Consider the following 53,254-nt stretch of genomic DNA (forward strand, 5'->3'; position numbering starts at 1 on the left):
CGCCCCCTCTCCCCCCCCCCCCCTTCTCCCCCCCCCTCCCCCCCCCCCCCCCCCTCCCCCCCCCCCCCCCCCCCCCCCCCCCCCCCCCCCCCCCGCGGCGGGCCCGCCGGGGGTGCGGGCCTGCGGAGGGTGCGGGCCTGGGTGCGCGCCGGGCGGAGGCCGCTCGGCGCAGCGAACCTAAACCGGTTCAGGAGCGCTGTCAACGACTCGCGCAGCAACCACCCCGTCGGGTGGCTCGGCCCCCGGCGGCGAGGTGGACTCGCGCACGGTCAGCCGCGGTGTGGGCATCTGCAGGTCGCGCCCCGGGCCAGCCTCGTCGAGGGCCGCCAGCAGGCTGCGGGCGACCTGCTCGCCGAGCGCGAAGGTGTCCCGGCTCAGCGCGGTCAGCGGCGGGTGGACGATCCGGGCCAGCACCGAGTCGTCGAAGGAGACGATGGACAGTTCGGCGGGCACCGCGACGCCCATCTCCCCGGCCACGCCGAGCCCGGCGACGGCCATCACGTCGCTGTCGTAGACGATCGCGGTGGGCCGCCGGGGCCGGGAGAGCAGGGTGCGGGTGGCGGCGGCGCCCTCGGCGTCGCTGAAGTCGGTGGGCACCGACACGGCCTCCTCCAGTCCGAGCCGGCGGGAGGCGTCGCGCAGCGCGCGGATCCGCCGCTGGGTGTGCTGGAAGTGCGGCAGCCCGGCCAGGTGGGCGATCCGGTGGTGCCCGATGGCGGCCAGGTAGTCGACGATGGAGAGCATCGCCTCCCGGTCGTCGGCCCAGATCCGCAGCGGGCCGCCGCCCTTGCCGGGCCCGCCCAGGATGACGGCGGGCAGGCCGAGTTCGTCCAGCACCGGCAGCCGCGGGTCGCGGACCTGGAGGTCGACGACGATGAAGCCGTCGACCCGGTGCTCGGAGGCCCAGCGCCGGTAGACCTCGATCTCGGCGGCGGTGTCCTCGACCACCATCAGGTGCAGTGCGACGGAGCTGGCCGAGAGCACCGCCTGGAGGCCGGACAGCAGTTGGCTGAAGAACGGCTCGACGCCGATGGTGCGGGCCGGGCGGGCGATCACCAGCCCGACGGCGTCGGCCCTGGCTCCGCCGAGGGCCCGCGCGGCGCTGTGCGGGCGCCAGTTCATCTCCTCGGCGACCCGCAGGATCCGGGCCCTGGTCGCCTCGCTCACGCCGGGGCGGCCGTTGAGCGCGAAGGACACCGCGCCCTTGGAGACACCGGCCTGGCGCGCGATGTCGGCGATCGTCGGTCTGGCCACAGAACCCGACTCCTCTCTTGACATCCAAGTTTAGGCGGGAGCATAGTCCCTGGCATAGCTAGACCGGTTTAGTAAGACAGGTTCTGGAACTCGGCACCACCCCCGTGACCCAAAACCACCCCCCGAGCTCGGCACGATCCCCCACCCACCCCCAGGACCGGGAGACCCTCATGCGAAGAATCTGGGCGGCACTGACCACGACGGCGTTCACCGCGGCCGCACTCACCGGCTGCGGACTCGGCTCCAGCGAAAGCAAGAACAGCGACAGCGTGGCGAGTGCGGCCGCCACCGGCGAGGTCAAGGGCAAGGTCTCGATCCAGACCTGGGCGCTCAAGCCGAAGTTCACCGACTACATGCAGGGCGTCCTCGACGGCTTCAAGAAGAAGTACCCCGGCGTCGAGGTCGAGTGGCTCGACCAGCCCGGCGAGGGCTACTCCGACAAGGTGCTCAGCCAGGCCGCGTCCGGCGGCCTGCCCGACGTGGTCAACCTCCCGCCGGACTTCGCCTTCCCGCTGGCCAAGAAGGACCTCCTGCTGGACGTCCTCAAGGCCGACCCCAAGCTCGCCGACGAGTACGTCGCGGGCGGCGTCGAGGCCTACCGCTACACCGGCCTGAACGGCACCTTCGGCTACCCGTGGTACCTCAACACCGATGTGAACTACTGGAATTCGGAACTCCTGACGAAGAACGGGCTGGACCCGAAGAAGCTCCCCGCCAGCCTGGACGACCTGATCGCCCAGTCCCGGGCGATGAAGGAGAAGTCCGGCGGCCAGACCTACCTGATGAGCCGCAAGCCGGGCCTCGGCGACCTCTACAACGCCGGCGTGAAGCTCATGTCCGACGACGGCAAGTCCTTCACCTTCAACACCCCCGAGGCCGCCGCGCTGCTCGACAAGTACCGCGACGCCTTCAAGGAGGGCCTGCTGCCCAAGGACGTGCTGACCAACACCTACGTCGGCAACTCCAAGCTCTTCAACGCGGGCACGGCCGCCTGGACCACCGGCGGCGGCAACTTCATCACCAGCCTCGCCACCGACAACCCGACGATCGCCCCGAAGATGGTCTCCTCCCCCACCATGGGCGTCCCGCCGCTGTACGTGCAGGGCCTGACCATCCCGAAGAACACCAAGAACCCGGCCGCCGCCGTCGCCCTCGCCCGCTGGGTCACCAGCGCCGAGAACCAGGCCGCGTTCTCCCACCTGACCAGCGTCTTCCCGTCCACCAAGGCCTCCGCGAACGACCCGTTCTTCAGCAAGAGCGACGGCACCAACGCCGGCGACGCCAAGGTGGTCGCCTTCGACTCGCTCGCCAAGGCCAAGCTGATCCAGCCCGTCCAGGTCGACGACGCCATGAGCACCATCGTCAACCAGCAGATCGCGCTGGCCATCAGCGGCGACGCGAGCTCCAAGCAGGCGCTGGACTCCGCCGTCGAACAGTGCAACAAGCTGCTCAAGGGCTGACGGCCAGGCGCCACCCCGACCGTACCGGTCAAGCGGCGGGCCACCCCCGCCCGCCGCACCCGGGAATGACCCGCACCACCCCCAGGAAGGCAACGGCATGACCCACCGGCGTTGGTTCACCCCCTGGCTGCTCGCCGGGCCCGCGATACTCTGGCTGGCCGTCTTCAACCTCTGGCCGGCCGTCAACACGGTGATCCTGTCCTTCACCAACGCCAAGCCCCTGGGCGGCGGGCAGTTCACCGGCCTGGAGAACTACGGGCGCCTGCTCGACGACGAACAACTCGCAGACGCCCTGCTCAACAGCATCGTCTTCATGCTGGTCTGCCTGCCCCTGCTGACCATCCTGCCGCTGCTGCTCGCCCTGCTCGTCCAGCGCAAGATCCCCGGCATCACCTTCTTCCGCACCGCCTTCTACACCCCGGTCATCGCCTCCGCCGTCGTGGTCGCGCTGATCTGGGGCTGGGTGCTGGACGACCGCGGCCTGGTCAACGGCCTGCTCCAGCAGTCCGGTCTGACCGACTCCCCGGTCGCCTTCCTCACCGACCGCTGGCTGCTCCTGTTCAGCGCGATCGCCCTGACCGTCTGGAAGGGCTTCGGCTACTACATGGTCATCTACCTGTCCGCCCTCGCCAACGTCCCGCGCGAACTGCACGAGGCGGCGGCCGTCGACGGCGCCAGCCCGATCCGCCGGTTCTGGCACGTCACCCTGCCCGGGGTGCGGCCGACCATGATGCTCGTCTCCGTCCTCATCTCGGTCAGCGCGCTGCGCGTCTTCTCCGAGCTGTACGTGCTCTCCCACGGCCAGGGCGGCCCGGGCGGGCGGGACATGTCGGTGGTGATGCTGATCCAGATGTACAGCCGCGGCTTCAACGGCCACCTCGGCTACGCCTCCGCGCTCAGCCTGATGCTGTTCGTCATCACCCTCGGCCCGATGCTGCTGCTGATGCGCCTGAACCGGAAGGCGGCCTGAACCCCGTGACCTCCCCCCGTTCGAAGGCCGTCCGCCGCGCTCAAGGCTCGCAGGGCTCCCGGGGCTTCAACACCCCCTCCACCGCCCAGACCGCCGGCCGCTACCTGCTCCTGGTGCTCGTCCTGCTGCTGGTGGTAGGGCCGTTCCTGTGGCAGCTCTCCACCTCCCTCAAGGGTCCCAACGAGGACGTCTACACCAGCACCCCGAGCTTCATCCCCGAACAGCTGACCTTCGGCAACTACGGCAAGGTCGCCGAGACCATCCCGGTCTGGACCTACGCCCTCAACTCGCTGATCGTCGCCGCCATCTGCATCACCGGCAACGTGGTCGGCTGCACCCTGGCCGGCTTCGCGCTCGCCCGGCTGCGCTTCCGCGGCGCCAAGCTCGTCCTCGGCCTCTTCCTCGCCACCCTGGTGCTCCCCGGCGAGGTCACCATCGTCTCCCAGTACGTGCTGGTGCGCGGCCTCGGTCTGGCCGACACCCTGACCGGCGTCGCCCTGCCCGGCGCGATCGCCATGCTCAACGTACTGCTGATGCGCACCGCCTTCGCCGCCGTCCCGCTCGAACTCGACCAGGCCGCCCTGGTCGACGGCGCCACCGTGTGGCAGCGGCTCTGGCACATCGGCCTGCCCAACGTGCGCGGCATGCTCAGCGTGATCGTCATCTTCACCTTCATCGGCGCCTGGGACGACTTCCTCTGGCCCCTGATCGTGCTCAACGACCCGCAGAAGTACACCCTCACCGTCGGACTCCAGTACCTCAACGGCACCTTCTCCGCGAACCCGCGGCTGATCGCGGCCGGCACCATGATCGCCTTCCTGCCGATCGTCGTGGTGTTCGGCGTCTGCCAGCGCTTCTTCTTCAAGGGCGTCGAGGAGGGAGCCGTCAAGGGTTAGGCCCCGGCCGGACGTGTCCGACGATTCCTGACCCCACCGCCCGTTCGCCCCACACCCGTTGAGGACTCACCCGCCCATGAGCAACCCCGCACCGCAGCGCCCCCGCTTCGGCGTCAACTACACGCCCAGCGCCGGCTGGTTCCACCACTGGCTCGACTTCGACCTCGACGCCGTCCGCGCCGACTTCGACTCCATCGCCGCACTCGGCCTGGACCACGTCCGGGTCTTCCCGCTCTGGCCGCTGTTCCAGCCCAACCGCACCCTGATCCGCCCGCGCGCCGTCGAGCAGCTGGCGGCCCTGGTGGACGCGGCCGGCGAACGCGGCCTGGACGTCGCGGTGGACGGCCTCCAGGGCCACCTGTCGAGCTTCGACTTCCTGCCCTCCTGGACGCAGACCTGGCACCGGCGGAACATCTTCACCGACCCCGAGGTCCTCGACGGCCAGGCCGCCTACCTGCGCACCCTCGCCGAGGCGCTGCACGAGCGGCCCAACTTCCTCGGCATGACGCTCGGCAACGAGATCAACCAGTTCTCCGGCGAACCGCACCCCGACCCCGACCGGATCACCCCCGGGCAGGCCGACGCCTGGCTGCGCCGGATGCTCGACGCCTGCGAGCAGGGCGCGCCCGGCCGGATGCACCTGCACGCCTCCTACGACGCCGCCTGGTACCTGGACGAACACCCGTTCACCCCCTGGCACTCGGCCCGGATCGGCGCCGCCACCGCCGTACACTCCTGGGTGTTCAACGGCACCGCCCAGCGCTACGGCGCCCACTCCACCGCCACCGCGCAGCACGCCGCCTACCTGGTCGAGCTCTCCAAGGCCTGGGCGGACGACCCGGCCCGCCCGGTCTGGCTGCAGGAGGTCGGCGCCCCCGCCCCGCACATCACCGCCGAGGACGCCGCCCGGTTCACCGGCGCCACCGTCGAGGCCGTACTCGACTGCCCGGACGTGTGGGGCGTCACCTGGTGGTGCTCGCACGACGTGGACCGCTCGCTGGCCGACTTCCCCGAGCTGGAGTACAGCCTCGGCCTGCTCACCACCGACCGCGCGGTCAAACCGGCCGGCGCCCGGCTGGCCGAGGCCGCCGCCGAGGCGCGCCGCTCCTGGCAGCCGCCCCAGCCGCGCACCACCGCCGTGGTGGTGGCCACCGGGGACGAGGTGACCGCGCCCAAGCGCTCGGTCTGCGGGCCCGGCGGCGCCGTCTACGAGGCGTTCATGCGCCTCGCCGAGGCGGGCGCCCGCCCGACCACCGTCCTCGCCGAGCACGCCGAGGACCAGGCACACCTGGCCGCGCGCGGGATCACCGAGGTGGTCCACCCGGACGACGTACGTTCTCTCTGACCCCTGTTGTTCCGCCCTCAGTCACGCAACGGAGCCCGCTGACATGCACGATGACCGCACGCTGGTCGAGTCCCGCCTCAAGCGCGTCCTGGACGAGCGCATCCGCCCGGCCGTCTACCCCGAGTCCGTCCCGCTGGAGGTCGGCATCTGGACGGCACCCGGCGAGCCCGTCCCGGTCGCCGAGGGCCTGGCCGCGCCGCGCACCCCGATCGCGGTCGGCGACGCCTGGGGCGCGCCGTGGGGCACCAACTGGATCACCGTGACCGGCACCGTGCCGCAGGCCTGGGCCGGGCGGACGGTCGAGGCGCTGATCGACCTCGGCTTCGACGCCAACATGCCCGGCTTCCAGTGCGAGGGCCTGGTCTACCGCCCGGACGGCACCCCGGTGAAGGGCCTCAACCCGCAGAACCAGTGGGTGCGCATCGCCGCCCCCGCGGCCGGCGGCGAGCAGGTGCTGCTGCACGTCGAGGCGGCCTCCAACCCGGTCATCCTGGACTACCACCCCTTCCTGCCCACCGAGTTGGGCGACAAGGACACCGCCGGCGACCAGCCGCAGTACAAGCTGACCAGGATGGACCTCGCCGTCTTCGACGAGACGGTCTGGCAACTGGTGATCGACCTGGAGGTGCTCGGCGAGCTGATGGCCGAGCTGCCGGTGGACGGCGCCCGCCGCTGGGACGTCCTGCGCGCGGTCGAGCGGGCGCTCGACGCGATCGACCTCCAGGACGTCAACGGCACGGCGGCGGCCGCCCGTTCGGAGCTCACCGACGTGCTGGCCGCGCCCGCCGTGCCGTCCGCGCACCGGATCAGTGCGATCGGCCACGCGCACATCGACTCGGCCTGGCTCTGGCCGCTGCGCGAGACCGTCCGCAAGGTGGCGCGCACCACCGCCAACATGACCGCGCTGCTGGAAGACGAGCCGGACTTCCTCTACACCATGTCCCAGGCACAGCAGTTCGCCTGGATCAAGGAGCACCGGCCCGAGGTGTACGCCCGGGTGCAGAAGGCCGTGGCGGAGGGCCGGTTCGTCCCGGCCGGCGGCATGTGGGTCGAGTCCGACACCAACATGCCCAGCTCGGAGGCGATGGCCCGGCAGTTCGTGCACGGCAAGCGGTTCTTCCTGGACGAGTTCGGGGTGGAGAACCACGAGGCGTGGCTGCCCGACACCTTCGGCTTCACCGGCGGCCTGCCGCAGATCATCCGCAACGCGGGCTCCAAGTGGCTGCTGACGCAGAAGATCTCGTGGAGCCAGATCAACAAGTTCCCGCACCACACCTTCCTCTGGGAGGGCATCGACGGGACCAGGATCTTCACCCACTTCCCGCCCGTGGACACCTACAACTGCTCCATGAAGGGCAGCGAGATCGCCCACGCGGCACGGAACTTCAAGGACAAGGGGGTGGCCCGGCACTCGCTCGCCCCGACCGGCTGGGGCGACGGCGGCGGCGGCACCACCCGCGAGATGGTCGCCAAGGCGGGCCGGATGAAGGACCTGGAGGGCTCGGCCACCGTCCGCTGGGAGAAGCCCGCCGAGTTCTTCGCCAAGGCCGAGGCCGAGTACCCGAACCCGCCGGTCTGGGTCGGCGAGCTCTACCTGGAGCTGCACCGGGCCACCCTGACCAGCCAGGCGAAGACCAAGCAGGGCAACCGACGCAGCGAGAACCTGCTGCGCGAGGCCGAACTCTGGTGCGCCACCGCCTCGTTGCGCACCGGCGCGGCCTACCCGTACGAGCAGCTGGACCGGATCTGGAAGACCGTCCTGCTGCACCAGTTCCACGACATCCTGCCCGGCTCCTCCATCGCCTGGGTGCACCGCGAGGCCGAGGCGACGTACGCGGCGCTGGCCGCGGAGCTGGACTCGCTGATCGACGGCGCCCAGCAGGCCCTCGCCGGGGACACCGCCGGCGGGCGCGAGCTGGTGTTCAACTCGGCGCCGCACCCGCGCTCGGCCGTCCCGGCCGGCGGGGCTGCCCCGGCCGTGCTCGGCTCGGGCGCCTGCGAGGTCATCGAGCGGCCCGAGGGCGGCTTCCTGCTGCGCAACGGGCTGCTGGACGTGGTCGTGGACGCCGACGGCCTGGTGGCGTCGGTGGTCGAGGTGGCGAGCGGCCGGGAGACCGTCGCCCCCGGCACCCGGGCCAACCTGCTCCAGCTGCACCCGGACTTCCCCAACATGTGGGACGCCTGGGACGTCGACCAGTTCTACCGCAACACCGTCACCGACCTGACCGCCGTGGACGCGCTGACGGCGCTCTCCGCCCCCGACCAGGCCGCCGTCCGGGTGGCGCGCTCCTTCGGCTCGTCCACCGTCGTCCAGACGCTCACCCTGCGGGCGGGCGAGCAGCGGCTCGACATCGACACCGAGGTCGACTGGCACGAGACCGAGAAGTTCCTCAAGGCCGCGTTCCCGCTGGACGTGCACACCGAGCGGTACGCCGCCGAGACCCAGTTCGGCCACCTCTACCGGCCCACCCACACCAACACCAGCTGGGACGCCGCCAAGTTCGAGGCCTGCAACCACCGCTTCGTCCACCTCGACGAGCCCGGCTGGGGCGTCGCCCTCGTCACCGCCTCCACCTACGGCCACGACGTCACCCGCGCCGTGCGCGACACCGACGGCGGCACCACCACCACGGTCCGCTTCTCGCTGCTGCGCGCGCCCCGCTTCCCCGACCCGAAGACCGACCAGGGCCTGCACCGTTTCCGGCACGCCCTCGTCCCGGGTGCGGCGATCGGCGACGCCGTCCGCGAGGGCTACCGGATCGGCCTGCCCGAGCGGCGCGTCACCGGCACCGCCGAGCAGGTCGCGCCGCTGGTGCAGCTGGACAACGACGCGCTGGTGGTCAGCGCGGTCAAGCTCGCCGACGACCGCAGCGGCGACCTGATCGTCCGGGTCTACGAGGCGGGTGGCGGCCGCGCCCGGGGCCTGCTCACCACCTCCTACCCGCTGGCCGGTGCCGTCCCCTGCGACCTGCTGGAGCGGCCCTGGGACGGCACCCGCGGCGAGGTGGCCGTGGAGGACGGCGCGGTGCGGCTGGCGCTGCGGCCGTTCGAGCTGGTCACGCTGCGTCTGAGCGCGGCGGGCTGAGCACCGCCGGCTGACGGGCGGGCGGGGACCCGCCGTTTCGGGGACCCGCTGTTCGGGGTCTCGCTGTTCGGGGCCGCCGTTCGGGGTCTCGCACCCCGCCCGCCGCGCCCCGCATGCCGCACTACGCTGATCGGCGCCCCGGCCCGCCCGCCGGGGCGCCGCCCCCGCCCGAACCCGCCTGGAGCCCGCCGCGATGACCCTCACCCCGCCGCCCGCCGCCACCCCGCTGTTCGCCGCCGTGGACATCGGCGGCACCAAGATCGCCGGGGCGCTGGTCGACGGCCACGGGCGGCTGCGGCACCGGCACCAACTGCCCACCCCGGCCCGGGAGCCGGGCGCGGCCGTGCTCGCCGTCGTGCACGAGGTGCTGGACCGGCTCGCCCGCACCGCCGACTGGTCCGCCGTGACGGCCGTCGGGATCGGCAGCGCCGGCCCGGTCGACCTCGTCGCCGGCTCCGTCAGCCCCGTCAACATCCCCGGCTGGCACGACTTCCCGCTGGTCGCCGAGGTCGCCGCGCACCCGGCGGTGGCCGCCCGGCGGCTGCCCGTCCAACTGGCCGGGGACGGCGTCGCGATGGCCGCCGCCGAGCACTGGCAGGGCGCCGCCCGGGGCGCGGCCAACGCGCTGTGCCTGGTGGTGTCGACCGGGGTCGGCGCCGGGCTGGTGCTCGACGGCGCCGTCCGCCCCGGGCCCAGCGGCAACGCCGGCCACCTCGGCCACATCAGCGTCGACCTGGACGGCGAGCCCTGCCCGTGCGGCTCGCGCGGCTGCCTGGAGGGCCTCGCCAGCGGCACCGCCATCGCCCGCCGGGCCCTCGCCGAGGGCTGGCGCCCGGCCGGGGAGGACCGCTCGGCCCGGGCCGTCGCCGCCGACGCCGAGGCGGGCGACCCGGTCGCGCTCGCCTCCTTCGACCGCGCCGCCCAGGCCCTCGCCGCCGGGATCGCCGCCACCGCGGCCCTGGTCGACCTCGACCGGGTGGTGGTCGGCGGCGGCGTCGCCACCGCCGGCGACGTCCTGTTCGCACCGCTCGCCCGCCACCTCGACCGCTACGCCACGCTGTCCTACATCCGCGGCCTCGACGTCCGCCGCGCCGAACTCGGCACCGATGCCGGGCTGATCGGCGCGGCCGCGCTCTGCCGCTGACCCGAACCCCTCGGAGGCCGCGCCATGTCGCTCCCGCCCTTCGCCCTGCTCCACAACCCGGTCCGCCCGTACGCGTGGGGCTCGCCCACCGCCATCCCCGCGCTGACCGGCACCGCGCCGACCGGCGCCCCGCAGGCCGAACTGTGGATGGGCGCACACCCGTCGGCACCCTCCGAGCTGCTGGCTCCGGACGGCACCGGCGGGCCGCAGCCGCTGGACGAACTCATCCAGCGGTACCCGAACGCCATGCTCGGGCCGGACACCGTGGGGCGGTTCGGCCCGACGCTGCCGTTCCTGTTCAAGGTGCTCGCCGCCGACCGGGCGCTCTCCCTCCAGGTCCACCCGACCCGGACCCAGGCGGCGGCCGGGTACGCGGCCGAGGAGGCTCGCGGCGTCCCGCTCGACGCACCCGAACGGGTCTTCAAGGACCCCGGGCACAAGCCCGAACTCATCTGCGCCCTCGGGGACTTCGAAGCACTGTGCGGCTTCCGCCCGGCCGCCGACACGGCCCGGCTGCTGGACGCGCTCGCCGTCCCGCTGCTCGCCCCCTGGGCGGACGACCTGCGCGCGCACCCCGCCGCCGAGGCCCTGCCCGCGCTGCTGCGCCGGGTCCTGGCCGAGGTCCGGCCGACCCGCACCCAACTCGGCGACGTCACCAGGGCGTTGCACCGGCTAGCGGCCGAGGGCGGCCCGTTCGCCGAGGCCTGCGCCGGCTACGCCCGCGCCGCCGCGCAGTACCCCGGCGACCCGGGCCTGATCGCCGCACTGCTGCTCAACCACGTCCGGCTCACGGCGGGCCAGGCCCTCTACCTGGACGCCGGGGTTCCGCACGCCTATCTCCGGGGCGTGGGCGTGGAGTTGATGGCCAACTCGGACAACGTGCTGCGCTGCGGGCTCACCCCCAAGCACGTCGACGTCGACGGCCTGCTGGCGGTCACGTCCTTCCGCACCGATGAACCGCAGGTCCTCACGGCACTCCCAGGCGACCGATTCGAGGACGAATTCCCCTCCCCCGCCGAGGAGTTCAGGCTCTCCCGGCTGCGCCCCGGCCCGGCCGCCGTCCGCGCCGAGCTGCCCACCCCGCAGATCCTGCTGTGCGTCGAGGGCCGCGCCCGACTGCACGCCCCCGGCTTCGCGGACCTCGACCTCCCCCGGGGCGCGTCCGTCTACCTGCGGCCGGGCGCCGGACCGGTCGAGCTGACCGGCCGGGGTGCGGAGCTGTTCCGGGCCACCACCGGCGCGCCGGCCCAGGCCGGCACCGGGTGGCCGAACAGCAGGTCGTAGCCGTCCGGGAGCTGCTCGACCACGCGGTCGACCAGTTCCCCCGGGGCCAGGTCGGCGAGGGTGCCGAGCACGGCCCCGATGTCCCACGGCCCGGTCGCCTCGGTCGCGCCGTCGATCCAGCCGACCACGCCGCGCACGAAGCGCTCGGCGGTCAGCGGTTCGGCGGCGGGCCCGGCATCGCGCAGCAGCGGGGCGTACGCCTCGGGCAGCGCGTCGGCGAGCTCGGCCCGTTCGGCCCCGACCAGGTGCTCACCGAGCAGCGCGAGCACGACCCGGATGGCGTGCTCCGCCTCCGCCTCGCTCGGGTACTCCCCACAGTCGACGACGCGGGCGCGGAAGTCCTCCGGGGAGATGGTCATCGCGTCCTCCTTCCGGTCGGCGGGAACCGGCTGCGCTCCGCCCGGAAGCCGGAGGCCGAGAGCCGCCGGCCCTCTCGCGGACGATCCCTGGCCCGGTGGCCCGGAGGCCCGGAGGCCCGGAGGCGGCGGACGGCTGGTGTGGCGGACGGCCCGTGGCGGACGGCTGGTGGCGGCGAGGTCCGGTCGGCTGCGCCGTCACGGCCCGTGACCGCCTGGGGTTCGCCGGTACCCGTGCTGCTCAGCGTACTGCGGCACGGCGGCACGGCGGCAGGGAGACCGGCCGGACGGATCGACGCCGTTGTCGATCACGCCGCCGGCCCGCGCCCTGCCCGGCGCGGGGCCACCAGGGGACCGGGTGTCAGGCCACCGACGCCCGACACCGTCTGCGGGTGCGGTGCGGCAGAGCGGCGCCCGAGCGGGCCGCCACGCGCTGCGGCGGAGGCGCCGTGACCGGCACGGCCGGTGCGGCGGGCACAGCGGGCACGGTGGACACAGCTGGCGCGGTGGACACCGCCGGCGCGGCCGGCGGGACCGCGACGGCCTGCACGGCATCCGGCATAAACGCCTCGAGAAAACGCCGCTCGTTCGAACTGAGTTTGCGCGAGCGGCCGGATTCACGGTCCCGCGCGACCACCACGGTCCTGGCCCGCATAAAGGTGAGCGGGTCACGGCAGACATTCACCACGACATGCGTGGAACTCCGCCCGATCCGTTCAACCGTCAACTGCACCGACAAGGGCTCGGGCCGGTGGTACAACTGCTCCAGGAAATCGATCTCGTGCCGCGCGATAATGAATCCGGACGGGAACAGGGCGTCCCGGACGGCGGTCTCGTGGTGGCAGAACATGTCGTAAATCCCCTCCTGGACGTAGCCGACCAGCCGGGCGTTGTTGATGTGCCCGTTCTCGTCGACGTCGCTCCACCGGGTGGGGCAGGACAGCACGTGCACGCCCGGGTGCAGCGCGCTCACTGCTGCGTCAGCCCGACGCCGGTCGCGGCGGGGAGCAGTGCCCGGCGCAACCTCGCGTAGTAACCGGACTGTTCCGCCGCCATCCGGGCCGCCGTCCAACCCTCCTCGGCCGCTTCCGCGGCGACCTGGACGACCAGGCTGTCGAGCACCGCGTCGACCGACCGGCAGAGTTCGGCGACCGCCGCGAGGCGCTCGGTGACATCGGCGCCGACGGCCGCGCCCCGGGCCGGGAAAGCGGCCAGCGATTCCGCCGCGAGTTGCAGGTCGTCGACGGTGTCCGGCATTTTCTCCGGCATGTTTTCCGGCATCAAATTCGACACGTTTTTCTCCATGACTCATTCCGGCCATTACGGCCCGGTAACTAGTGTTCGAATACACCGAATCGGTGTCGGCCCCCCGACGCCTTCGACGCTATCCCAGCCGACACGGTCGACGGATGGTTTACGGACGGCGACGGGAAACTCACTCCTATTGGAGTAGTTTGGCGGGGTACACAATATGCCCCATCATCCGAATGCCGTCGGCAGAACGGGTGGCATCGCCGACCCGAACCCCGAAACCGACACCTGCACGTCGCGGATCTGCTACCAGCCTCCCCACCACCTCGCCTTGTAGAGATGCGTCCCGCGCAGCATCCGCGTCCCGTCCGGCCGGTGCAGGGTGATCACCGAGGTGCACCAGGAACACGGCCCGCTGTGGTCGGGGGCCACGGTCAGCAGCCGTCCGGTGCCGGGCTCGTCCCCGACGCTCTTCACATCCCGGACGGCTGCGGGGTCGCCCAGCCGCACGGCGGTGAAGCGGTCGGCCGCCGGGTCGTACCGCCACAGGCCGGTCAGCGTGCTCACCCAGAACCGTCCGGGCTCGGCCAGCACCGGCGCGAGGTCGTGCCCGCCGTGGTCGGGCAGCGGCGTCGAGCGGACGGCGGTCAGGGTGGGCGCCGCCGGGGTCCCGCCCACCCGCAGCGCGGTCAGCACGTCGTCGCCGAGCACCCAGAGCAGGCCCGTCCGGCCGTCCCAGTGCACGCCGTGCGCGCCCGGGAGCGGGTAGCCTGCGTGGGCGGTGGCGCGCGGCCCCTGCGAGGCCGCGTACAGCCGCACCCACCCGCCGCCGCTCGCCGCGACCGCGACGTTGCCGTCCGGCAGCAGCTCGATGCTGTGCGGATTGGCCGCCCCGCCCAGGTCCGCCGCCCAGCGGGTCGCGCCGGTGGTGGTGTCCACGACGGCGGCCAGGCCGCCGGAGGCGGTGGTCAGCAGGTAGCGCCGGCCCTGCCGCACCCGGCTCTTCGCCTCGTCCGGATTCGTCCAGCTCCGCGCGGGCGTCAGGTCCGCGAGCCCGGCCGCCCGGTCGGCGCTCCAGCCCCACACGACCGGCAGCCGCCCCGGGCCCCGGTAGGCCATCAGCTCCTCGGCGCTCTGCAGCACCAGGACGCTACGGGACTCCTGGTCCACCACCACGACCGCCCACCCGGGCGACCTGGCCTGCGCGCCGGTCGCCGGCACGCAGAACAGCAGGACGCACAGAGCGCACAGGGCCACCAGCGTTCTCCTCAGCACGCCCCCACCGTGCTTGCTCCCGGGCCGCTTTGCACGGCGGAGCGTCCGAACGGCCGTGGCGAGCGCGGTGGCGGATCCGGGGTGGCGAATCCGCCACCGTGTTCGCCACCGTCCGGATCCGCCACCGTGCTCGCCACCGTCCGGATCCGCGCGGGCGCCCTCCCTCACGCCCGGACCCGCGCAGCCGCGTTCGCTACCTCCCGGAGACGACGTCCGCGACGCGGGCGATCGGCGAGGTGGTGGCCCGTCCGCCCGCCTCCTGGCGGTCTGCCGCGTGGTAGGCCGCGTACATCGCGTGCACCCCGATCCAGCGCAGCGGCTCGGGCTCCCAGCGGCGCACGGTGTGGCCCACCCAGGGCAGCCCGGTCAGCCCGGTGTCCCGCCCGAGGACCAGGTCGCGCAGGGTCCGGCCCGCCAGGTTCGTCGTGGTCACCCCGCTGCCGACGTACCCGCCCGCCCAGCCGAGGCCACTCGCACGGTCCAGCTCCACGGTGGCGCACCAGTCCCGGGGGACGCCGAGCACGCCCGCCCAGGCGTGGTCGATCCGGGCGCTCGCGGCCGCCGGGAAGAAGCGGTTCAGGATCTGCCGGAGCTGGCGCACGGTCTCCACCTGGGTGCCGCCGTCCGCATCCGTCCGCGAGCCGAACCGGTACGGCACGCCCCGGCCGCCCAGCGCGATCCGGTCGTCCACGGTGCGCTGCGCGTACATGTAGGCGTGCGCGAAGTCGCCCAGCACCTCGCGGCCCTGCCAGCCCGCGTCCGCCCAGAAGGCGGGCGGCAGCGGCTCGGTGGCGATCATCGCCGAGTTCATCGGCAGCCAGGTCCGCCGCTCGCCGCGCAGGCCGGCCGTGAACCCCTCGGTGGCGCGCAGCACGTACTCGGCGGTCACCGTGCCCTGCGGCGTCACCGCGCGCGGCCGGGCGAACGCGGTGCCCGGCAGGATCGCCGTCACCGCCGTCCCCTCGTGCACCGCCACCCCGAGGTCCCGCACCACCCGCGCCAACCCGCGTACCAGCTCGGCCGGTTGGATCCGCGCACCGTACGGCGTCCAGGTGCCGCCGAGGGCGCCCGCGACGGCGATCCGGTCGGCGGCCTCCTTGGCGCCCAGCAGCTCGACGCGGCCCTCGCCGTACGCCCGCTCGGCGGCGGCGAAAGCCTTGAGCCTCTCCAACTGGGCTCTGTTCCTGGCGACTTCGAGCACCCCGCCACGCACGATGTGCGCGTCGATCCGCTCGGCGGCGGCGACGTCCACGACCTCCCCGACCGCCTCGTCCATCGCCCGCTGCATCGCCGCCGCCGCACCCGGGCTGTACCGCTTCGCGAACGCGCCCCGGCCCGCGAAACCGTTGTACAGCCACCCGCCGTTGCGGCCCGAGGCGCCGTAGCCGCAGAACCGGCGTTCCAGCACCGCGATCCGCAGCGACGGCTCCGCCTTCTTCAGGTAGTACGCCGTCCACAGCCCGGTGTACCCGCCGCCGACGACGCACACGTCCACATCCGCGCTCCCGGGCAACGCCGGCCCCGGCTCCGGCAGCCCGCTCGCCGCGTACCAGAACGACACCTCGCCGTTGACCGCCACCAGAACCTCCCACACCCGTCGCCGACCTGCCCGGACGCTACGCCGCACCGGTCACGCCGGAACACCCCCACACTGCCAAGATCCCCCCGCCCGGCCAGCCACCCTGTCAGACCGCCAGCAGCTCCAGCACCCGCGTCCAGCTGTACGCCCCCGGTGTGAACTCCGCGATCCGCACACCCATGCTCCGCAGCCTGGCCAGGCTCTCCCCGTACGCCGGATGCGCCGCCTGCGCCGCGCTCAGACAGGGCTGCACCGCCACCGGGACGCCCCACCCGTACGACTCGCAGAGGATGCCGAGCGCCAGGGTGTCCGAGATCCCCGCCGCCCACTTGTTGATCGTGTTGAACGTCGCCGGGGCGACCACGACCGCATCCGGATCCGGCAACGGCCGCGGATCCCCCGGCTTCCGCCAGGCCGAACGGATCGGATACCCCGTCCGCGCCACCAGCTCCTCCTCGTCGATGAACCCCATCGCCCGCGGAGTCGCCACCACGCCCACCTCCCACCCCCGCCCCTGCGCGGCGGATACCAACTCCCCCACCCCACCCGCGACTCCGGCCGCACACACCACGACGTAGAGCATCAATTTCGTCTCCCCGCTGTTCCTGTCACTGGCACATCACCGTCCCCCAGAGCGCGATCAGCATCATCACCCCGGCCACGGAGACCCCACACGCTAGCCACACCCGCACCGGGTCGGCGATCCCACTCTCATCCCTCACGGCCGCCCCACTACCAGGTCCGCATGCACGACCTTCCCGAACGGCTCAACCACGGCTCCCCGACGCCCCTTCGTCAGCTTGTGCACCAACGCCAGCCCCCGGTGGCACTCCTCGTCCTCCCCCGCAGCCATCAGTACCGGCAACGACAACCGGATCGCGGAGTTGCACGACCACATTACGGCGCTCCAGCGCGCCGCATGAGGAAAGGAACAGCTCATGACCGAGGACGGCAGGATCTTCCGGGAGGCGTGGATCGCCGGAGTGAAGCGGCACTTCCCCGGAGAGCCGAAGCCCGGCTGCATCGCCTCCTGGGAGGAGACCCCCGACTGGGAACGACCCTGCGCCGCAGCCGTGTTCGGGCAGGTTCGGGACTTCGTGGCCGTGAGCGGCGGGACGACCGTCAAGCTCTCCCGCGAGCAGAAGGGGCGCTTCGTCTCGCTCTGCTGGATCGCCCAGATCCACAAGCACATCGAGAGCCCCAAGCCCGGCTACGTCGCGGATTGGAACGACCTGCCCAAGTGGCAGCAGGAGACCGACGCCGACATCTTCGAGGCGATCGAGCGACTGGTTGAGGTAAGCCCCGGGTGTCCGCCCCTGCGGCGCGCAGGGGCGGACACCATCACACAGCGCCGGCCGGATCGCCGTTCATACCCCGCAGGTCGTAGACCGTCAGGACCACGGCTTCGGCCCCCGCTCCTCCTGCGCGCGGACGACCGTCGCCGGTGCCGCGTGGTGCCCTGGTGGTCCCGGGCGCGCCGGCCCGACGAGAGGAGACGCTCCGTGAACCCGTCCACCCCGTACAGGATTCGACCACTCCGGCTCAGCGCGGCGGCCGTCGCCGCGGGCGCCCTACTGTTCGGCGTGGCCGCCGCGCCGGCAGCCCAGGCGGCGGGCCCCCGAGCCGACCTCGTCCAACAGCGGCTCGACGCGCTGGTCCGGCAGGACGGTGTGCCCGGCGCGCTGGCCACCGTGCGGGACCGGAACGGGCGCACCCGCACCTACACGGCCGGGGTGGGCGATCTCGCCACTGGCGCGGCGGTGCCCGTGGACGGGCAGGTCCGGGCGGGCAGCAACACCAAGTCCTTCACGGCCGTCGTCGTCCTGCAACTCGTCGCCGAGGGCAAGGTCGATCTGGAGGCCTCCCTCGACACCTACCTGCCGGGCCTCGTCCGCGGCACCGGCGCCGACGGCAGCCGCATCGACGGGCGGAAGATCACCGTCCGCCAGATCCTCCAGCACACCAGCGGCCTGCCCGACTACACCCACTTCCTGCCCGACCAGAGCCTCTCCCAGTACCACGAGCCGCGCGACCTGCTCGACCTCGCGCTCGCCCAGAAGCCCGACTTCGAGCCCGGCAAGGGCTGGAAGTACTGCAACACGGGCTACCTGATCGCCGGTCTGATCATCCAGAAGGTCACCGGGCGGCCCGCCGGCGAGGAGATCACCCGGCGGGTCATCGACCGCATCGGCCTGCGCCACACGTACTTCCCCGCCCAGGGCGACATGACGGTGCACGAGCGCCACCCGCACGGCTACTTCACCGAGGAGCCCGGCGGCCAGCCGCTGGACGTCACCGAACAGGACATGTCCTGGGCCTGGACGGCCGGCGCCCTGGTGTCCACGAACAGCGACCTGAACCGCTTCTTCCGCGCCCTGCTCGGCGGCGAGCTGCTGGCCCCGGCCCAGCTCGCCCAGATGCAGGTCACCGTCCCCGCCGAGTACATGGGCCCCGGCGGCCGCTACGGGCTGGGCCTCGCCAGCCGCCCGCTGTCCTGCGGCGGTGTGTACTGGGGCCACGGCGGCACGCTCCCGGGCTACGTGACGCGCGGTGGTGTCACCGAGGACGGTCGCGCCGCCGACATCGCCGTCACCACCCTGCCCTCCGCCGACGTCAAGCAGCGCGTCGCCGACGCCGTGGACGCCGCGCTCTGCCGCTGAGGCGCTGAAACGCTGAAACATCCAGGCCCGGAAGCGGACCCCGGGCGACGGCCGTGCCCGCCCCCGCGTCACGGGGCGGGCACGGTCGCTCATCCGCAGTCTCAGCCGATGGTGGAGCCGGTGACGGGCTCGGAGAGTTCGACGGTCCTGCCGTTCAGGCCGGCCTTGACGAACTGCCAGGTGAGGCCGTTGATGACGCCCTGGCCGAGCGGGGCCAGCTGGGCGAACGCGGGCTGGCTGAGGTCGAGGTGGCCGGCGTCACAGGAGGGGCACTTGTCCCGGACGGGGACGGTGACGGTCTTGCCCTGGTAGCTGACCTTGACCGAAATGCCCTGACACAGGGGGTCGTTGTTGGGGTTGGCGCTGGTCCACCAGGTGTGGGAGACCGCGACGAGCATCTGGTTGGAGGCGTTGATCTGGGTGCCGCAGGCGCCGTAGCCGGCGTCGTTGTAGTAGGTGGCCTTGCCGGACATGGGCGTGTTGATCGGTATCGCCGCGCTGGCGGTGCCGGCGGTGAGGGCGATGAGGGCGGCGGCCGCGAGCGGGGCGCCCGCGAGGATCCTGAGGTTCCTGCTGATGGCGCGCATGGTTCCCTCCGGTTCTCTAGCCATGGGCATGACAGGCAGAAGTCGCCGAAGCCGCAAGGGGGTTCAGCGAGATCGCCCGATGCCCGTCCGAGTGAAGAGAACGTATGCGCCCGACGGCGGCATGGTCCAGACCGCCGCCATGTTGACATGAACACAAGGCAGGAATCTTTACCAATACGGCCGAAGGGGCGAAGATACGTGACCGCACCGCGCCGCAGGGTGTTGACAGGTCACCACGCCCACCCCCGGAGGCCCCGCCCCATGCGCACCGCACTCGCCGCCCTGCTCCTCGGCGCCGCCCTGATCCCGGCCAACGCCGTGTCCGCCAACGGCGCGCCCGCGCCCCGCGCGGTGAACCAGGGCTACAGCATCCCCGTCGGCGCCGTCACCGACCTCGGCGCGCTGCCGGTGCTCGGCAGCCTCGGGCTGGACTTCGCCCGCCTGCTCGGGCAGTAGGGTCGCGCCCCCTCGAACCCGGCGCCGCCAGACCCGGACCCCTCACACCCGGACGCTGAACAGGCAGCCGGACAGCGCGTGTTGGTCGGACCGGGCGGACGTGATGTAGAGCGTCCGCCCGTCCGGCCCGCCGAAGGCGCAACTGGTGACGCGCGGCACCGGCAGCTCGACCGACGCCAGCACCTCGCCCTCGGGCGAGAGGCAGTGCACCGCCCAGCCGTCCCAGAACGCCACCCACAGGTTGCCGTCGGCGTCGAGCGTCATGCCGTCCGGGTGACCCGGCAGGTGGGAGACGTCGAGCGTGCGGATCCGCTCACCGAGGGGGCCGTGCTCGGGGTAGGGGTAGAGGGCGATGCGGCGCGTGGTGGTGTCGATGTGCCAGAGCCGGTCGGGCTCCGGCCAGGCGAGGCCGTTGGGGATGTCGAGCCCGCCGAGGATCGCCCGGACACCGCCGTCGCGCTCCAGCCGGTACAGCGATCCGGGCTCGCGCGGCTCCCCCCGCCCCATCGAGCCGGCGACCGGTCGGCCGTACGGGTCGGTCTTGCCGTCGTTCATCCGGCGGTCCGGGCGGTCGGTCTCGACGGCGGCGACCAGCGTGGTGCGGCCAGTGGCCGGATCGAACCGTTCGAAGCCGCGCTCGGTGGCGAGCATCAGCCCGCCGTCGCCGTACGGCATCAAGGTGCCGGGGGTGGCGTCGAGTTCGACCGAGCCGATCGCGCCCGAGGCCGGGTCCAGGGTGAGCACCCGCCGGTCGGGGATGCCGATCCAGCGCAGCAGCTGCGCGGACTGGTCCCACAGCGGGCCCTCGCCCAGCTCCAGGTACGGTGTGTCGGCGACCGGTTCGGCACGCACAGCGGGGCCCTCCTCGAACAAGGTGTCAGCGCAGCGGGGCTTCGGGCAGCATCGCGGTCGTTCCTCCGTCCACGGCGAGGCGGACACCACTGACGATCGAGGATTCCTCGCCCGCCAGGAAGCCGACCACCCGCGCGACCTCGGCCGCACTGCCGAACCGCCCCAGTGGGGACGACCGTAGCATCGCGGCGCTCGGCTGCGGATCCGTCCACACGCGCCGGTTGCGCTCCACCGGGACGAAGCCGGGAGCGACCGCCGCCCTGGCCCGCCCTGGCCCGCTCGCGCCCGGGCCGGCCTCGGAGCACTCGCCCAGTCCGTACGCTCCGTCACCACCGGACAGTCGCGCCACCCGTCACGTGGTCCGCGCCGACGCGCGGGCGTGCAGCAGTTCCAGCACGGGCGCCGACCTCCCCTTCGCCAGGGCCCGAGGGCGCGCCCTCGGCCCGCTCCGAACTTACTTCCGCTCCGCAAGTTAGTAACCGCCGCGAGCCCGTCACAAGGTCGAACTCCCGCCCGCAGCACACCCGCCACCCCCGCGACATCCGCCGCAACACACCGCAACGCGGCGGCAACACCCGTTCCCAGAAGCCAAGTTGACGATTGACAGCGAGCCCCGCCCTTCAGCACGATGAGCGCCGAGCCCACTCGCGGCGAGCCGGAAGGAGGGCCGATGCACACCGCTGTCCGCCGCGCCCCGCGCCCGGCCACCGCCTGCTGCCCGCGCCGCTGTTGTCGCGGTGCGCTCGCCCTCTGACCGTCCGTCCCGCCGGACCGGCCTCCCTCCCGCACGCCCTGCCCCGCCACTCGGCCTTGCCCCGCCTCGCCGCTCAGCCCTGCCCTGCCCTGCCCGGCGACCGGTACGCGGAGCGGCTCGGTGCCGCCATGCGTCACTCACCGTCACCATCTTCCCGTGAAGGGGAACCGTCATGACCACCGCCCTGACCGAACTCCGCCTCACCCCCGCCGCCGGCCGGATCGGCGCGATCGTGCACGACGTCCGCCTCGGCGGCGACCTGACGGCCGAGACCGTGGCCGCCGTCGAGGCCGCCCTCCACCAGCACAAGGTGCTGTTCTTCCGCGGCCAGCAGCACCTGGACGACGCCGGACACGAGGCGTTCGCCCGCCTGTTGGGACAGCCGGTCGGCCACCCGACCGTCCCCAGCGCGGACGGCCGCTACATCTTCGAGCTGGACGCGACCAAGGGCGTGCGGGCCAACAACTGGCACACCGACGTCACCTTCGTGCCGTCCTACCCCAAGGCCTCGATCCTGCGCTCGCTGGAGCTGCCCCCGGCCGGTGGCAGCACGGTCTGGGCCAACACCGCGGCCGCCTACCAGGACCTGCCCGCACCGCTGAAAGCCCTGGCCGAGAGCCTGCGGGCCGTCCACACCAACGACTACGACTACGCCGCCCGGCTGGCCCTGCGCCCGGAGCTGGCGGACAACGCCGAGATCGCCCGGCTGTTCCGCGACGTCTTCGTCTCTACCGCCTTCAAGACCGAACACCCCGTCGTCCGGGTGCACCCGGTCACCGGGGAGAAGTCGCTGCTCCTGGGCGCGTTCGCGCAGCGCATCCAGGGCGTGTCGGGCGCCGACAGCCGGGCGCTGATCGACCTGTTCCAGCGCTACGTCGAACGGCTGGAGAACACCGTCCGCTGGGACTGGCAGATCGGCGACGTCGCGATCTGGGACAACCGGGCCACCCAGCACTACGCGGTCAACGACTACGGCGACGAGCCGCGCCTGGTCCGCCGGATCACCCTGGACGGCGACCTGCCGCTCGGCGTGGACGGCGCTCCGAGCCGTCTGCTGGAGCCGGCCGACCCGCCGCGGGTGGCCGGCCTGGTGCCCGCCGAGGAGCTCGAAACGGCCAACTGACTCGGCCGGGGCACGCGTTACCGCCGATCGTCCCGACCGGAGGAACGCGATACGACCGACCCGGCCGGGGAGGACCCGGCCGTCAACCGACCCAGAGGACCCGGGTACCGCCACCATGACCACCACCCTCGCCCGGCCGCCCGTCCGCACCGGGGACGACCGCCGGGACGCCAACGCCTCCGCCGTGCTGCGCACGGTGCTCGACCACGGGCCGATCGCCCGCAGCAGGGTCGCCGCTCTGACCGGGCTGAGCGCGTCAGCGGTCTCCCGGCAGGTGGTGGACCTGGTGCGGCTCGGACTGCTGCGCGAGCGCCGGGAGTTGGCGGACGGGCGCGGCACCGGGGCGCTGGGCCGCCCGCAGCTGCCGGTGGACGTGGACACCGACCGGCTTGCCGTGGCCGGACTGCACATCGGCGTCCCGTACACCACCTTCGCACTGCTCGACCTGCGCGGGCAGGTGCTGTACCGGCAGGAGATCTCCAACCGGGGCCGGACCGGATTCGCCGTACTGAAGCCGCTGTTGGAGCGACTGCCCCGGCTGATCGCCGCCCTGCGCGGCGGCCGGACGGTAGTCGGCCTGGGCGCCGTCACCGGCGGCGCCGTCGACCCGGAACGCGGGCTGATGCTCCGTCACGGACCGTTGGGCTGGCGGGACATGCCGCTGCGGGAGCTGCTGGAGGACGCCACCGGCCTGCCCGTCCAGGTGGACAACCACGCCCGGGCGCTCACCCAGGCGGAGATCCTGTTCGGCCACCCGGCCGCCCGGCGGAGCATGGTGCAGCTGTTCGTCGGCCATGTGGTGGACGCGGCGCTGGCGGTCGCGGGCACGGTCCATCAGGGCCCACCCTCGGCCACCGGCGACCTCGGCCACCTGCCGATCGCGGACCGGCTCGCGGACGGACAAGCGGACCAGCAAGTGGACCAACAAGCGGACGAGAGAGCGGACGAAGACGCGGACGACGCCGCACTCTGTCACTGCGGCCGCCGGGGCTGCCTCTCGGTCGCAGCCTCCGACACCACCCTGTTCGAAGCGGCTGCCGCCGAGGGGATCACCGCCAAGCCGGACCGCGCCCAGCTGATCGCCGCCGTCCAGCAGGGCGACCCCCGGGCGGACCGGCTGGTCCGCGAGCGGGCCCGGACCATCGGCCGCGCCCTCGCCCTGCTCGCGGACGTGGTCAACCCCGATCTGCTGGTGCTCACCGAGACCTTCGCCGTCCTCGACCCCGCCTATCTCGACGTCGTACGGGCCGAGTTCACCCTCCGCTCACACCTGCACCGGGACGCCGACCTGCTGATCGCCCAGCAGCGGGGCCCCGACGCGCTAGCCGTCGCCGCCGGCGCCCCGGTGCTCGGCGAGCTGTACGCCCGGCCCGTCCGGGCCCTCGCCGCGACGCCTGCCCGGTACCGCTAGCCCCCGCCCAAAAAGCCCTCGAAAGCCCCCCCCCCGCAGACCGCCCCGCACACCGACCGGCCCGTCGCCCCGCCCACCGACCCGCAGGCCGACCCCCACCACCGCGAGCCCTACGCCGCCGACGACCGCACCAACTGACCGCTGCAGCAGGCCTTCGACCAGTACTACGGCGCCCTGGAAGGCCTGACCGGCCTCTTCCACCCCGCCCGCCACCGGGGCCGCCACCGGGGCCGCCACGACGGCGGCTGGGACGAACTGCGCCGCAGCCGCTTCGCCCGCCAACTCGCCGCCGGCCACTTCCCCGAGGGCACCCGCAGCTACTTCAGCCGCTTCGTCCACCACCCGAACCTGCCCGACGACTGGAACCCGGACGTCGAGCGCGAGGCCGCGCTCATCGGCGGCCCGCAGAGCCTGGTGCGCTACCCGCGCAGCTGGGGCCTGGCCTCGGCCGACCGCTGCGGTCGCTGGACGGCGCCGAGCAGTACCGCGAGTTGGCCTCAGTGGTCCCGGTGCTCCCGATGCTCCGGGTGGTCCCGGTGGATCTTCCCCGGAAGGCCCGCCGGGACCACCCCCACCCGGGTTAGGCTCGATCCGCGCGGCGGCCGTCCGCGCACCGACCGAGGGGGAGCGTGTGATCGGGGACCTGCTGCCGGACGCCGTCGTGACCGAGGTGTCCTACGACGACCCGCCGGAGGCCCGGCTGGAACCGGCCGAGGAGGCCGCCGTCGTCCAGGCGGTGGCCAAGCGCCGCCGAGAGTTCACCACCGTCCGCCACTGCGCCCGCACCGCCCTCACCCGCCTCGGCATCCCCTACCGCCCGCTGGTCCCCGGCCTGCGCGGCGCCCCGAGCTGGCCCGACGGCGTCGTCGGCAGCCTCACCCACTGCGAGGGCTTCCGAGCGGCGGCCGTCGCCCACTCCGGCGACCTCGCCTCGGTCGGCATCGACGCCGAGCCCGCCCTGCCGCTCCCGGACGACGTCCTGGACGTCATCGCGCTGCCCGAGGAGGGGAAGCGGATCGTCGAACTGCTCGCCGAGCACCCCGGCACGCCGTGGGACCGCATCCTGTTCAGCGCCAAGGAATCCGTGTACAAGGCGTGGTTCCCGCTCACCGAGCAGTTCCTGGACTTCAGCGAGGCCGACCTGGTCCTCTCCCCCGACGGCTCCTTCACCGCCCGGCTGCTGGTCCCCGGCCCGAACGTCAACGGCCGCCGCATCGAGGGCTTCGAGGGCCGCTGGGCCGTCGGTGACGGCCTGCTCGCCACCGCCATCGCGGTCGCCCGGTAGTCCGGCGCACCGACGACCGCACTCGGCATATCCTCGACCCCGTGACCGTGACCTATGTGATAGCTGGCACCCGGATCCACACGCTGGACGACTTCTGGGACGTGGTCGGTGAGACCATCGGCAGCGACGGCTACTTCGGCCGGAACCTCGACGCCTTCGCCGACTGCCTGCGCGGCGGCTACGGCACCCCCGAGGACGGCGACTACCTGATCGAGTGGCGCGACCACGCGGTCTCCCGGCGCAACCTCGGCTACCCCGAGACGGTCCGCCAGCTGGAACTGCGGCTGGCCCACTGCCACCCCGCCAACCGCGAGCACGTCCGCGCCGACCTCGCCGCCGCCAGGGCCGGCAAGGGGCCGACGGTGTTCGACTGGCTGGTCCGGATCATCGAGGAGGAGCACCCGGGAGGCCTCCGACTGGCCTAACGCCGCAACGCGGTCCGCGCACGTCGCCGCAGCGCGGCACGCCCGCGCCTCACCGCATCACGTCCGACAGCCGGACGAAGCGCCGCCCCGCCGCCAGCAGCCCCGGCACCGCCGCCACCACCCCGGGGGCGGTACCGCCGCCCGGGTGGTTCATGTGGCAGATCACGATCGCCCCGGGCGGGGCCGCCGCGATCTCCTGCCGCACCTCGACGGCGCTGAGCGTCGCCCCGCCGTCGCCGTTCACGGTGAAGCCCGCGGCGCGTTCCCCCAGGTCGGCGACCACCCGGGCGGCGACGTCGTCGTAGTGCGCGGTGCCGGAGCGGAAGAAGCGCACCGGGCGGCCGAGCAGCCCGGCGAGCTTGTGCGCGTTGCCCGCGACCTCGTCGTACACCTCGCCGACGCCACCGGTGCCGGCGATGCCGTAGGCGGAGCGGCCGGTGACCGAGAGCGGGCGGTGGACGGTGCCGTGGTTGCCGATCTCGAAGAGCGGGTCGGCGGCGAGCTGCTCGAACACGTCCGGGTTGGCGTCGATCCAGCGGGCGTTCAGGAAGAGCGTGGCGGGGACGGAACGTTTCCGCAGGAAGTCGATCAGGTCGGCGTCGTACCCGTTCCCGCCGGGGCCGCCACAGGCGTCGAAGGTGAGCGCCATCGCGATCTCGCCGGCGGGCAGCTCGGTGATCACCCCGGTGACCTCCATCCCCCACTGCTTCGGCTCGGCGCCGCCGTACCGGGCGACCAGCTCGGCCCGGGTCGGCTCCGGGCGCCCGGGCGCAGCGGTCGGGGTGGTCGGGGTGGTCGGGGCGGGCGTCGGGGGCTCCGACGGCGTCGCCGCCGATATCGCCGAGGCCTCGGAGGCCTCGGCGGCCTCGGAAACCGAAGCGGAAGCCACCGAGGCCGCCGGGGCCGCCGCCCCGCCGCCCGCCGAGGGCCCGCACCCCGCCAGCGTGCTCCCGGCCACCGCCGCCAGCAGCGCCCGCCGACTCAGTGCCACACCCGTCTCCTCCGCGATGATCCGATCCGCTCGCTATGAATATGAACGGACTATTCGTCACCGCCCGCAACTCGCCGACCCGGCCGACGGCGACCCCCTTCACCGAGCCGCCCCCCGCCCGTGGGCCCCGGCTCACCCCTGATTCACCGCCACGGGTAAGGAGCCGAACGGACCCCGCCCGCCCTGCCCCGGAGGACCCGATGCCCGCCGACCACGACACCCCACGCCCCGCCCGTCGCGACCTCCTCCGCACCGGCCTCACCACCGGAGCCGCCGCCGCCCTCGGCCTGGCCGCGACCACCCCCGCCGCCGCCTCCGCACCCGACACACCCGGCACCCCCGGCACCCCCGGCACCGAGCGGACCCTCACCCTCGCCGGCCACCTCCCCACCGGCTCCCCCGACTTCGTCCACCTCCCCGTCGAAGTCCCCGCCGGTGTCCGCGAGATCGCCGTCAGCTACGGCTACGACAAGCCCCCGGTCCCGGCCGGCACCCCCGGCAACTCCTGCGACATCGGCATCTTCGACGAACGCGGCACCGACCTCGGCGGCCCCGGGTTCCGCGGCTGGTCCGGCGGTTTCCGTACCGAGTTCAGCCTCGCCCGCGACACCGCGACCCCCGGCTACCTCCCCGGCCCGATCAACCCGGGCACCTGGCACCTCGCCCTCGGCCCCTACCAGATCGCGCCGCAGGGGCTGGACTACCACGTCCAGGTCACCCTCCGGTTCGGCGCCCCCGGGCCGGCGTTCACCCCGCACTACCCGTCCGAGCGGGCCCGCGGCCGCGGCCGCGCCTGGTACCGGGGCGACTGCCACCTGCACACCGTGCACTCCGACGGACGGCGCCTCCCGGAGGAGGTGGCCGCCGGAGCCCGCGCGGCCGGCCTCGACTTCATCGTCTCCACCGACCACAACACCAGTTCCTCGCACGCGGTCTGGGGCCCGCTGGCCGGCCCCGACCTGCTGATCATCCCGGGCGAGGAGATCACCACCCGCAACGGCCACTGGCTGGCCCTCGGCCTCGAAGCGGGCCAGTTCGTCGACTGGCGCTACCGCTCCCGCGACGAGGAGTACCCGCGCTTCGTCCGTCAGGTCCACCGCTCCGGCGGCCTGGTGGTGCCCGCGCACCCGTACTGCCCGTACGTCGCCTGCCAGTGGAAGTTCGGCTACGAGCAGGCCGACGGCGTCGAGGTGTGGAACGGGCCCTGGACGTACGACGACGAGTCCGCGGTCGACACCTGGGACGGCCGGCTCGCCGTCGCCCTGCGCGAGGGCCGTTCCTGGCTGCCCGCCCTGGGCAACAGCGACGCGCACAGCGCCCCGCAGGTCATCGGCTCCCCGCACAACGTCGTCCTGGCCGAGGACCTCACCCGGGACGCGATCCTCGACGGGCTGCGCGACGGGCGCAGCTGGCTCGCCGAATCCGCCTCCGTCCAGCTGGAGTTCACCGTCACCGGGCACGGCCGCCGGGCCGGCATCGGCGAGGAGCTGGCCGTCCCGGCGGACGCCCCGCTGGACGTCCGGCTCGCCGTCTCCGGCGTGCCCGGCGGGACGGTCCGCCTCCTCACCGACGAGGGCCAGCTGCACCAGGAGTCACTGCCCGCCGACGGCTCCGGCACGGTGGTCTGGCGCACGACGGCCTCGCTCGCCGCCTACGTCCGGGCCGAGGTTCGCCACCCGAAGCCGGACGGGTCGCCCGGCAAGGGCAACGCGATGGGCCCGGACCTCCCCTGGGGCCCGATGGCGGCCCTCACCAACCCGATCGTGCTGCGCGTCGAGGACCGCTGAGCGCCCCGGTGCAGGAGTGGGGACGACTCGGGGCACCGGCGTGGACTAGGTTGATCCCCGAAAGCACCAGTCGTAGGGACGAGGCGGTCGGCTGTCCGTATCCGGGCCGGCCGGCCCGTCCGCACTCCGACCGCCTCGCCCCGGCTACCCGTCCGTCCCCGGCCCGCGAAGGGATCAGCAGCTGTGAACCGTACGACCGTAGGTGGGCCGGAGCTCGGGGGCGGCCGGGGCGCCGGCGGCGTCCTCGTCCTCGTCGACCCGGCCGGGGCCGGCCAGAGCCCGGTCGCGAGCCGGCTCGCGGAGGAGCTGCACCCGAGCGTCCACCTGCGTGCGCACGACTTCCTGCGGGTCATCCGGCGCGGCCAGCTCCCGCCGCACCTCCCCGAGGCCGAGCGGCAGAACACCACCGCCCTCGCCGCCGCCGCGCAGGCCGCCTTCGCCTACGCGACCGGCGGCTACCAGGTCATCGTCGAGTGCCCGGCCGCCCCGCCCACCCTCGACACCTTCCGCCGCGAGAGCCGCACCACCGGCGCCGCCCTCCACCTCGTCGTCCTCCAGTCCACCCCGGGCGCCGTCCCCGGCCCGCACACCCTGGACACCAGCTCCCTCACCCCCGCCGGCGCCACCGAGTCCATCCTCGCCGCCCTCACCCGCCGCACCCACCTGCTCGGCTGGTGACCCCGCCGGGTGCCCGAGGCCCCGGCCCCGGGCACCCGGCCCCGCTACAGGACCGGCGCGGCGCCCCGCGTCAGGTCCTCGAAGACGTCCAACAGGTACCCGCTCACCAGGGAGCCGTCCAGGGCCAGCTTCGGGTTGACGACCAGGTTCGTGCCCCGCGTCATCGCCAGCCGGACGAAGCGGTCGAACTGCTCGTCGCTCAGGATCCCGGCCACCGTGAACTCGGGCAGCTCGACGCCGCTGCGCGCCCAGTTCCGCACGTAGGAGTCCAGCTCCAGCGGATCGGTGAGCAGTGTGATCACCCCGTCCACGACCACGGGGTCCCCGGTCTCCGCGTCCACCAGGTACGCCAGTGGCGCGTAGTACCGCCGGCAGTCCGAGTAGGCCTCCCCGATGGCCCGGGTGTACCGCACCGCCTTGGCCCGGACGCACGGGATCGGCTCCTCCCCTTGGCGGAGCAGCCTCGAGTAGGGGGCGAATCCGGAGCCGTCGGGCGTGTAGCACCAAGGATCCCCCGACCTCCGCGCGGCGGCGAAGTCCGCGTTCATCCGCTCGGCGCCCTCCGCCGCCCTCCGCTCCGAGCGCCGGGCCACCCGACCGCGGTCGGTGACGTAGTTCGCGCCGCCGTCCTCCAACGAGATCCGGACACACCAGCCGCCCCGGGAGAAGTCGTCGTACTCCGACTTCCAGGCGATGCGGGCGACCGGCAGCTGCGCCCTCGCGATCCCGCCGAACATCCACTGGCCGCCCTGGAGGGCGGCGATCCAGCCCGCGTAGTCGAAGTTGCGCAACCGCGGATTCTCCCGGAGGAGTTCGCCGTCCACCCCGCCGAGCACCCGGTCCGTCGGCCGCAGGCACTCCTCGTGCACCAGGCCGATGTCCTCGGGGCGGCCCTCCTCGTCGACCTCGATCAGCGGTGCGCCCGCCTCGGACACGGCGTCGCCGCAGTGCCGGCAGCCGAAGGCGTCCTCGACGCGTTCGGCGAGGTTCGCGCAGTGCTCCGCGTGCGCGCGGGCCGCCGGTGCGTCACTCGGGTCGTCCGTGAACGTGGCGGGGATCATGAGCACCCGCCGGTCCCGGTACTCCTCCGCACGGTTTTCGAGGTGCCTTTCCAGTCCCGCCCAGGTGGCCCACCGTCCGACGACCCTCCACCGCTCCCCCGGCGCCCACTCGACGTGCCCGTCCGCGAAGGTGACGCGCTTCGCCCCGGCCTCGTCGAACCTGCGGAAGTCCGCGATGACGAGTTCGTACCCCTCGAAGGAGGCCTCCGCGAGCACCACCTCCCGGCCGAACGCCAGCCCGGCCACCGTCTCCCGGTTCAGCAGCCCGCTCGCGCCGGGCCCCGGCGGCTCCGGGTGGTCCCGGACGTACTTGCCCATCCGCGCCCGCAGACCCTCGGCATCGATCGCGAGCCTGTCCCGTGCCAGCGACACCGCCAGCGCGATCAGGCCGCCCCAGAGCAGCCGCGGTCCGATCGCCGACCGGACGCTGAGCATCAGCAGTGCGGCCGACTCCAGCGAACCGCCCTCCCGCACGTCCAGCGAGCTGACCCTGATCCGGGCCAGGATCTCCCGCAGCTCCACCGCCGTGATCGCGCGCCCGGTCGCCGTCTGGTAGTGCGCCCGGACCAGCCCCTCGGTCTTCTCCAGGACGTCCCGCTCGGCCCCGTTGAGCGGGAGCTCCGCGCTGCTCGACCGGCTCAGCCGCGCGGCCTCCGTCAACTTGCGCAGTTCCCTGCGCACCCGGGCGGACGCCTCGGTCGAGGTTGCCAGCAGATAGACGTCCCCTGGCCGGCTGTCCGTCACGTACTGCCGCACGAACTGGCCCAGCACCGACCCGAAGTCCGAGGTCGGCGCGGCCGACACGCTGATCGTGTTCTTGGCCTGGACGAAGTACCGCACCCCGGGCCCGACCAGCACGAGGTCGTCGATCTCGTCCTCCGTCTCGAACCGCAACTCCTCGACCCGGCCCGTGCCGTCGAGCCCCAGCAGGCTCAGATCGGCGAGGTCGCACAGCATGTGGCACATGGCGAGCGCCGCCACGCGCTGCTGGAAGTCGATGCCGGAATGCGCCGCGGCACCTCCGCTGTTCCCCAAGGAATCCCCTCTCCTGTTCAGACGTCCCGGTAACGGGCCGGGCGGCCCGCACGACACGCCCCGGCGCCCCGGCGCCCCGTCGGCCGCGTCCCGCAGGAAGTCCGCGCGCCCGATGCGCCAGGGATGCACGGCCCGGTGGTCGCCGTCCTGTCCCACATCCTCGGCAATCCGCGCGGACTGTAGCGAATTGGCCGGGCGCGCCCGGTAGCCGCCCCGGGTAGTGCGGCGGGGTTCTGAGCCCCCCGGGCCACCTCCGCGCCCCTTTCCCGCCCCGGACCGGGGCCCATCACGTACCGTGTTCGGATCACCACCGGTTTGGGTACGTACCTCGGCGCGCCCGACGGGCGCCGAACACCGCGGAGCCGGTCACAGCGCCGCCACACCGTCACACTGCGCGTTCAGCGCCCCCGGTCCGGGGTCGTCACTCCACCGCCGAGACCGGGTACATCACACACCGGGAGACCGACCATCATGAGCCACGACCACATCCCCGCCCCCGTACGCCGGACCTACGGTGCCGGCGATCTGTCCCGGGCCGCGAGCTTCGCCGGTGGATTCATCAACTTCGGCTACTGGCAGGACATGGACCTCACCGCCCCGACGACCGAGGACCGGGTCCACAGCCAGGAGCAGCTCTACCGCCGGGTCCTGCGGGAGTTCGCGGAGCCACGTGAGCGGCTGCGGCTGGCCGAGGTCGGCTGCGGGCGCGGGCTCGGCGCGGCGCTCGCCCTGCGCGAGTTCCGGTTCGGGGGCGTGACCGGCGTCGACATCCACCCGGACCAGATCGAGCGCGCCCGCGCCGTCAACGCCAAAGCCCTGGCCACCTACCCCGATCGGCTGGCCTACACCTTCGGATCGGCCAACCAACTCCCCTTCGCCGACGCCTCCCTGGACGGCGTCTACTCCGTCGAGGCCGCCCAGCACTTCCGCGAACTCACCGGCTTCGCCCGCGAGGCCGCCCGCGTCCTACGCCCGGGCGGCCGACTCGTCGTGACCACCTTCTTCGCCGCCGCCGGACCGGACATCACCGAGCGCCTGAGCATCCTCCTCGCCAGCTTCGCCGACGGCCTCGACGTCCCCCATCCCCTCGCCGCCTTCACCAGCGACCTCACCGCGGCCGGCTTCACCACCATCACCACCGAGTCCATCGGCGACGCCGTCTGGCCCGGCCTCGACCGCTATCTCACCGACGCCGTCCCTCCCGGTCACTGGAGCCGCAACTTCCTCCCCGCCTGGCGCAGCGGCCTCCTCGACTACCACGTCGTCACCGCCACCCGGCCCGGGCCGGCGGAAATGGCCCGCCAGCCGATCTGACGAGCCGCCCCGCGGCAGCGCGGCCGACCCCCCCCCCCCCCCCCCCGCACGTCACGAGGCCCTGACGCCCCCTTCGCCGTCCGTCCCGGCCGACCGACGACACCGGGCCCGGCGGGCGCCCGGCGGCCGCGACGCGCCGGATCAGCCGACCGCCGCGCCCACCCGCGGCGACGGCTCGGCCGCCGGGCCGGCCAGCGCCGCCAGCCGGCGCAGGCTGGCCCGGCGCTGGAGCGCGCCGAGGCCGACGGTCGCCGCGCCGAGGGCCAGCCAGCCGGCCGGACCGGCCGTCATCACCACGCCGGTGAGCAGCAGCGGGCCCACCGACTTCTGCACCGACTGGGCCATCCCGGCCACCCCCAGGTAGGAGGCCTGGGCCCCCGGGGGCGCCAGGACGACCGCCAGCTCCCAGGAGCTCACCGAGCGCATCAGCTCCGCCAGCGTGACCAGCATCGCCGCGGCGAGCAGCGCGAGCGAGGCCGTCCACGGCCCGCCGCCGGTGGCGAGCGCGGTCAGCAGGCAGCAGCCGAGCAGCGTCAGGCCGTACCAGCCCACCGCCGCGGACGCCCCGCGCGGGCCCTCCGCCCGCGCCGAGACGCGCAGTTGCAGGAGCACCACGAGCACCGTGTTGAGGATCAGGAAGGCCGGGACGACGGCGTGCGGCGCGCCGGTGTGGTGGACGAGCCAGAGCGGCAGGCCGACGTTGAGGATCGAGTCGTCGAGGTTCAGCGGCATGTCCAGCGCGACGAACAGCAGGTAGCCCCGGTCGCGCCAGGGGCTCGGCACGGCCGCCGGGGCGGCGGCGGGTTCCTCCCCGGAGGCCGCCGCGACCAGGCCGCGCCCGGCCGGCTCCCGGGTGCGCCAGACCAGGACGGCAGCGAGGACGAAGGAGAGCGCGTTGGCCACGATCAGCGCGCGGTAGGCGGTCGTGGTGCCCATCGCCAGGCCGATCGCCGCGATGCCCGCGCCGAGCGCGTACCCGGCGTTGGCCACGCTGCGGAACAGCGCCTGGTACGTGCCGCGCCGCTCGCCCGCGATCCGGGTGGCGAACAGCATCTCCAGGGTCTTGGCCGCCCGTTCGGCCAGGCAGGTCAGGGCGACGGCGGGGAGCAGCGTGGCGAAGTCGTCGACGACCAGCAGCAGGCCCATCGTCCCGATCCGCAGCAGGTGGCACCCGATCAGCAGCCACCGCACCGGCAGCCGTTCGGCCGCCCGCCCGGCGAGCGGGGACCCGGCGATCCCCGCCGCCGCGCCCACGCCCAGCAGCACGCCGAGCTGTCGGGCGTCCATTGCGCACACGTAGGTGAAGTACAGCACCGAGGCCGCCGCCCACACCCCGCTCCCGGTCCGGTCGACGCACTGCGCCAGCAGCATGATCCGCGCGTCCCGCCCGCCCGGCGGCTTCCGCAGCTGCGCCATCAGTCCGTTCCCCCGCATGGCAGGCCCCCGTTGCATGATCGGCATCAATCTCGACATCAAGATACTTCACGTCGAGATAGATGCGGAAGCCCCGGCCGCGCGCCCGCCCGAGCCCCGGCCCCCGGGCTCCGGGCCTCGACGGCGGGCAGGCGGTGCGCCACACTCTCCCCAGCAGCATCCGCGCTCCCAACGCACCGGCACGACGTCACGATCCACCGCCACATCGGAGAGCCACACGGTGACCACTCGTCAACTGCTGCACATCGCCTTCTCGTCCGGCCGGGCCGGGTCCGGTCCCGCCACCTGGGGCCAACAGGCCATCCGGGACGCCGTGAGCCGGCTCGCCCCGGCCGACGCGCCGCGCTACAACATCGCCGCGGCTGCGCCGCTCGACCCCGGGCTGCCGCTGCCCGTCCTGCTCGCCGGCCTGGAGCGACTGCTCCATCTGCACGACTCGCTGCACACCCGCCTGGTGCCGGGCGAGGCCGGCCGCTTGCGCCAAGTAGTCGACCCCGAGGGCCGGTTGGAGGTGGAGGTACGGCACTGCGCGGAGCCGGCCGATCCGGTCGAGGCGGGCGCGCGGCTGCACGAGGAGCTGGCGGCGCTGCCGTTCGACACCGCCGCCCAGTGGCCGATCCGGGTCGGCGTCGTGGAGACGGGCGGGTCGGCCCGGTACGTGAGCCTGGTGCTCTCGCACACCGCGGTCGACGGCACGGGGATGAGCCGCCTGGTGGCCGACCTGACCGCGCTCTGCCAGGGCACCTCGCCGGACGAGCTGGCCAAGATCCGCGAGCCCGCCCAGCAACCGCTGGAGGAGGCGGAGTTCCAGGCCTCGGAGCGCGGTCGGCGGCGGGACGAGGGCGCCCGCAAGCAGTTCCTGCGCAAGCTGCGGCTGGCCCCGGCCCGGCTGTTCCCCCCGCCCGGTGAGCCGGCCACGCCGGCCACCGGGTTCCCGAACGCCGTCCTGCGCTCGCCCGCGCTGCCCCGCGCGGTGGACCGGGTGGCGGCCGCCCACCGGGTGACCTCCTCCTCGGTGCTGCTGGCGGCGACGGCGGCGATGACGGCCCGGCTGTCGGGTTCGACGGACGCGGTGCTGAACGTCGTGGTGAGCAACCGCTTCCTGCCCGAGCTGACCAACGCGGTGAGCGTGGTCGCGGGCGACGGGCTGTTCCACCTCCCGGACGCCACCGCCGAGTTCGGGGACGTCGTCCGACGCACCAACGCCGCCGCGATCGGCGCCTACCGCCACGCCTACTACGACAAGCTCCGGTTGGAGGCCGAGATCGGGCGGCTCGCCGCCGAGGGCGTCCCGCTCGCGGACCGGTCCTGCATCTTCAACGACACCCGCGAGCTGGTCACCGCATCCCCCGACACCGGGACAGGCGAGGACGTGACCACCCTGACCTGGCCGGTGGAGTTCGAGCCCCGCCCCGGCCTGACCTACGCCCTGGACGCGCTGCAGTCCCCGGGCGCACTGAGCCTGACCATGACGGCCGACCCGGCGGTGCTCCCGCGCCCGGCGATGGAGCGCTTCCTTTACGGGATCGAGGAGTTGATCCTCACCGAGGCCCGCGCTCTCGAAGCAGCCTAGGCCCTTGTCCGGAGGGCACCGCGTGATGCGCGGTGCCCTCCGGCGCCCCCTCACCATCCGTTGTTCCCCCGGCCCCGCCGCTACGCTGGGCCCATGCGGATCCTCCTCCTCGGCGGCACCTCCTTCGTCGGCCGCGCGATCGCCGACGACGCCCTGCGCAGTGGCGCCGAGGTCGCCCTGTTCACCCGCGGCCGGACCAACCCCGGCCTCTTCCCCGCCGCCGCCCACCTGATCGGCGACCGCGACACCGGCGACTACACCGCCCTGCGCGGCGGCCGCTGGGACGCGGTGGTGGACGTCAGCGGCTACCGCCCCCGCCAGGTCGGCCAGGCCATGGACGCGCTCGGCGACCGGGTCGGCCGCTACCTGTTCATCTCCAGCCACGCGGTGTACGAGCGCGCCGGTCTCACCCCCGGCTCGGACGAGTCCGTCCCGCGCCGCGCACCGCTGCGCGACGCCGAGCAGCTCACCGAGGAGACGTACGGCCGGCTCAAGGTCGCCTGCGAGGACGACGTCACCGCCCGCTACGGGGACGGGGCGACGATCGTGCGCCCCGGAAAGGTGGCCGGCCCCCACGACGAGCAGCGCGGGCTCACCTACTGGGCGCGCCGGGCCGCCCGGGGCGGGCGGATCGCGCTGCCGGGGCGGCCGGAGCAGCCCGTCCAGGTGGTCGACGTGCGCGACCTGGCCCGGCTGGTGGTCCGGCTGCTCCAGGACGGCCGGGCGGGTGCCTTCCACGCCGTCGGCCCGGCCGAACCGACCACACTGGGCGGGCTGATCGCCACCTGCGCCGAGGTCGCGGGCACCGAGGTGGAGGTCGTCCCGGTGCCGCCGGAGAGCGCGCCGCCGCCGTTCTTCCCGCTGGTCCGGGCCGCGCCGCTCTGGCCCGGACAGCAGCGCAGCGCCGCCCGGGCCAGGGCGGCCGGGATGCCGGCGACCCCGCTCGCGGTCACCGCCGCCGACGTGCTCGCCTGGGACCGCGAGCGCGGCGAACCGCCCCTCGGCCACGGCTTCACGCCCGAGCAGGAGGCCCGGGTGCTGGCCGAAGCGACGGGGTCGAGGCCCTGAACGGCCTCCGACCTTGCACCGCACGACCGGTCAGGACGGACTGCCGGACCGCCACCCCGTCCTGACCGGTTGTCAGTGTCACGCGCTATGGTCGGCCCCGAACGATCCCACCAGCACCTGCACAGCACCGCCAGGGGGCACCATGACCGCGCACCGCACCACCGCGCACAGCGCCGGCCCGCGCACCACCCCGCTCGACGCACCGCTCGAAGCGCCGCTCAGCACCGCCGATCTCGTCGAGGGCTGGCGGCGGGTGGGCGTCCGCGAGGGCATGGCGATGATCGTGCACTCCTCGCTCTCCAGCCTCGGCCGGGTCGACGGCGGTGCCGCGTCCGTGGTGGCCAGCCTGCGCGAGGCGGTCGGGCCCGGCGGCACGGTCGCGGTGCCCACCTTCACCACCGCCGTCGTCCGGGACCCGGCACCGGAGCACACCGGCCTGCCGAGCCCCGAGGTCGCCGAACGGCGCGCCGCCGTCCCGCTGTTCCACCCCGGGCTCCCCTCACTGATGGGCGCCGTACCGGAGGCGCTGCGCGCGCTGCCGGAGAGCCTGCGCAGCACGCATCCGCAGGCCTCGGTCGCCGCGGTCGGGGCGCACGCCCGCGAGGTCACCGCCCGCCGCTCGCTGGGCTTCGCGGTCGGCCGCGAGTCGCCCTTCGGCGCGCTGCACGACCTCGGCGGGTACGTGCTGCTGATCGGTGTCGGGCACAACCGCAACACCTTCCTGCACTACGCAGAGACCTTCGCGCCCAACCGCCGCCTCAAGCTCCGGCGCTTCCCGATGGCGATCCAGGGCGAGCGGGTCTGGATCGAGGCACCCGACGTGGGCGACGACAACGACACCCACTTCCCGGCCGTGGGAAAGGAGTTCGAGGAGCGGGCGGGCATCCGCGAGGTGCTGGTCGGCAACGCGCCCTGTCGGCTGATCCCGGTCCGGGAGCTCATACCCTTCACCGTCCGCCGCCTCACCGAGCTGCTGGCGGCGGACGGCCCCGGAGCGGCGTAGCCCGATCGACCGCCCGCTTCCTCAAGCGGCCGACCGGACCACGCCCGTCACCAGGTCACCAGGTCACCAGGTCACATCCGGGGGCTCAACGGACCCAGGAATCAACGCTCCTCGTCGTGCAGCGAGTTGGTCTCCTGGATCTTCTTCCAGGACTTCGGCTCCGCCGGCAGCCGCCCGGCGTCCTGTCCCGCGCCGGCACCCGGCGCGAGCGAGGCCGCCGCTGCGGCCGGCGCCGGCCCGGCGGCCGGCTTCGAGGCGGTGAACAGCCAGGTGGCGAAGAGGTCCCCGAGCTTCTTCCCGGAGACCTTCTCCGCGTACGCCTGGAACTCCGGGACGGAGGCGTTGCCGTAGCGGCGCTCGGTGGGCCAGCCCTTCAGGATCCGGAAGAACTTGTCGTCCCCGACGGCGTTGCGCAGCGCCTGGATGGCCACCGCGCCCCGGTCGTAGACGGCGTTCGCGAACTGGTTGGCGGCGCCCGGGTCGCCCGGCTTGACGGTCCAGAAGGGGTCGTCGGCCGGGTGCGAGGCGTAGACGTAGTCGGCGAGTTCCTGCGCCGTGCCCTCGTCCTCGTGCTCGGACCAGAGGAACTGCGAGTACCGGGCGAAGCCCTCGTTCAGCCAGATGTCACTCCAGTGCGAGACCGAGACGCTGTCGCCGTACCACTGGTGGGCCAGCTCGTGGACAACGACGGAGGTGTTGGAGCCGCGCGCGAACTGCCGGGGGCTGTAGAAGACCCGGGTCTGGGTCTCCAGGGCGAAGCCGGTCTTGACGTTGGGCACGTAGCCGCCGACCGAGCTGAACGGGTAGTCGCCGAAGTAGCCGCTCAGCCAGTCGACGATCTCGCCGGTGCGCTCGACGCTGGCCTTGGCCGCGTCGGTGTCCTCGCCGAGGTCCTTGCTGTACGCGTTGTAGACGGGCAGCCCGCTCGGCGTGGTGTCGGTCGTGACGTCGAACTTGCCGACCGCGAGGGTGGCCAGGTAGGTCGCCTGCGGCTTGTTCTCGCGCCAGCTGTAGCGGGTCCAGCCGGCCTGGGAGACGGCACTGGTCAGGATGCCGTTGCTGATCACCTGGTTGCCGTCCGGCACCTGGACCGAGACGTCGAAGGTGGCCTTGTCGCTCGGGTGGTCGTTGCTCGGGAACCACCACCACGCCGACTCGGGCTCGCCGGCGGCCACCGCGCCGTCCGGCGTGCGCAGCCAGGCGGTGAAGCCGTACTTCTTCACGGTGGACGGGACGCCCTTGTAGCGGACCACCACGGTCGCCTGGCTGCCCTTGGCGAGCGGCCGGGCGGGCGTGACCTCCAGCTCCTGCTCGCCGCTGGTGGCGAAGGTCGCCGGACGTCCGTTGACCCGGACCTCCTGGACGTTCAGCGCGAAGTCGAGGTTGAAGCGGGAGAGGTTCTCGGTCGCCGTGGCGAGGATGGTGGTGGTGCCCTCCAGCTCGTCGGTGGCGGGCTGGTATTTCAGCCGGATGTCGTAGTGCGAGACGCGGTACCCGCCGTTCCCGTAGGTCGGGTAGTACGGGTCTCCGATGCCGGCCGCGCCGGATTGGAAGTCGGCCGCCGAGGCGGGGACGGCCAGGAACAGGCTCAGGGCGCTGGCAGCAGAGACGATCAGCCTCTTGCGCACGTGGTCCTCCAGGGTCACTGGGACGATGGGTCGGATCGATCCATGTCCCGGTGGCTCCCGCTCCACTCCCCAATTGTGAGATGTTCATGAAAAGAAACAGGCCGACACGGCACCGCCGCGGCACCGTCACACACCCCGCCGGCCCCCCGCGCCCCACCCGTCCCTCACGCCCCGACCCCTCACCCCCCGGCCCACTCACTCCTGACCCCCTTCACCCGCCGCCCCTTCACCCGCCGCCCCCTCACCCGCCGAGCGTCACCGGCGCCCGCACCAGCGAGCCGTACTCCGTCCACGAGCCGTCGTAGTTCTTCACGTGCGGGTACCCCAGCAGCTCGGTGAGCGCGAACCAGGTGTGCGCCGACCGTTCGCCGATCCGGCAGTACGCGATCACCTCGCGCTCCGGTTCCACGCCCTTCCCCGCGTACAGCGCCCGCAGTTCCTCCGCCGAGCGGAACGACCCGTCGTCGTTGGCCGCCTGCGACCAGGGGACGTTCACCGCGCCGGGAATGTGCCCGGGCACCTGCGCCTGCTCCTGCGGCAGGTGCGGCGGGGCGATCAGCTCGCCCCGGTACTCGGCGGGCGAGCGGACGTCGACCAGCACCGCGTCCGAACCGGGCTTGGCGAACAGCTCGGCCTTGCCGAGCACTTCGTCCCGCAGCGCCCGCAGCTCCGGGCGCTCGGGCCCGGTCAGCCGGTAGGCGGTGTGCTGGTAGTCCATCACCTCTTCGGTGAGCCCGCGCCCCTCCAGCTCCCACTTCTTGCGCCCGCCGTCCAGCAGCCGCACGGGCCCGAAGCCGCGCAACCGCAGCAGCCAGTAGGCGTACGCGGCGAACCAGTTGTTGTTGCCGCCGTAGAGCACCACGGTGGTGTCGTCCTCCACGCCGGCCGCCCGCAGCAGGTGCTGGACGCCCTCCCGGTCGGCGTAGTCGCGGCCGACCCGGCTGTGCAGGTCGGTGGTCCAGTTCCAGCCGATCGCGCCGGGGATGTGGTCCCGGTCGTAGGCGGTGGTGTCCTCGTCCACCTCGACGACCCGGATCGTCCCGTCGTCCAGGTGGCGGGCCAGCCACTCGGTGCGGACCAGCGCCTCGGGGTGTGCATAGCCGTTGCCGGTCATCCCAGGCCCTCCTTCGCTCTGCCCAGGCTTGGGGCGCCCGACCACGGGCACAGCGAGCCGCGCACGGGCACGGCGGGGCGCCGGCGACCGGGCCGGACAGTTCGACGCTACGCCGACCGTCCGGCCCGGGCCACCCCACTCAGGAGAAGACCACGGAGCGCAGCTTCAGCCGGTCGCCGAGCTTCTTGCCGGGGTTCATGACGTAGAAGACGTCGCCCTTGCAGTCGAAGTCCAGGAAGACCGTGGCCGTCGAGGTGGTGAAGTTCTCCGGCGCGAAGGCCGGGTCCTTCTCGGTGGCCCCGAACAGGTTGATGCACTGGCCGCTCTCCGGGTCGGCGAGCCCGGCCGGCACACCGGGGCCGACCTTGTAGAGGAAGTCGCCGGTGGCGGCGCCGGCGGAGGTCGGAACCGCGAGGACGAGGGCGACGGCGCTGGCGACGGCGAGTGCGGTGTTGCGGAGACGCATGATTGATGGCCTTTCAGGAGGTACCTGGTGGTACCTGATGCATTGATGCGAGATCACCCTAGAGGCCCAAAATCAGCAGAAACGGTTCTCCCAAGCCACTCTTTCGGGTGGTTTAAGCGGTAAAGCCGCGACCTTCATCGGGAAACCGCCACCCGCACCCGCCGCCCCGCGCCCCCGCTCAGTTCGACGGGGCCGAGAAGGAGTACCCCTGGTCGACCAGCACCGGCAGGTACGCCTTCAGCGCCGCCACCGTCTGTGAGCGGTCACCGCCACCGTCGTGGTTGAGCACGATCGACCCCGGCCGGACGTTCTTGAGGATCCGCTCGGTGATCACCGAGGTCCCGGGCGTGGCCCAGTCCTCCGGGTCCACCGTCCAGCCCATCGGCCGCATCCCGAGCTCGGTGGTCACCCTGAGCGCGACCGGCGACCAGTCCCCGCCGGGCGCGCGGAACCAGGACGGCTGGCGCCCGGTGGTCCGGTACAGCAGGTCGGAGGTGCGCTCCAGTTCGTCCCGCACCGCCTCGTCGGACATGTGCCGCAGGTCGGGGTGGGTCCAGGTGTGGTTGCCGATGTGGTGGCCGCGGTCCGCGATCTCCCGGACCAGCCCGGTGTTCTCGACGGCGCACTCGCCGACCAGGAAGAACGTCGCCCGGATCCCGTACTGCTGGAGCAGCGCCAGGACGGTCGGCGTGTACCGGGGATCCGGCCCGTCGTCGATGGTGAGCCCCACCACCCGCTGGCCCGGGTCGAGTTGGTTGACCGGCTTGGCCTCCTCCTCCGTGAGCCGCCGGCGGGCGGGCATCGGCGGGGCGGCGGCGGGCGGCGGCGCAGCCGTGGGGGCGGGCGGGGGCGCCGCGGAGGGGGCGGCCTGGGCCGCCTCCGGCCCGGAGCCCGGTCCGGAGGCCTCCGGCGCGGCACCCGGCGGCCGCGCCGTGGCGCCCGCCCCGGCGTCGTCCGCGTCGCTCCAGGGGCTGCCGCAGCCGGCCGCCCCGAGCAGGGACATCCCGGCCGCGACCAGTAGCAGTCGCCGCGAGGGCATTCGTGAGTAAATCTGATGATCTGACAGCATTCTGAATGCTTCCCCCGTGTAGCGCCGCCGCTCCCCGATGGCGCCTCAGACGGGCCCGATCACCACTCCGACGGCGCAAGCGCACCCCGCCCGCCCCCGGCTTCCCCGCGACTTCCCCGACCGGACGCTCGGCCTCCCCTCCCGACCGCTACGCTGTGCCTTCCCCAGTGTGATGATCTGCCATCAGAGGACGTGGCCATGACGACAAGTCAGGACATCCCGGACCAGGGCCGGCCCGACGACGACCCCGCCGAGCTGAGCCAGTGGGAACGGTTCGGCGTCGACACCACCGCCCCGCACTCGGCGCGCGTGTACGACTACTGGCTGGGCGGCAAGACCAACTTCCCGCCGGACCGTGCCATGGGGCAGGCCATCGAGGAGGCCGTGCCGAGCGTCAAGCAGATGGCCAAGGCGAACCGCGCCTTCCAGGGCCGGGCCGTCCGCCACCTCGCCCGGGAACACGGCATCCGCCAGTTCCTCGACCTCGGCACCGGCATCCCCACCTCGCCCAACACCCACGAGATCGCCGAGGCGGTCAGCCCCGGCACCCGGGTGGTCTACGTCGACAACGACCCGATCGTGCTCGCCCACGCCCGCGCCCTGATGGTGTCCAGCCCCGCCAGCCGGACCACCTACATCCACGCCGACCTGCGCAAGCCCGAGGAACTGTTCACCGACCCGGCGCTCACCGCCACGCTGGACCTCACCCAGCCGGTCGGCCTGCTGATGATCGCCGTGCTGATGCTCATCGCCGACGAGGACGACCCGTGGGGACGGGTCGCCGCCCTGCGCGACGCCCTGCCCGCCGGCAGCTGCATCGCCCTCACCACCCCCACCCAGGACTTCGACCCGGAGGCGGTCGGCAAGGTCACCGAGGCCGCCCGGGCCGGCGGCATGACCCTCGTCCCGCGCACCCACGACGACGTCCTGCGCTTCTTCGACGGCTGGGACCTGGTCGAGCCGGGCCTCTCCCCCGTCCTCGCCTGGCGCCCGGACGGCGAGCCGCCGGCCGACCCGAAGGCCGCGTACTACTGGGGCGGCGTCGCCGTCAAGCGCTGAACCCGCGCCGGGCCCGCCCCCACCGGAGCCCCACGGAAACCCACCCCGGGTGGGGCGGGCCGCACCGGGCCCGCCCCGCCCGTGCCCTCACTTCAGCAGCCGCGACAGCCGCCGGTCCGCCAGCGGCTTCCCCCCGGTCTGGCAGGTCGGGCAGTACTGCAGCGAGGAGTCCGCGAAGGACACCTCGCGCACGGTGTCCCCGCAGACCGGGCAGGGCAGGCCGGTCCGGCCGTGCACCCGCAGCCCCAGCTTCTTCTCCGCCTTGAGCTCCCCCGCCGCCAGCCCCCGCGAGCGCTCCACCGCGTCCCGCAGCGTGGCGCCGAGCGCCTCGTAGAGCCGCGCCGCCTCCTCCTCGGTCAGGCTGGACGCCAGCTTGTACGGGGACATCCGGGCCGCGTGCAGCACCTCGTCCGAGTAGGCGTTGCCCACCCCGGCCAGCACGCCCTGGTCGCGCAGCACGCCCTTGAGCCGGCGCCGGTCGCCGCTCAGCAGGGCGGCGAAGTCCGCCAGGGTGAACGCCGGGTCCAGCGGGTCGGGGCCGAGTCGGGCCACCCCGGGCACCTCGGCCGGATCCTTCACCACGTAGACCGCGAGGCCCTTCTTCGTCCCCGCCTCGGTCAGGTCGAAGCCGTCGCCGGCCTCCCCGGCCAGGCGCAGCCGCAGCGCCAGCGGGTTCCTCGGGCTCGGGCGCGGCGGTTCGGCGGGCAGGCCGTCCTTCCAGCGCAGCCAGCCGGCCCGGGCCAGGTGGACCACCAGGTGCAGCCCGCCGGCCTCGATGTCCAGGAACTTGCCGCGCCGGGTCACCGGGCCGACCGTCCGCCCCTCCAGCGCGGTGACCGGCGGGTCGTACGTCTTCAGCGCGCTGATCGCGACCGGCTGCACCCGGGCGATGACGCGCCCGGTCAGCCGCTCGGACAGGAAGTCGCTCAGCGCCTCGACCTCGGGCAGCTCCGGCATGCGCCCAGTCTCCCGCAGCCCCGCGCCGGCCGCCCGCCCGGGGGCGTGCCTTTGCCCGACCCCCGCGCGGGGCGCAGGCTGGAACTACGCGCCGTACCCCGCGACCCCCATGCGCCCCCGCCACGGAGCACCGTGATGAGCATCCTTGAGGAACAGATCGACCTCGCCGTCCCCGTCCTCGCCGCCTGGGAGCAGCTGCACCGGGTGCACGAGTACCCGCAGTTCGTCGACGGCGTCCGCAGCGCCCACCCGCACGGGCGGAACCTGGCGCACCTCGGGGTGGAGGTCGACGGCGCCGAGCGGGCGGTGGACACCGAGATCACCGACCGCGGCCGGGGCCGGGTGATGTCCTGGCGGACGCTCGACGAACCGCGGCTGCACGGCGCGTTCGCGCTGCTGCCGCTGGACGCCCGGCACACCCGGTTGCAGATCCGGGTGGAGTACGACCCGGAGGCGATGCACGAGGCGTTCGGCGGGCCGCGCGGCTTCGCCCTGGCCGGGGCGATCGAGCGGACCGTGCGGGGCGACCTGGAGCACTTCCGGGAACTGGTCGAGGAGCGGGTCGGCGCGGCGGGCAGACGCGGCTGAGCGCAGCCGGCAGGCCCGGGCGAGCGCGGCGGGCAGCCCCGGTGAGCACGGCGGCCCAACCCGCATAAGGGCCGCATAAGCCCAGCTCAGCGCCGGTGGTGAGGCTCTTCACAGCGGACCTCCGGCCCGACTGTTTCGCTTTCAACCTGTGGCAGACTCGGATGCCATGGACATCGGCCCGGTCACCAGGACGCTCCGCGCGGCGGTCTTCGCCGCGCTGGTCGTGCTGCTCGCCGGGCTCGGCCAGGTGCTGGTCACCGGCCGCGCGCTGCCGGCCGGCCCGATGGCCCTGGCCTGCGTCGCCGTGTTCGCGGTGGCGTACGCGCCGGCCGGCCGCGAGCGCGGCTACCCGGCGGTCGCGGCGGTGTTCCTGCCGCTGGAGCTGGGCGTCAGCGCGCTGTTCGACTTCGCCCAGACCACCTGCCCGTCCTTGCCGCCCGGCTCCGCGCGCGGCTTCCAGCCGCTGCTGTGCGGCGGCGGTTCGCTGGGCGGGTTCCTGCTCGGCCACGGCGTCTCCCAGCAGACCGGCGTCCTGCTGCTCCTGCTGCTGCACGCCGCGATCGCGCTGGCCGGCGCGTTCTGGCTGCGCCGCGCGGACGCCGCGCTGGCCGGCCTCGCCCGCACCGCCCGGATGCTGGGCGACTTCCTGCACCGGCACCTGCCGGCCGCCGCCCGCTGGCTGCGGCTGCTCGCCGCGCCCGTCCCGGCCCGCCCGGTGGCGCGGGTGCCGTTCCCCCGGGCCAGCCGGACCCTGGTCCCGGCCGAGGACGTCGTCGTCCGCCCGACCGTCCGGCGCGGTCCGCCGGCGCTCGCCCTGGCCTGCTGACAGGCGCGCGCCGCTCGGCGCCGCTCCCGGCCGGTCCTCTCGCCGCGCGCCCCGCGCGCCCGCACCCCCGCACGCCCGAGAGCACAGGACGACACCTCATGAGCAACACCCGCAAGGCCGCCGCCAAGACCAGCGCCACCGACCGCATGCACGCCGCCCGCGCCCAGGCCGAGCGCTCCGACCGGATCCGCCGCCGGGTCGTGGTCGGCGGCGCCTCCGCCGCCGTGCTCGCCCTCGTGGCGGGTGTGGCCTTCGCCGTCGGCGGCTCCTCCGGCTCCGGTTCCGCCGACGCGGCCGCGAGCGGCCCGCTGGTCGTCCCCGCCAACACGGGCGGCCAGGACGGCACCGTGATCACCTACGGCAGGGCCGACGCCCCGCACACCCTGGAGATCTACGAGGACTTCCGCTGCCCGTACTGCGAGCAGTTGGAGACCACCACCGGCAAGGCCGTCCAGCAGCTCGCCGACGACGGCACGTACAAGATCGAGTACCACCTGGCGACGTTCCTGGACAAGAACCTCGGCGGCAAGGGCTCGCGCACCGCGCTGGCCGCCGCCGGCGCCGCGCTCAACGAGGGCGTGGACAAGTTCAAGCAGTTCCACGACGTGCTCTACGCCAACCAGCCCGACGAGCGCACCGACGGCTTCGGCGACGTCAACCACCTCCTCGACCTGGCCGGCCAGGTGCCCGGGCTGAAGACCGACGGCTTCGTCAAGGCCGTCCAGGACGGTACCTACGCGCCGTGGGCGGCCAAGGTCAACGAGGAGTTCGACAAGAGCGACGTCACCGGCACCCCGACCGTCAAGCTGGACGGCAAGAAGCTGGACGTCCTCACCGGCGGCAAGGCCGCCACGCCCGAGCAGTTCACCGCGATGGTCAAGCAGGTGACCGGATGACGGCCGCCGCCCCCGCCGCGCGGACGTACGGCGCGAGCCGCCCGTTCGCCTGGCTGCTGCTGATCGGCGGCGCGGTCGGCCTGTTCGCCTCCTCGGTCCTCACCCTGGACAAGATCCGGCTGCTGAAGGACCCGTCGTACGTCCCCTCCTGCAACATCAACCCGATCATCAGCTGCGGCTCGATCATGCGCAGCGACCAGGCCGAGGCCTTCGGCTTCCCCAACTCGCTGCTCGGCCTGGTCGGCTTCGGGGTCGTCATCGCGATCGGCGCCGGGCTGCTCTCCGGGGCGACGTACCGGCGCTGGTTCTGGCTCGGCCTCCAGACCGGGACGGTCTTCGGCATCGGCTTCGTGACCTGGCTGATGTACCAGGCGCTCTACCGGATCAGCGCGCTCTGCCCGTACTGCATGGTGGTCTGGGCCTCGATGATCCCGCTGTTCTGGTACACCACCCTGCACAACCTGCGCTCCGGGATCATCCCCACCGGCCGCGCCCTGCGCCCGGTCGTCCGCGAGGCGGCGCGCTACCACTGGGTCGTCCCGGCGCTCTGGTACGCGGTGATCGCCCTGCTGGTCCTCAACCGGTTCTGGTACTACTGGAGCACCCTGCTCTGACCTTGTCCGCCCGGCCCCGGGCCCTACGCTCCGGGGCCGGGCGGCCGACCCGTCAGCCGCCGCCCAGGACAGTTCCTAGAAGCGGAACTCCTCGACCTCGGCCAGCAGTTCGGCCCGGCGCTCGTCGTCGATGAAGGAGGCCCGGAAGGAGTTGGCGGCGAGCCGGCGCAAGGTCTCCTCGTCGAGCGCGAGGGCCTGCTGCACGGCCCGGAAGTTGTCGTCGACGTAGCCGCCGAAGTACGCCGGGTCGTCCGAGTTGACGGTGACCAGCAGGCCGGCCTCCAGCATCTCGCGCAGCGGGTGGTCGGCGAGGGTGTCGATGCACCGCAGGCGGACGTTGGAGAGCGGGCAGAGCGTCAGCGGGACCTGCTCGCGGACCAGCCGCGCGACCAGCTCGCCGTCCTCCAGGCAGCGCAGGCCGTGGTCGATCCGCTCGACGCCGAGCACGTCCAGCGCCTCGGTGATGTAGGACGCCGGGCCCTCCTCGCCCGCGTGCGCGACGCGGCGCAGCCCGGCCTCGGCGGCCCGCCGGTAGACCTCGCGGAACTTGGCCGGCGGGTGGCCGACCTCGGCCGAGTCGAGGCCGATGCCCGCGATCCGGTCGAAGTACGGGCGGGCGGCCTCGAAGGTCTCCAGCGCGGATTCGGCGGACTCGTCCCGCAGGAAGCACATGATCAGCCGGGTGCTGATCCCGTGCCGCTCCTCGCTGAGCGCCAGCGCCCGGGTCAGGCCGTCGACCACCACGCCGAGCGGCACACCACGCGCGGTGTGCGCCTGCGGGTCGAAGAAGATCTCCGCGTGCCGGACCCCCGCATCGGCCGCCCGGGTGAGGTAGGCGTCGGCGAGGTCGGCGAAGTCCTCCTCGGTGCGCAGCACGGCCATCAGCGCGTAGTACAGGTCCAGGAAGGACTGCAGGTCGCTGAAGGAGTACGCCTTCCGCAGCGCCTCGGTGTCGGCGTAGGGCAGCGTGACCGCGTTGCGGGCGGCGAGGGCGAAGGCGAGTTCGGGCTCCAGGGTGCCTTCGATGTGCAGGTGGAGTTCGGCCTTGGGGAGCGGCATGGGGGATCTGTCCGAGCTGTAGGGGGCGGGAGCGAAGAGTCCAGAAGCATTCATCCTACGATCCGTTCGATCACGATCGGCCTGACGGGCGCGCCCCCGGCCACCCGAACTGGTGCACCGGCCGGGGGCAGCGGGCACCCTGGAGGAGGGGGCTTCCGCCGAGGAGGTACCAGATGCGGCACGTCGAGGATCCGCACATCCGGCCTGCGGGCGTCTCCCCGCACGCCCTGGGCAACGACACGCTCCTGCACGAGCTGGAACAGCTGCACCGCACGCGCCACGAGACCTTCCTGTACGGCTCGGAGGAGGCCCTCAAGCGGCACACCCTGCGCACCGGGCAGCTGGAGGCCGAGTACCTGCACCGCTTTCCCAGCCGGCTGGTGACGGCCGGGCGGACCAGAGCCGGCGCCCGGGCCCGCGAGGCGGCGGCCCGGGTGGAGTCGCTGCCCGAGTAGACGTGCCCGCGCCACCACCGTCCGGCGGGACACGCCGGGCGGTGGTGGCGTGCCCCCGGGCGGGCCGTCGGGGAGGGTGAGAGGCGCAGACGCACCGGACCCCGACCCCCCTGGGAGCCCCGCATGCCCATCGCCAGCGTCAACCCCGCGACCGGCGAGATCCTGGAGACCTTTGAACCGCTCGACGCGGCCGGCATCGAACAGCGGCTGGCCCGCGCCGAGGCCGCGTTCCACGGCTACCGCACCACCCCCTTCGCCGCCCGTGCCGACCTGCTGCGCCGGGCCGCCGACCTGCTGGACCAGGACCGGGAGGCGATCGCCCGCACGATGACCGAGGAGATGGGCAAGCCGCTCGCCGCCTCCCGGGCCGAGGCCGCCAAGTGCGCCACGGCGATGCGCTGGTACGCCGACCGCGCCGAGGAACTGCTCGCCGACGAGCACCCCGCCCCGGCCGACGTCGCCGACTCCGGCGCCGCCCGCGCCTACGTCCGCTACCGCCCGCTCGGGGCGGTGCTGGCCGTGATGCCGTGGAACTTCCCGTTCTGGCAGGTGGTCCGGTTCGCCGCGCCGGCCCTGATGGCGGGCAACGTCGGCCTGCTCAAGCACGCCTCCAACGTGCCCCGGACGGCGCTGGCGCTGGAGGAGCTGTTCCGGCGGGCCGGCTTCCCGGAGGGCTGCTTCCAGACCCTGCTGATCGGCTCGGGCGCGGTCGAGGGCGTGATCCGGGACCGCCGGGTGGCCGCGGTGACGCTCACCGGCAGCGAGCCCGCCGGGCGGGCGGTCGCCGCCACCGCCGCCGACGAGGTGAAGAAGGCCGTCCTGGAACTGGGCGGCAGCGACCCCTTCGTGGTGCTGCCCAGCGCCGACCTGGACGCGGCGGTGCGCACCGCCGTCCGGGCCCGGGCGCAGAACAACGGGCAGTCCTGCATCGCCGCCAAGCGCTTCATCGTGCACACCGACGTGTACGACCGCTTCACCGCCGCCTTCACCGAGGCGATGCGGGCGCTGCGCGTCGGCGACCCGATGGACGAGGCGACCGACGTCGGCCCGCTGGCCAGCCGCCAGGGCCGGGACGACCTGGAGGAACTGGTCGAGGACGCCCGCACCCACGGCGCCCGGGTCGAGTGCGGCGGCGGGCGCCCGGAGGGCTGGGACACCGGCTACTTCTACGAGCCGACGGTGCTGACCGGCATCACCCCGGCCATGCGGATCCACCAGGAGGAGACCTTCGGCCCGGTCGCCACGGTCTACCGGGTCGCCGACCTGGACGAGGCGGTGGCGCACGCCAACGACACGCCGTTCGGGCTCAGTTCCAACGTCTGGACCCGGGACGAGGGCGAGCAGGAGCGCTTCGTCCGCGACATCCAGGCCGGCGGGGTGTTCTTCAACGGGATGACCGCCTCCCACCCGGCGCTGCCGTTCGGCGGCGTCAAGCGCTCCGGGTTCGGCCGGGAGCTGTCCGGGCACGGGATCCGGGAGTTCTGCAACATCACCACGGTGTGGATCGGCTGAGCACCCCCGGACCGCCGGGCACGAGCCGGGCACGAGCCGGACGCGGACGCGGCCGGGTCAGGGCGCCACGCGGTGCCTGCCCCGGCCGGGCGTCATCCAGCGGGCGACCACGCCGACCAGGGCGAGGACGGTCGCTCCCCAGACGATGGCCATCAGCACCAGCATCGGCAGCCAGCTCACCTGGGCGCCGACCATGCCCAGGCCGAGCGAGAGCGCGACCATGAACACCACGGCGGTCGGGTTGAGGCCGAGCAGCCAGTGCCAGGCCCGCTGCGCCGGGCTCCGGTGCGGCGGCGGGGCCTCGGGGTCGGTTTCGGTGTCGAGTTCCTTGTACGTCAGCAGGTCCATCGGGATCGCCTCCGGTTCTCGGGGGGCTGCCGGATCCGCGGGGCTCAGGAGGCCTTGCGCGGAGCCGTGGACTTTCCGGTCGCGGTCTTTCCCGCCCCGGCCTTAGCGGTCGTGGACTTCGCGGTCGCGGTCTTCGCGGTCGCGGTCTTCGCGGTCGCGGTCTTCTTCGCCGGGGCGGTCCTCTTCGCCGGGGCGGCCTTCCCGGCGGCGGCCGCCGATCCGGCGGGCTTCTTCACCGGGGCGCGCCTGCGGGGCGCGGGCTGCTCCTCCTCCGGCTGGTCCTCGTCGGGCCCGGCGGCGTGCCCCCGCCCGCCCTTGGCCCGCTTGAGGCTGCTGCGCAGCGCCTCCATCAGGTCGATCACGTTGTCGGGCGCCTCGCCCGGCTCCTCCTCGTGCGGGAGCTCGACGCCCTCCAACCGGGCCGTGATCACCTGCTGGAGCGCCCGCTGGTAGTCGTCGTGCAACTGGGCGAGGTCGAAGTCCTCGGAGAGGGTGTCCATCAGCGACCGCGCCATCTTGAGCTCCTGCGGCCGGACGGTGACGTCCTCTTCGGGCGCGATGCCGGCCGCGGGGCGGACCTCGTCGGGCCAGATGCAGGTCTGCAGCACCAGTGTGCCGTCGTGCACCCGCAGCACCGCCGGGGATTCCCGGGTGCGCAGCGCGATCTTGGTGACGGCGATCTGCCCGGACGCGGTGAGCGCGTCGCGCAGCAGGGCGTACGGCTTGGCGGCGGCCTGGTCGGCGACTCCCACGTAGTAGGCCTTGGAGAACATCAGCGGGTCGATCTCGTCGGCGTCCACGAAGGCCAGCACGTCGATGATCTTCTTGCTGGGCAGCGGCAGGTCGGCGAGGTCCTCGTCGGTGAGCGTGACGGTCCGGCCGTCGGGGGACTCGTAGCCCTTGGCGATCTCCGCGTACGGGACTTCCTTCTCCTCCCGCTCGCAGTACCGCTTCATCCGCACCCGCCCGCCGTCCTTGGCGTGCACCTGGTGCAGCGGGACGTCGTGTTCCTGGGTGGCCGAGTAGAGGTGGACGGGGATGCTGACCAGCCCGAAGCTGATCGTCCCCTTCCAGGTGGTCTGCATGGGGGTCGCTCCTTCCCGGAGTTTCCCGTTGCCGGAGGTTCCCGCCCGGCCCGGCGTCCTCGCGCCGAGGACGTGCCGAGAATCCCACTGTGCCCGGGTTTGCCCCGATCGGCCACACCGGGCCGACAATGGGCCGAGGAGGTCGATGCCGATGACCGTCCGGAGCCGTGCGCAGGGCGCACCGCCGCCGCCACCGGAGCGGACCGTGTACCGGGTGGTGTACGCGGTGTGGGGCGAGGCCGGCGTGCGGCGGGCGGAGGTCGAGGTGGTGCCCGGATACTCGCAGGAGGGCGACATCCCCCGGATCCTGGCGGCGCGGCTGACCGGCCGGCCCGCGGACGCGGCGCGGATCACCGTGCTGGACCTGCGCGGGTCGTGAGCCGCGACGGGGGTCCGAGCGCCTCCGACGCATTGGCGGTGCGTCAGATTTGAGCTTTTCGCACCGCATTTCCACCCGCTCTGACCTGGCTTTTTGCGTCCGGTTACCGAACATTTACGGATGCTCTGTTCCGATACGCGGCCGTAGAAGTTAGGTTGCACCGCAATGCGCGGGTCCGTCCCCCACCCTCCGGCGCAACGAGCCGAGGGTCGCGCCGCGCGCGGGAAAGGCACAGGGCTCATCTGATGAGTGCGGACACCACCAGGCCTGCGGCAGCCGCCCAGGTCCCCCAGCAGGCCGGGCCGCCCGGGCACGGCGGCGAGGGCCACCTGAAGGCGGGGCTCAAGAACCGCCACCTGTCGATGATCGCCATCGGCGGGGTGATCGGCGCCGGCCTGTTCGTCGGCTCCGGCGCGGGCATCGCCACCACCGGGCCGGGCATCCTGCTCTCCTACACGCTGGCCGGTGTGCTGGTCGTGCTGGTGATGCGGATGCTCGGCGAGATGGCGGCGGCCGACCCGCAGAGCGGCTCGTTCTCGGCGTACGCGGACCGCGCGCTCGGCCGCTGGGCCGGGTTCACCATCGGCTGGCTGTACTGGTTCTTCTGGGTCGTGGTGCTCGCGGTGGAGGCGACCGCCGGCGCGAAGATCCTCAACGCCTGGATGCCCGGCGTGCCGCAGTGGGCGTTCGCGCTGCTCGTGATGGCGGTGCTGACCGCCACCAACCTGTTCTCGGTGGCCTCCTACGGCGAGTTCGAGTTCTGGTTCGCCGGGATCAAGGTGGTGGCGATCGCCGCGTTCCTGGTGATCGCCACGCTCGCCGTCTTCGGCCTGCTGCCCGGCACCCACGCGGTCGGCACCAGCAATCTGACCGGCCACGGCGGCTTCCTGCCGCACGGCGTGGGCGCGGTGTTCACCGGCATGCTCACGGTGGTCTTCGCCTTCATGGGCAGCGAGATCGTCACCCTGGCCGCGGGCGAGTCGGAGGACCCGGAGCGCGCGGTCAGCAAGGCCACCAACAGCGTGATCTGGCGCATCGGGATCTTCTACCTGGGCTCGATCCTGCTCGTGGTCACCCTGCTGCCGTGGGACTCGGACGCCGTCAAGGGCAGCCCGTACGTGGCGGTGCTGGAGCACGTGGGCATCCCGGGCGCCGGCCAGGTGATGAACGTGATCGTGCTGACGGCCGTGCTGTCCTGCCTCAACTCCGGGATGTACACGGCCTCCCGGATGGCCTTCTCGCTCGGCCAGCGCGGGGACGCGCCGAAGGCCTTCGCGACCGTGACCAAGCGGGGCGTGCCGCGGGTGGCCATCCTGTCCTCGGTGGTCTTCGGCTTCGTCGCGGTGTTCTTCAACTACACCTCGCCGGACACGGTGTTCGCTTTCCTGCTCAACTCCTCCGGCGCGGTTGCGCTGTTCGTCTGGCTGGTGATCTGCTTCTCCCAGCTGCGGATGCGCCGGATCATCGAGCGGGAGACTCCCGAGCGGCTGACCGTCCGCATGTGGCTGTACCCCTATCTGACCTGGACGGCCATCGGCATGATCGGGTTCGTGGTGGCGTACATGTTCACCGACGCCGACGGGCGCAAGCAGATGTACCTGTCGCTGGTCGCCGCGGCGATCGTGCTCGCGGCCTCGGCCGTGGTGGGCCGACGGCGGCGGGCCGCGGTGGCGGCGGAGTCCTGACCCGTCCGCGCCGCGCGACGGTGCCGGGGGGGGGGGGGGGGGGGGGGGGGGGGGGGGGGGGGGGGGGGGGGGGGGGGGGGGGGGGGGGGGGGGGGGGGGGGGGGGGGGGGGGGGCGTA

At 73.5% G+C, this 53,254-nt stretch carries 49 protein-coding genes and 1 pseudogene; 29 read left to right on the forward strand and 21 right to left on the reverse strand.

What is annotated here, in order from left to right; all coding sequences use genetic code 11:
• Positions 1-177 precede the first annotated feature (177 nt).
• Positions 178-1,254, reverse strand: coding sequence for a LacI family DNA-binding transcriptional regulator (locus tag AC07BF_RS16215; RefSeq protein WP_363581810.1), 1,077 nt, complete (start codon positions 1,252-1,254; stop codon positions 178-180).
• Between the two features lie 170 nt (positions 1,255-1,424).
• Here AC07BF_RS16215 and AC07BF_RS16220 point away from each other — a divergent pair, with 170 nt between their 5' ends.
• From AC07BF_RS16220 to manA, 7 genes are all read left to right on the forward strand, one after another.
• Positions 1,425-2,714, forward strand: a complete 1,290-nt coding sequence (locus tag AC07BF_RS16220) for an ABC transporter substrate-binding protein (protein WP_363581808.1) — start codon at positions 1,425-1,427, stop codon at positions 2,712-2,714.
• Positions 2,715-2,811: 97 nt separating this feature from the next.
• Complete coding sequence (locus tag AC07BF_RS16225) at positions 2,812-3,684, forward strand: carbohydrate ABC transporter permease (protein ID WP_363581806.1); 873 nt, start codon at positions 2,812-2,814, stop codon at positions 3,682-3,684.
• 5 nt (positions 3,685-3,689) lie between these two features.
• The gene (locus tag AC07BF_RS16230) at positions 3,690-4,580 is read left to right on the forward strand and encodes a carbohydrate ABC transporter permease (protein WP_478333510.1); all 891 of its coding nucleotides are present in this window, start codon (positions 3,690-3,692) and stop codon (positions 4,578-4,580) included.
• 76 nt (positions 4,581-4,656) lie between these two features.
• Entirely contained in the window at positions 4,657-5,925 is a 1,269-nt protein-coding gene (locus AC07BF_RS16235) for a glycoside hydrolase 5 family protein (RefSeq protein ID WP_478333511.1), read from the forward strand.
• A 43-nt stretch (positions 5,926-5,968) separates the two neighbouring features.
• Positions 5,969-9,010, forward strand: a complete 3,042-nt coding sequence (locus AC07BF_RS16240; protein ID WP_478333512.1) for an alpha-mannosidase — start codon at positions 5,969-5,971, stop codon at positions 9,008-9,010.
• A gap of 193 nt (positions 9,011-9,203) precedes the next feature.
• Entirely contained in the window at positions 9,204-10,154 is a 951-nt protein-coding gene (locus AC07BF_RS16245; RefSeq protein WP_478333513.1) for an ROK family protein, read from the forward strand.
• 24 nt (positions 10,155-10,178) lie between these two features.
• On the forward strand, positions 10,179-11,438 hold the full coding sequence (manA, locus tag AC07BF_RS16250) for a mannose-6-phosphate isomerase, class I (RefSeq protein ID WP_478333514.1): 1,260 nt from the start codon (positions 10,179-10,181) through the stop codon (positions 11,436-11,438).
• Here manA and AC07BF_RS16255 read toward each other — a convergent pair.
• The 6 genes from AC07BF_RS16255 to AC07BF_RS16280 form a co-directional block, all read right to left on the reverse strand.
• Positions 11,321-11,797, reverse strand: coding sequence for a DUF2267 domain-containing protein (locus AC07BF_RS16255; RefSeq protein ID WP_079135401.1), 477 nt, complete (start codon positions 11,795-11,797; stop codon positions 11,321-11,323). The two genes, manA and AC07BF_RS16255, sit on opposite strands and share 118 nt — an antisense overlap.
• Before the next feature lie 358 nt (positions 11,798-12,155).
• Positions 12,156-12,767, reverse strand: a complete 612-nt coding sequence (locus AC07BF_RS16260) for an acyl-CoA thioesterase (RefSeq protein ID WP_363628367.1) — start codon at positions 12,765-12,767, stop codon at positions 12,156-12,158.
• The gene (locus tag AC07BF_RS16265) at positions 12,764-13,099 is read right to left on the reverse strand and encodes a hypothetical protein (protein WP_478333515.1); all 336 of its coding nucleotides are present in this window, start codon (positions 13,097-13,099) and stop codon (positions 12,764-12,766) included. The genes AC07BF_RS16260 and AC07BF_RS16265 overlap by 4 nt, the downstream gene beginning before the upstream one ends.
• Positions 13,100-13,351: 252 nt before the next feature.
• Complete coding sequence (locus AC07BF_RS16270; protein WP_400803129.1) at positions 13,352-14,320, reverse strand: DUF6528 family protein; 969 nt, start codon at positions 14,318-14,320, stop codon at positions 13,352-13,354.
• Positions 14,321-14,513: 193 nt separating this feature from the next.
• On the reverse strand, positions 14,514-15,902 hold the full coding sequence (locus AC07BF_RS16275) for an NAD(P)/FAD-dependent oxidoreductase (protein ID WP_478333527.1): 1,389 nt from the start codon (positions 15,900-15,902) through the stop codon (positions 14,514-14,516).
• A 103-nt stretch (positions 15,903-16,005) separates the two neighbouring features.
• Positions 16,006-16,482, reverse strand: a complete 477-nt coding sequence (locus tag AC07BF_RS16280) for a flavoprotein (protein ID WP_400803131.1) — start codon at positions 16,480-16,482, stop codon at positions 16,006-16,008.
• A 919-nt stretch (positions 16,483-17,401) separates the two neighbouring features.
• Between AC07BF_RS16280 and AC07BF_RS16285 the strand changes: the two genes are divergently transcribed.
• The gene (locus AC07BF_RS16285) at positions 17,402-18,559 is read left to right on the forward strand and encodes a serine hydrolase domain-containing protein (RefSeq protein ID WP_478333528.1); all 1,158 of its coding nucleotides are present in this window, start codon (positions 17,402-17,404) and stop codon (positions 18,557-18,559) included.
• 101 nt (positions 18,560-18,660) lie between these two features.
• Here the strand turns inward: AC07BF_RS16285 and AC07BF_RS16290 are convergent, their stop codons facing one another.
• On the reverse strand, positions 18,661-19,146 hold the full coding sequence (locus tag AC07BF_RS16290; RefSeq protein WP_478333516.1) for a cysteine/serine endopeptidase inhibitor: 486 nt from the start codon (positions 19,144-19,146) through the stop codon (positions 18,661-18,663).
• 261 nt (positions 19,147-19,407) lie between these two features.
• Here AC07BF_RS16290 and AC07BF_RS16295 point away from each other — a divergent pair, with 261 nt between their 5' ends.
• Positions 19,408-19,602, forward strand: coding sequence for a hypothetical protein (locus tag AC07BF_RS16295; RefSeq protein ID WP_478333517.1), 195 nt, complete (start codon positions 19,408-19,410; stop codon positions 19,600-19,602).
• A gap of 42 nt (positions 19,603-19,644) precedes the next feature.
• On the opposite strand, the gene AC07BF_RS16300 is transcribed toward AC07BF_RS16295, so the two are convergent.
• Entirely contained in the window at positions 19,645-20,454 is an 810-nt protein-coding gene (locus AC07BF_RS16300) for an SMP-30/gluconolactonase/LRE family protein (protein ID WP_478333518.1), read from the reverse strand.
• Positions 20,455-20,479: 25 nt separating this feature from the next.
• Complete coding sequence (locus tag AC07BF_RS16305; protein ID WP_363581780.1) at positions 20,480-20,803, reverse strand: SDR family oxidoreductase; 324 nt, start codon at positions 20,801-20,803, stop codon at positions 20,480-20,482.
• Between the two features lie 577 nt (positions 20,804-21,380).
• Here AC07BF_RS16305 and AC07BF_RS16310 point away from each other — a divergent pair.
• From AC07BF_RS16310 to AC07BF_RS16330, 5 genes and pseudogenes are all read left to right on the forward strand, one after another.
• Positions 21,381-22,331, forward strand: coding sequence for a TauD/TfdA dioxygenase family protein (locus AC07BF_RS16310; RefSeq protein WP_363581778.1), 951 nt, complete (start codon positions 21,381-21,383; stop codon positions 22,329-22,331).
• A gap of 115 nt (positions 22,332-22,446) precedes the next feature.
• Positions 22,447-23,742, forward strand: coding sequence for an ROK family transcriptional regulator (locus AC07BF_RS16315; protein WP_478333519.1), 1,296 nt, complete (start codon positions 22,447-22,449; stop codon positions 23,740-23,742).
• Positions 23,743-23,856: 114 nt separating this feature from the next.
• Positions 23,857-24,189 (forward strand): annotated as a pseudogene (locus tag AC07BF_RS16320) (hypothetical protein); the annotation flags it as partial.
• A gap of 184 nt (positions 24,190-24,373) precedes the next feature.
• The gene (locus tag AC07BF_RS16325) at positions 24,374-25,027 is read left to right on the forward strand and encodes a 4'-phosphopantetheinyl transferase family protein (RefSeq protein ID WP_363581774.1); all 654 of its coding nucleotides are present in this window, start codon (positions 24,374-24,376) and stop codon (positions 25,025-25,027) included.
• 41 nt (positions 25,028-25,068) lie between these two features.
• Positions 25,069-25,452, forward strand: a complete 384-nt coding sequence (locus AC07BF_RS16330) for a barstar family protein (RefSeq protein WP_063346419.1) — start codon at positions 25,069-25,071, stop codon at positions 25,450-25,452.
• A gap of 49 nt (positions 25,453-25,501) precedes the next feature.
• Here AC07BF_RS16330 and AC07BF_RS16335 read toward each other — a convergent pair whose 3' ends face one another.
• Positions 25,502-26,443, reverse strand: a complete 942-nt coding sequence (locus tag AC07BF_RS16335; protein ID WP_400986983.1) for a polysaccharide deacetylase family protein — start codon at positions 26,441-26,443, stop codon at positions 25,502-25,504.
• Positions 26,444-26,643: 200 nt separating this feature from the next.
• Here AC07BF_RS16335 and AC07BF_RS16340 point away from each other — a divergent pair, with 200 nt between their 5' ends.
• Both AC07BF_RS16340 and AC07BF_RS16345 read left to right on the forward strand, forming a co-directional pair.
• Positions 26,644-28,230 carry a CehA/McbA family metallohydrolase gene (locus AC07BF_RS16340; RefSeq protein ID WP_478318007.1) on the forward strand — a complete coding sequence of 529 codons (1,587 nt, stop codon included), beginning with the start codon at positions 26,644-26,646 and terminating at the stop codon, positions 28,228-28,230.
• Between the two features lie 183 nt (positions 28,231-28,413).
• Positions 28,414-28,908, forward strand: coding sequence for a hypothetical protein (locus AC07BF_RS16345; protein WP_478333520.1), 495 nt, complete (start codon positions 28,414-28,416; stop codon positions 28,906-28,908).
• A gap of 44 nt (positions 28,909-28,952) precedes the next feature.
• Here the strand turns inward: AC07BF_RS16345 and AC07BF_RS16350 are convergent, their stop codons facing one another.
• Positions 28,953-31,004 carry a hypothetical protein gene (locus AC07BF_RS16350; protein ID WP_363628263.1) on the reverse strand — a complete coding sequence of 684 codons (2,052 nt, stop codon included), beginning with the start codon at positions 31,002-31,004 and terminating at the stop codon, positions 28,953-28,955.
• Positions 31,005-31,475: 471 nt separating this feature from the next.
• Here AC07BF_RS16350 and AC07BF_RS16355 point away from each other — a divergent pair, with 471 nt between their 5' ends.
• Positions 31,476-32,318 (forward strand): class I SAM-dependent methyltransferase, encoded by an 843-nt coding sequence (locus AC07BF_RS16355; protein WP_363623688.1) that lies wholly within the window; start codon positions 31,476-31,478, stop codon positions 32,316-32,318.
• 141 nt (positions 32,319-32,459) lie between these two features.
• On the opposite strand, the gene AC07BF_RS16360 is transcribed toward AC07BF_RS16355, so the two are convergent.
• Positions 32,460-33,734, reverse strand: a complete 1,275-nt coding sequence (locus tag AC07BF_RS16360) for an MFS transporter (RefSeq protein WP_478333521.1) — start codon at positions 33,732-33,734, stop codon at positions 32,460-32,462.
• A gap of 238 nt (positions 33,735-33,972) precedes the next feature.
• On the opposite strand from AC07BF_RS16360, the gene AC07BF_RS16365 reads away from it, so the two are divergent.
• The 3 genes from AC07BF_RS16365 (at position 33,973) to AC07BF_RS16375 (ending at position 37,396) form a co-directional block, all read left to right on the forward strand.
• Positions 33,973-35,325 carry a condensation domain-containing protein gene (locus AC07BF_RS16365; RefSeq protein ID WP_400986977.1) on the forward strand — a complete coding sequence of 451 codons (1,353 nt, stop codon included), beginning with the start codon at positions 33,973-33,975 and terminating at the stop codon, positions 35,323-35,325.
• Positions 35,326-35,418: 93 nt separating this feature from the next.
• A complete protein-coding gene (locus tag AC07BF_RS16370; protein WP_363581760.1) occupies positions 35,419-36,393 on the forward strand; it encodes an NAD-dependent epimerase/dehydratase family protein in 975 nt (324 codons plus the stop codon).
• 142 nt (positions 36,394-36,535) lie between these two features.
• On the forward strand, positions 36,536-37,396 hold the full coding sequence (locus AC07BF_RS16375; RefSeq protein ID WP_400986975.1) for an AAC(3) family N-acetyltransferase: 861 nt from the start codon (positions 36,536-36,538) through the stop codon (positions 37,394-37,396).
• Positions 37,397-37,497: 101 nt separating this feature from the next.
• Here the strand turns inward: AC07BF_RS16375 and AC07BF_RS16380 are convergent, their stop codons facing one another.
• From AC07BF_RS16380 to AC07BF_RS16395, 4 genes are all read right to left on the reverse strand, one after another.
• Positions 37,498-39,024: a M1 family metallopeptidase gene (locus AC07BF_RS16380; RefSeq protein ID WP_478333522.1), complete on the reverse strand. Its 1,527-nt coding sequence runs from the start codon at positions 39,022-39,024 to the stop codon at positions 37,498-37,500.
• 241 nt (positions 39,025-39,265) lie between these two features.
• Entirely contained in the window at positions 39,266-40,138 is an 873-nt protein-coding gene (locus AC07BF_RS16385) for a sulfurtransferase (protein WP_363581754.1), read from the reverse strand.
• A gap of 139 nt (positions 40,139-40,277) precedes the next feature.
• Positions 40,278-40,604 carry a hypothetical protein gene (locus AC07BF_RS16390; protein WP_363581752.1) on the reverse strand — a complete coding sequence of 109 codons (327 nt, stop codon included), beginning with the start codon at positions 40,602-40,604 and terminating at the stop codon, positions 40,278-40,280.
• 178 nt (positions 40,605-40,782) lie between these two features.
• A complete protein-coding gene (locus tag AC07BF_RS16395; RefSeq protein WP_363581750.1) occupies positions 40,783-41,643 on the reverse strand; it encodes a polysaccharide deacetylase family protein in 861 nt (286 codons plus the stop codon).
• 228 nt (positions 41,644-41,871) lie between these two features.
• On the opposite strand from AC07BF_RS16395, the gene AC07BF_RS16400 reads away from it, so the two are divergent.
• Positions 41,872-42,732 carry an SAM-dependent methyltransferase gene (locus AC07BF_RS16400; protein WP_079135406.1) on the forward strand — a complete coding sequence of 287 codons (861 nt, stop codon included), beginning with the start codon at positions 41,872-41,874 and terminating at the stop codon, positions 42,730-42,732.
• An 87-nt stretch (positions 42,733-42,819) separates the two neighbouring features.
• Here AC07BF_RS16400 and AC07BF_RS16405 read toward each other — a convergent pair whose 3' ends face one another.
• Entirely contained in the window at positions 42,820-43,689 is an 870-nt protein-coding gene (locus AC07BF_RS16405) for an Fpg/Nei family DNA glycosylase (RefSeq protein ID WP_363628257.1), read from the reverse strand.
• Between the two features lie 135 nt (positions 43,690-43,824).
• Here AC07BF_RS16405 and AC07BF_RS16410 point away from each other — a divergent pair, with 135 nt between their 5' ends.
• From AC07BF_RS16410 to AC07BF_RS16425, 4 genes are all read left to right on the forward strand, one after another.
• Positions 43,825-44,277 carry an SRPBCC family protein gene (locus tag AC07BF_RS16410; RefSeq protein WP_363581746.1) on the forward strand — a complete coding sequence of 151 codons (453 nt, stop codon included), beginning with the start codon at positions 43,825-43,827 and terminating at the stop codon, positions 44,275-44,277.
• 166 nt (positions 44,278-44,443) lie between these two features.
• On the forward strand, positions 44,444-45,103 hold the full coding sequence (locus AC07BF_RS16415) for a hypothetical protein (protein WP_363628255.1): 660 nt from the start codon (positions 44,444-44,446) through the stop codon (positions 45,101-45,103).
• 98 nt (positions 45,104-45,201) lie between these two features.
• Positions 45,202-45,999 (forward strand): DsbA family protein, encoded by a 798-nt coding sequence (locus tag AC07BF_RS16420; RefSeq protein WP_400986970.1) that lies wholly within the window; start codon positions 45,202-45,204, stop codon positions 45,997-45,999.
• Entirely contained in the window at positions 45,996-46,613 is a 618-nt protein-coding gene (locus AC07BF_RS16425) for a vitamin K epoxide reductase family protein (RefSeq protein ID WP_478333523.1), read from the forward strand. The genes AC07BF_RS16420 and AC07BF_RS16425 overlap by 4 nt, the downstream gene beginning before the upstream one ends.
• A 75-nt stretch (positions 46,614-46,688) precedes the next feature.
• Here the strand turns inward: AC07BF_RS16425 and AC07BF_RS16430 are convergent, their stop codons facing one another.
• Complete coding sequence (locus AC07BF_RS16430) at positions 46,689-47,672, reverse strand: adenosine deaminase (protein WP_478318001.1); 984 nt, start codon at positions 47,670-47,672, stop codon at positions 46,689-46,691.
• A gap of 173 nt (positions 47,673-47,845) precedes the next feature.
• Between AC07BF_RS16430 and AC07BF_RS16435 the strand changes: the two genes are divergently transcribed.
• Positions 47,846-48,127: a DUF6158 family protein gene (locus AC07BF_RS16435; RefSeq protein WP_350883625.1), complete on the forward strand. Its 282-nt coding sequence runs from the start codon at positions 47,846-47,848 to the stop codon at positions 48,125-48,127.
• Between the two features lie 123 nt (positions 48,128-48,250).
• The gene (locus tag AC07BF_RS16440; RefSeq protein ID WP_363581736.1) at positions 48,251-49,639 is read left to right on the forward strand and encodes an NADP-dependent succinic semialdehyde dehydrogenase; all 1,389 of its coding nucleotides are present in this window, start codon (positions 48,251-48,253) and stop codon (positions 49,637-49,639) included.
• Between the two features lie 57 nt (positions 49,640-49,696).
• Here AC07BF_RS16440 and AC07BF_RS16445 read toward each other — a convergent pair whose 3' ends face one another.
• Positions 49,697-49,987, reverse strand: a complete 291-nt coding sequence (locus AC07BF_RS16445) for a hypothetical protein (protein WP_363581734.1) — start codon at positions 49,985-49,987, stop codon at positions 49,697-49,699.
• 44 nt (positions 49,988-50,031) lie between these two features.
• The gene (gene ku, locus AC07BF_RS16450; protein WP_478318000.1) at positions 50,032-51,072 is read right to left on the reverse strand and encodes a non-homologous end joining protein Ku; all 1,041 of its coding nucleotides are present in this window, start codon (positions 51,070-51,072) and stop codon (positions 50,032-50,034) included.
• Positions 51,073-51,223: 151 nt separating this feature from the next.
• Between ku and AC07BF_RS16455 the strand changes: the two genes are divergently transcribed.
• The gene (locus AC07BF_RS16455; protein ID WP_363628248.1) at positions 51,224-51,451 is read left to right on the forward strand and encodes a hypothetical protein; all 228 of its coding nucleotides are present in this window, start codon (positions 51,224-51,226) and stop codon (positions 51,449-51,451) included.
• 245 nt (positions 51,452-51,696) lie between these two features.
• A complete protein-coding gene (locus tag AC07BF_RS16460; RefSeq protein WP_350883615.1) occupies positions 51,697-53,136 on the forward strand; it encodes an amino acid permease in 1,440 nt (479 codons plus the stop codon).
• The last annotated feature ends 118 nt before the right edge of the window (positions 53,137-53,254 follow it).

The organism is Kitasatospora sp. NPDC043950 (assembly GCF_056435345.1).

Bases quoted from the DNA above. Each gene is read 5' to 3' on its own strand.
- AC07BF_RS16370 (WP_363581760.1), top strand. From the start codon at position 35,419: ATGCGGATCCTCCTCCTCGGCGGCACCTCCTTCGTCGGCCGCGCGATC.
- AC07BF_RS16405 (WP_363628257.1), bottom strand. From the start codon at position 43,689: ATGCCGGAGCTGCCCGAGGTCGAGGCGCTGAGCGACTTCCTGTCCGAG.
- manA (WP_478333514.1), top strand. From the start codon at position 10,179: ATGTCGCTCCCGCCCTTCGCCCTGCTCCACAACCCGGTCCGCCCGTAC.
- AC07BF_RS16235 (WP_478333511.1), top strand. From the start codon at position 4,657: ATGAGCAACCCCGCACCGCAGCGCCCCCGCTTCGGCGTCAACTACACG.
- AC07BF_RS16400 (WP_079135406.1), top strand. From the start codon at position 41,872: ATGACGACAAGTCAGGACATCCCGGACCAGGGCCGGCCCGACGACGAC.
- AC07BF_RS16375 (WP_400986975.1), top strand. From the start codon at position 36,536: ATGACCGCGCACCGCACCACCGCGCACAGCGCCGGCCCGCGCACCACC.
- AC07BF_RS16245 (WP_478333513.1), top strand. From the start codon at position 9,204: ATGACCCTCACCCCGCCGCCCGCCGCCACCCCGCTGTTCGCCGCCGTG.
- AC07BF_RS16435 (WP_350883625.1), top strand. From the start codon at position 47,846: ATGCGGCACGTCGAGGATCCGCACATCCGGCCTGCGGGCGTCTCCCCG.
- AC07BF_RS16430 (WP_478318001.1), bottom strand. From the start codon at position 47,672: ATGCCGCTCCCCAAGGCCGAACTCCACCTGCACATCGAAGGCACCCTG.
- AC07BF_RS16425 (WP_478333523.1), top strand. From the start codon at position 45,996: ATGACGGCCGCCGCCCCCGCCGCGCGGACGTACGGCGCGAGCCGCCCG.
- AC07BF_RS16315 (WP_478333519.1), top strand. From the start codon at position 22,447: ATGACCACCACCCTCGCCCGGCCGCCCGTCCGCACCGGGGACGACCGC.
- AC07BF_RS16420 (WP_400986970.1), top strand. From the start codon at position 45,202: ATGAGCAACACCCGCAAGGCCGCCGCCAAGACCAGCGCCACCGACCGC.
- AC07BF_RS16310 (WP_363581778.1), top strand. From the start codon at position 21,381: ATGACCACCGCCCTGACCGAACTCCGCCTCACCCCCGCCGCCGGCCGG.
- AC07BF_RS16455 (WP_363628248.1), top strand. From the start codon at position 51,224: ATGACCGTCCGGAGCCGTGCGCAGGGCGCACCGCCGCCGCCACCGGAG.
- AC07BF_RS16225 (WP_363581806.1), top strand. From the start codon at position 2,812: ATGACCCACCGGCGTTGGTTCACCCCCTGGCTGCTCGCCGGGCCCGCG.
- AC07BF_RS16280 (WP_400803131.1), bottom strand. From the start codon at position 16,482: ATGCTCTACGTCGTGGTGTGTGCGGCCGGAGTCGCGGGTGGGGTGGGG.
- AC07BF_RS16220 (WP_363581808.1), top strand. From the start codon at position 1,425: ATGCGAAGAATCTGGGCGGCACTGACCACGACGGCGTTCACCGCGGCC.
- AC07BF_RS16410 (WP_363581746.1), top strand. From the start codon at position 43,825: ATGAGCATCCTTGAGGAACAGATCGACCTCGCCGTCCCCGTCCTCGCC.
- AC07BF_RS16360 (WP_478333521.1), bottom strand. From the start codon at position 33,734: ATGGCGCAGCTGCGGAAGCCGCCGGGCGGGCGGGACGCGCGGATCATG.
- AC07BF_RS16340 (WP_478318007.1), top strand. From the start codon at position 26,644: ATGCCCGCCGACCACGACACCCCACGCCCCGCCCGTCGCGACCTCCTC.
- AC07BF_RS16240 (WP_478333512.1), top strand. From the start codon at position 5,969: ATGCACGATGACCGCACGCTGGTCGAGTCCCGCCTCAAGCGCGTCCTG.
- AC07BF_RS16295 (WP_478333517.1), top strand. From the start codon at position 19,408: ATGCGCACCGCACTCGCCGCCCTGCTCCTCGGCGCCGCCCTGATCCCG.
- AC07BF_RS16355 (WP_363623688.1), top strand. From the start codon at position 31,476: ATGAGCCACGACCACATCCCCGCCCCCGTACGCCGGACCTACGGTGCC.
- AC07BF_RS16440 (WP_363581736.1), top strand. From the start codon at position 48,251: ATGCCCATCGCCAGCGTCAACCCCGCGACCGGCGAGATCCTGGAGACC.
- AC07BF_RS16445 (WP_363581734.1), bottom strand. From the start codon at position 49,987: ATGGACCTGCTGACGTACAAGGAACTCGACACCGAAACCGACCCCGAG.
- AC07BF_RS16290 (WP_478333516.1), bottom strand. From the start codon at position 19,146: ATGCGCGCCATCAGCAGGAACCTCAGGATCCTCGCGGGCGCCCCGCTC.
- ku (WP_478318000.1), bottom strand. From the start codon at position 51,072: ATGCAGACCACCTGGAAGGGGACGATCAGCTTCGGGCTGGTCAGCATC.
- AC07BF_RS16385 (WP_363581754.1), bottom strand. From the start codon at position 40,138: ATGACCGGCAACGGCTATGCACACCCCGAGGCGCTGGTCCGCACCGAG.
- AC07BF_RS16265 (WP_478333515.1), bottom strand. From the start codon at position 13,099: ATGGAGAAAAACGTGTCGAATTTGATGCCGGAAAACATGCCGGAGAAA.
- AC07BF_RS16255 (WP_079135401.1), bottom strand. From the start codon at position 11,797: ATGACCATCTCCCCGGAGGACTTCCGCGCCCGCGTCGTCGACTGTGGG.
- AC07BF_RS16390 (WP_363581752.1), bottom strand. From the start codon at position 40,604: ATGCGTCTCCGCAACACCGCACTCGCCGTCGCCAGCGCCGTCGCCCTC.
- AC07BF_RS16460 (WP_350883615.1), top strand. From the start codon at position 51,697: ATGAGTGCGGACACCACCAGGCCTGCGGCAGCCGCCCAGGTCCCCCAG.
- AC07BF_RS16395 (WP_363581750.1), bottom strand. From the start codon at position 41,643: ATGCCCTCGCGGCGACTGCTACTGGTCGCGGCCGGGATGTCCCTGCTC.
- AC07BF_RS16415 (WP_363628255.1), top strand. From the start codon at position 44,444: ATGGACATCGGCCCGGTCACCAGGACGCTCCGCGCGGCGGTCTTCGCC.